The organism is Deinococcus sp., from assembly GCF_025362455.1.
Lineage (GTDB): Bacteria > Deinococcota > Deinococci > Deinococcales > Deinococcaceae > Deinococcus.
This window is the reverse complement of record NZ_JANYGJ010000030.1, coordinates 1-41354: the sequence shown is the minus strand read 5'-3', so window position 1 is coordinate 41354 and position 41354 is coordinate 1. Positions and strand designations below refer to the sequence as shown.

Below are 41354 nucleotides of genomic sequence, written 5' to 3'. Positions count from 1 at the left end.
TACATCTCCATGCGGGTTTTCAGGAAGTTGGTCATGACGGCGCCGCGTTTGTAAAAGGGGTTGTCCATGATGCGGATATACAGCGGGATGGTCGTTTTCGGCCCGCCGATGGCCGTTTCCTGAAGGGCGCGTTTCATGCGGCTGATGGCCTGTTCACGGCTCTCGTGCCAGACGATCAGTTTGCCGATCAGGCTGTCGTAGTGCGGCGGGATGACGTAGCCCTCGTAGATGTGCGAATCCACCCGCACGCCCGGCCCGCCCGCGAACAACACCTCCTCGATCTTGCCCGCCGCCGGACGAAAATCCTTGTCGGGGTCCTCGGCGTTCAGGCGGCATTCGATGGCGTGTCCGCGCAGCGTGATGTCCTCTTGCTGCAACGTCAGCCCCTCGCCCGCCGCGATCTGAAGCTGCAACTTCACGAAATCCAGGCCAGAGATCATCTCGGAGACGCAGTGCTCGACCTGGATGCGGGTGTTCATCTCCATGAAATAAAATCCCCCGTCACGGTCCACGATGAATTCCAGCGTGCCCGCCCCGGCGTAGTTGACGTGCTTGGCCAGCCGCACGCCCGCGTCCAGAATCTCCTGGCGCAGCGCGGCGGGCAGGGTGCTGGGCGCCTCCTCGATCAGCTTCTGGTTGCGGCGCTGAATGGAGCAGTCGCGCTCGCCGATGTGCAGGACCTGCCCCTGCCCGTCGCCGATGACCTGCACCTCGATATGCCGGAACTCTTCGAGGAACTTTTCCATGATGATGGCGGGGTCGCCGAAATACAGCCGCGCTTCCTCCTGGGCCTGCCCGAAGGCGGCCCCCAGTTCGTCCTGGGTCCGCACCACTTTCTGACCGCGCCCACCGCCGCCCGCGCTGGCCTTGAGCAGCACCGGGTAGCCGAGCTGTTTGGCCGAGAGTAGCGCCTCGTCCACGCCGCCGAGCACGCCGGTTCCCGGCACGACTGGCACGTTGCTCAGGGCCGCGATCTCGCGCCCGCCCGCCTTGGACCCCAGCGCCCGCATACTTTCGGGCGTCGGGCCGATGAACACGATCCCGTGTTCACGGCACATCTCGGCGAAGTCGGGATTCTCGGCCATGAAGCCGTAGCCGGGATGGATCGCCTCGGCGCCAGTCATCAGGGCGGCGGACAGGATGTTGGGGATATTCAGGTAGCTGGCATTGCTGGCGGCGGGACCGACGCACACCGATTCGTCGGCCAGCAGCACCGGCAGGCTGCGCTCGTCGGCCTGGGAGTAGACCACCACGGTCTGAATGCCCAGCTCGCGGGCGGTGCGCATGATCCGCAGGGCGATCTCACCCCGGTTGGCTATGAGTATCTTTTTGAACATGCCACTTCCTTCAAACCAGCGGGAGGCTCAGGGAACGAGTACGGAGTGACGAGTACTGAGGAAGAAGGGAGACGGTGGAAATGACCTTTCTCAGTACTCCGTACTTCTTTTCACTCCGTACTTTTTTCATCTCGTACCTACTCGATCAGGAATAGCGTCTGGCCGTACTCGACGGGCTCGGCGTTCTTGACCAGGATCTCGCGGACGGTGCCAGCGGTCTCGGCCTCGATCTCGTTCATCAGCTTCATGGCCTCGATGATGCACAGCACCTGGCCCGCCTCCACCCGGTCACCGACCTTGACGAACGCGGGCGCGTCCGGGCTGCTGCTGAGGTAAAACGTGCCCACGATGGGCGCTTTCAGCGGCGTGCCGGTGGCTTTGGTCGGACTGGGCGCCGCTGGTGCTGCACTGGGGGCGGCCTCCGGGGTGATTGGGTCGCTGACCGACTGGCTGGGCGCCGTCGCCTGAGCCGGGCTGGACGGGGCAGCCGTCTGCATGGGGGCCAGGGGAGCAATCGGCGCCGGGCCAGCCGGAGCGCCCTGCATGGCCTGCGGGCCGCGCCGGAGGCTCAGGTCGAACTCGCCGGTCTTGAGGGTAAATTCGCGCACATCGGCGACGCTCAGGGCGTCCAGCATCTTTTTCAGGTCTTCGGGGTTCACCGTATTTCCTCCAGGGCAACAAGGCGCCAGCGCAGACAGCAAACCAGACCTTGTTTCTCAGCAAGGAGATTGTACCGGCTCGGCGGCGCTATCTTCCGTTACGGCGCGGGGAGCGGTACTTCTCTCTGGGATCAGGCCGGGTCACCTGCCGTCCTCGGAACAGGTTGACCAGTCTGTCCCAGACGACCTTCACGAAAAATCGGCCCACCAGAAATTGACCACAGTGTCGATGAAGCTCATCTTCTCCTCGTCGGTGGTCGGTGCCTCGGACGCTGGCTGGAGCGGCGGTGGACATTCATGCCAGCGCTCCCACCAGCCAGGCTCGCACCATACAGGTCGAGCCGCGCCGCCCGCATGCTGGCCCCGTCTGTTTTTCGGGCCTGGGTGACGACTGCCTGCTCGCTCTCCTTGCCTGCTACGGCGTCCCAGACGAGATTGACGATGGCACCGAGCAGCCAGGCGATGAGGTCGTCCATGACCTTAACGTCGGCCCTGCGGGCGCCTTGCCAGCCGCTGCCTTCTCAGGGCATCCGGCCCACGCTGGTCGCGCCTGTGAAACAGACTTTCTCTGAGGCCGTCCATCACGACGCAGACAAAAAACTCGAAGAACAGCTCGCCCAGAAAGCTCAAAATAATGCTCATGCTTACCTTACGCGGGCGCAGCCACCAGGGTTTCCTCACCCAGTACGGTCACCGGCTCAGGCGGCAGCGTCACGTCCATCCCCGCGTCCTGCGCCCAGTCTACGAAGGCGCCCAGGCCGCGCCGGTACATCACGGGCCGTTTCTCGCGCTTGCCCAGCTTCTTGCGGCCTCCGGCATAAATCGGGTCAGTCGCGGGAATCTCCGGCACCAGCGCCCAGTTGACGTTCATCGGCTGGAAATTCTTGGGGTTGGCGCTCTCCAGGTAGCGGGTCAGGCCGCCGAGCATGCTCTCCTGGGGCGGCACCAGTTTGCCCAGGCCCAGCGCGGCGCGCGCGGCGTTGGTTCCGGCCAGCCAGCCGGTCGCCGCCGATTCCAGGTAGCCCTCGGTGCCCGCCAGCACGCCCGCCACGAAGGTTCCGGGCCGATCTCTCAGCTCCAGGGCGGCGTCCAGCACGCGCGGCGCGTTGAGGTAGGTGTTGCGGTGCATCACGCCGTAGCGCAGAATCTCGGCGTTTTCCAGGCCCGGAATGAGCTGCACCACCGCCTTCTGGTCGCCCCATTTCAGCCCGGTCTGGAAGCCGACCAGCGACCACATCCGGCCTTCCTGATCCTCCTGGCGCAGTTGCACGGCGGCGTAGGGCCAGCGGCCTGTGCGCGGATCGGTCAGGCCACGCGGTTTCATGGGGCCGAAACGCGGGGTCTCCTTGCCCCGGCGGGCGATCTCCTCGATGGGCATGCAGCCCTCGAAGAATTCCAGCTTTTCCCAGTCGTGCGGGGTGTGGCTGCGGGCGGTTTCCAGCGCCGCGTAGAACGCCTCGTACTGCTCCCTGGTCATCGGGCAGTTGATGTAGTCCGCACTCTGCTCGTAGCGCCCGGCCCTAAACGCCACCTCCATGTCGATGCTCTCAAAGGCGATGACCGGCGCGGCGGCGTCGTAGAAGGCCAGTTGATCCTCGCCGGTCAGCTTTGTCAACTCGGCGGCCAGTGCCTCGGCGGTCAGCGGGCCGGTGGCGATCACCGTGTACCCTTCCGGCAACCCGGTGACCTCCTCGCCGTGGACGGTGATGTTCGGGTGCGAGCGCACGGCGCCCGTCATCCGCTCGGAAAAGCCCTCGCGCTCGACGGCCAGGGCGCCCCCGGCGGGCAGGCGCGAGGCGTCGGCGGCCTGCATCACGGCGCTGCCCACCGAGCGCATCTCGCTTTGCAGCAGCCCCTTGGCCTGCAACTCGCCCTGGCCGCCCAATGAATTGCTGCACACCAGTTCGGCGAAATTGCCGCTGCGGTGCGCCGGGGTCATCTTGACGGGCCGCATCTCGTAGAGGTGAACGTGAACGCCCAGCCGGGCGGCGGCCAGCGCGGCCTCGGAACCGGCCAGGCCCGCGCCGATCACGGTGATGAAGGGGATGAGAGTCGTCATAGGGGGCAGTCTAGAGCAGTACTCCGAATTACGCCACGGGGAAAACAGCCTCCCCGCGCCTCCATTCTGCGTCCTGCTCAGTTAAAACTACTCGCTCCGCTCGGTCATAAAAAGACCCTTTTTATGACGTCTGCTCTAGAGCCTCGGCGGCGGTCTGTCGGTAGTGGGATGTGGGATGTGGCTTGTAGGGCGAAGGTGCCTGCTGGACGGAATCGCGGGCGGTGAAGTGTCTCCCTGCAAAAATGCCGAATTTTTCACAAATCTGCTGGGCGTTGGCCTGTTGCCGAGGTCTGTCAACTTCATGACTGCGCGTCTTACAACCCTGGAACCGTCGGCTGGGCGCTGCTCTGGCCCGTGTTGCCGAGAAGTTGTCACTGCCAGATTTATGAGAAAGAGTCCGCGCCGGGGAGCGGCAAGCGTCGTTTTGCCCGTGTTTTGAAGCGAGACCTTCATCTTTGCGCCTGTACCTGAATCTGGTGATTCTGAATACAGCGTCTGGAAGGGCGTCTACAAGTTCTGTCAGAACCGACGGGCGACCAGGCGTCTTCATGTTCGCGGGGTTGAGGGGGCCGTGCGGGAGTGAATTCTAGACTCCGTTCAAGAAGTTCAGCAGGCGAAAGTTCAGCAGGCGCGACCCACCAGGCAAGCACCCCACCAAGCCTCTCACCCCCAGGAGACCACCATGATTCGCACCCGCACCCTGACCCTGATCGCTGCCGGTTCGCTCTTCGCCTTCGCCCTGACCTCCTGCGGCGGCAACACCCTCCTCGGCCTCCCGACCAACATCGGCAGCGCCACCGCCAACACCGGCAACAACACCGACGCCGCGCAGAGCGTGAGCCCGAACACCGCCGCCCAGGGCCTGAGCGCCGACGAGAGCATGATCCTGAACAAGACCAACCTGGCCCGCGCCGAGTCGCACAACTGCGGCGGCGTGAACTTCAAGGCCACCACGCCCCTGAGCTGGAACGCGGCCCTGGCCGGGTCGGCCCGCGCCCACACCCAGGACATGGCCGACCACAACTACTTCAGCCACGACGGCCTGAACGGCTCGACCCTGGAGACCCGCGACCGCGCCGCCGGGTACACCAACTACAAGACCCTGGGTGAGAACATCATCGCCGGATACGCGGCGAGCGAGGTCGTGGCTGGCTGGCTGAGCAGCCCCTCCCACTGCAAGACGCTGATGGACCCGAACTTCAAAGACCTGGGCGCGGCGTTCGTCTCCAAGCCGGGCACCACCTACGGCACCTACGCCACCCAGGAGTTCGGCACCCGCTGAGCGAAGCACTTGACCAGAAGCAAGTCGAGCAAGAACACATCGACCAGTAAGCACGACGCGCCGGATGGGGGAGACCTCTCCGGCGCCTTGCTGTGGGGCGGAGCTGTCCGTGCCCTCGACGGCCCACCTTCCGGCGCCATACTTCTTCCATGCCCATTCGCCTGATCGCCACCGACCTCGACGGCACCTTGCTGAACTCTGCCGGGAAGATCAGCCCCAGGAACCGCCGGGCACTGGACGCCGCCCGCGCCGCTGGAATAGAAGTCGTGCCCGTGACGGCCAGGCAGCCGCACAGTGTTTATAGTGGCGACGAGAACAGTCCATTCACCGAGTACGCCGTGTGCAGCAACGGCGCCCTGGGCCTGCATCTGAGCCGGAATGAATCGCTGTTCGAGTCTCACCTGGAGGTGGCGGCGCAACGAGCGCTGACGGCGGCGCTCACCGCCCGTGTTCCCGGTGCCCTGTTCGCCAGCGTGCGCGAGCGCGGCGCGGTCTTTCTTGCTCAGGCAGGCTACGCCGAACTGGCCCGTTTCAACGATCACGGGCGGCAGCCTGCCGAGATGGGTGCTCACAGCCTCGAAGCCGTCTGCGCCGAGCCCAGCCTCAAATTCATCGTGCGCCATGCCCGACTCACGCCCCGCGAGCTGCTGGCCGAGGTGCAGGCGCTGAAGCTCACCGGCTTTGCACTCACCCACAGCGGCGCCCCATTTCTGGAAATCATGGCCGAGGGCGTCAGCAAGGCACGGGGACTGGCTCATTTATGCACGCATCTGGGCATTGACCGAACCGAGGTACTGGCCTTCGGAGACGCGCTCAACGACTTGGAGATGCTGGCCTGGGCCGGGCGCGGCGTGGCGATGGGCAACAGTGAGCCGGAGGTCAGAGCCGCCGCACGCGAGGTCACCGCCAGCAACGACGAGGACGGCGTGGCGCTGGTGATCGAGCGTCTGCTGGGCGAGCCGGTGCTGGGCGGGCCGGACTCCGCCTAACTTTTGCTACAGTCGCCCGCCTTGCAGCAGTCCTATTCTTGAGCATGAATCTCACACTGCGCGGCCTGCTGCTGCTGGGCTCACTGTTTCTCGTCACCTCGTCGTCCGGTACGCTGGCGGCGGCCATCCAGGCCACAACTGTTCAGGCCACAACTGCTCAGGTGAAAACTCCGGCCAGCGTCAAGCAGAGCGCCGCCGAGCAGATCATCCAGATGCGGGCCCGCACCCTGCTGACTGAGTTTTACGCGGTCAAACTGGGCAGGCTGTGGGCGGCCTTTACCCCGGATGTCAAGGCCCAGTACGGCGACCTGGCGGGCTTTACCGAGTACCGCAAGACCGGCGTGGAGCAGTTCGGCGCCCAGAAGGAACTGGTGGCTGAAAAGACCTTCATGCAGTCCGGGGCCACCTATTACGTGCGCAGCGCCACCTTCGAGAAGGCCCCGCAGATTATCTGGGCGCTGAGCATGGGCTTCGATCAGCTCGGACGGGTCAGCGCCTTCGGGATTACTTTGGAGCGTGACCGCAGCGAGGACCAGACGGCCATAGCGTTGCCCTGACCCGCCGCGTCAGCCAGGCTTCATGAGACGCGGGTAGCCTGCCGCCATGCGTAACGCCTGGATGCTCCTGCCGCTCGCCCTCGGACTCAGCGCCTGTGTGCCCTCGCAGAGTGCCAGGCCCGATCCCTACGCCGCCCTGTCTGGCACCTATTCCGGCAGCGCCAGCCTGGGGCCGTTTCCTGCGCCCTACGAACTGCTGCTCAACGTCTCAGGCCGCACGGGCCGCGCTGACGGCGTGCTGACCCGCCTGAGCAACCGCAATATCTATACCGCCACCGGCACCTTCCGGCCCTACGATTCACGCGGCGGCACCATCGACCTGACGCTCACTCAGGGCCGCAGCACGGCAGGCACCATCTCGGCACGCTTGCAGGGCGGAACGCTGGACGGGAATCTCAGAACGAAGCTGCTGCTGTTTACGCTGAAACTCAAAAAGGCTGAAGCCAGCGCCCCGGCAGGCGCCCAGGTGACGACCACGCCGACGACCACGCCGACTGGCGAAACGTCCGTACCGGTCTACGTAATCCCTACACCCGTGACGCCGCCGAAGCCGTGAAGCGCGAGGAAGTGGTGAATTCCAGTTGCTGGGTCGCTGAGCAAGATGGCCCCGGAGTTGTCATCCTGAACGCAGCGAAGGGTTTAACGTGGCCGGGAACCCTGCCAGTAAGCCGAAGAAGGCCCTGTTACGCTCGCCGCGTTCGCTCGGACGCCTTGGGGACGCTCCGGCAGGCTCGGCGTGACAACCGGATGCTGGTCGAAGGGTCCGGCTCACAGACAAATCCGGCCCGTCGAGAAGTATGTTCGACTGGCCGGATCATTCATGCTCGCGTCTACTGCTGATCTTCCTCGCTCTCGCCCATGTTGCTGCTGGGCGGGTCGGAGGTCACCATGCTGCCGATCAGCTCGACGTCGTGGCCGTCCAGACCCTTTTCGCGGGCGTCTTCCGGCGCGGTGGGCAGCCTCTGCGGCGGGGTTTGCTCTTCCGGCTGGCCGGGGTCGATGCCGTAGGGTTTGGTCATGGCCCCAGCCTAAGCCTGTCAGCGCCCAGCAGCCTTGACCGGAGATTGAGCGTTTCGGAGCGCGGTCTTCATGTGTCTGGCAATTACCTGCTGTCTGGCCCGACCTGATCGTTCTCCGAGATGCTCTTGAGGTCGCCGCGCCGGGCCGCCTGGCGGTCCGCCTCGGCATTTTCCAGCGCCTCGTAGGCCCGGATGATCTTGCCCACCAGCGGGTGACGCACCACGTCAACATCGGTAAATTCGTGCCAGGCGATGCCCTCGATCTCGCCCAGCACCCGCTTGGAAATCGCCAGGCCGCTGGTGATGTGGCGCGGCAGATCGATCTGCGTCACGTCACCTGTAACAACGACTTTGCTGCTAAAGCCCATGCGAGTGAGAAACATCTTCATCTGCTCACCTGTGGTGTTCTGGGCCTCGTCTAAGATAACGAAGGCGTCGTTGAGCGTGTTGTGGGTCACGATATACTGCTCGGTCACGTACAGGGCGTCGGCAGCCGCTACCCGGATGCACTGCATCGGCTCGCGGCCCACCTTCTTTATGCTGACGATATGGCGCATGGGTCGCCCGCCCCCGTTGCGGTCCGCACGCGAGGCGGTGTAGCGCTGCGCCTTGCGCGTCAACCGGAACGGCTGGATGTGCGCGGGCAGACGAATATCGAGAATATGAGCGTCGTGGCGGTGAACGACCGTCAGACCGTTGGCCAGACCCGGCTGACGGCCCTCCGCCGCCCGGACGTGGAGCCGCGCCGTGCCGCCCAGCGACTGCACTAGTTCGGTCACGTCGGCAGCGAGCTGGGCCGAGGTGGAGCTGTACTGAATCCGGCTGGTCCGTCCAGCCTGAGTCACCGGTCCACCGTCGGTGTCGAGCAGCCCCTGAAGCACGGCCAGGCGCACCTCCGGGGTATTGTTCTTGTACACTTCGGGCACGAATTTCTGCGGTGAGGTCTTGCCGTCTAGCTTCAGCTCACGCAGCGCCGTGGTCACCGGGTTGGCGATTCGCAGGCCACCGCGCCCGCCCGCCGTGTGGCGCAGGGTGTAGTCGTAGCCGCCCTTGTGAGCGAGCGCCATCACTGGGGCCGTCTGTGCAGGATTGAGCGCCGCTTCGAGTGCCTGAGCCAGTTCGGTGTCGGCGGTGGCGAAGCTGGGCGTGGTGGTGCAGGTCGTGCAGCCGTCGCCCAGCAGCAGCCCCAGCGCGTAGGGGTCTAGCGGCACCGGCTGGGCCGCCATCTGAGCCGGAGCGCTGAGCACCGGAATTTCGTAGCGGAACTGGTGCGCCGACTTGAGATTGCCGATCATCTGCCGCGTTTCCAGCACCCGGCCCGGCTTGCCCCGCCGCTTGTCGGACGGTGTGCTGACGGTCCAGAGGTGCTCCTCGCAGCACAGCACGTTGCTGCCGTCGCTGAACGTCACCCGGTAACTGTCCTTCTCGCCCTGCGGATAAACGCCCAGCATGCGGGTCGGCTGCCCATCCGAGCCGATCACGTGGTCACCGACCTCCAGACTACCCATCTCGCGCCAGCCCAGCGGGGTCAGCACCTGAGTGTTCAGCGGCTGGGCGCGGCCACGCATGAATGCCAGAGGCGCCACTTCAATCACTCCACTGGTCAGATACGACTCGAACTTCTCCTGATCGAGCATGTCGTAGAGCGCGTCATAGAGTGGGCGCAGGTACGGGTCGATCTTGGCCTGGAGGTCGCCCGGCAAAAAGCCCAGCTTCTCGCCCGCTTCCACCGCCGGGCGCGTCAGGATAATGCGCTTGACCTTTTTGGCCTTGAGCGCGTTGACCGCCATCGCCACCGCCAGGTAGGTCTTGCCGGTGCCCGCCGGGCCGATGCCGAAGGTGATGTCGCTGCGCTCGATCTTCTCCAGGTAGACGCTCTGGCCGGGCGTTTTGGGGCGCAGGCCACGCGGCAGGGTTGGCGCGCCGCTGGTCTCGGCGCTGAGGCTGCGGCCCTCGCCGCCCAGGTTCGAGATGCGGTCCACCGCTTCGGGCGTGACCTCGCTGCCGGAGCGAACCAGGCCCAGCGCGTCCTTGACCATCCGTTCGGCGGCGGCCACCTGCGCGGCGTCGGCGCCCGACAGGCTGATGGTGTCGCCGCGAGCGGTGATGCGCACCGGGGTCCGCTCGCGCATCCGGCGCAGATTCACGTCTCCGGCGCCGAGCAGCTTGAGCGCCTCCTCCGGTGAGGTCAGGATGATCTGGGCGGTAATCAGGGTCTGTTCGTTCAAAATGGCTCCTGCGGCGCTTGAGTGTGAGGCGAAGGTGTGGAGATCAGGGGGCGCGGATAGAGAGAGCTTGGGATTGGGTCGGGTTCGGCTCACAGGCGGGAAGTCACAACACCGTCCGGACGGCAAAATTCCCCCCGGCGCGAGGCAGGAGGGAAGAGGGGCAGTCAGGCGTTCTGATCCCTTATTTTCCGCCACCGGACCAGGCCGGGCCGTGCGCTGGTCTACATTGTTTCGGCCTGGACTGTGTTTATTCGGAATGCGTCGATTTGGGTTTATTTGGAATGCGTCGATTTGGACTGCGTTGCTCCGAACTGTGCCGACCTGGACTGTGCCGACCTTGACTGTATGGAGCGGGGTCATGTTGAGTTGAGCCGTGTGGAGACGTGCTGTGCTGGACGCCGCCGTGCTGAATGCTTCGAGTCGGGTCAATTGCGCTGCCGACCTGCCTGTACCCTGCCAGACCATCATCTTGCCAGACCATCATTTTGCCAGACCATCATTTTGCCAGACACGCCGCGCCGCGCCGAGCGCTTTCTGGCTTAAGCCAAGTTGCCCAGCCTGACCGCTCCTCACTTGACGGTCGGCTGAGAGGGAGATTTTCAAACGTCGCGCTATCCGGCACCTGACGCGGGTGCGATACTGAGACGTACGGAGGGAACGCGTTTGAACGGCGATGGACACACGGAAGTGGGGCACACACAACCTGAACACCCACACGCTGAGGGCTCGCAGACGCCGCTGAGCGCTTATCTGTTCGCTGATCCGGTGCTCCATACCCGCTCACCGGCCATGCACAACGCGGCCTTCGCGGCCTGCGGCCTGAATGGCGTCTACCAGGCCCGGCAGGTCCGGCCCGCCGAGCTGGGCGCCGCCCTCCAGACCCTGCGGCTGCCCGGCGTGCTGGGCGCCAACCTGACCATTCCGCACAAGGAAGCCGCCCTGCCGCTGCTGGACACCCTCAGCGCCGCCGCGCAGCGCATCGGGGCGGTCAATACTGTCGTCCGTAGGGGCGGGCTGCTGCGCGGCGAGAACACCGACGCGCCGGGACTGCTTCAGGCGCTGGCCGATCTAGGCTACGGCGCAGGCGGTGAATATCCCGCCGCCGTGGTGCTGGGCGCGGGCGGCGCGGCGCGGGCGGCGGTCTACGCGCTGGGCGCCGGACTGGGCAGGCACGTTTACCTGGTCAACCGGACGCGGGCCAGGGCGCAGGAGCTGGCGGGCGCCTGGGCCGACTCGGACGTCAGGGTGGTGGCCGCCGACATCGCTGAGGTGCCCTGGCGCGAGGTCGGGCTGATCGTCAACGCCTCCAGCGCGGGCCTGGGCGAGCCCGACCAGACACCGCTGCCGGGCCTCGACTTTGGCTGCCTGAACGCCGATACCCTCATCTACGACATGGTGTACGCCCCGCCCATCACCCGGCTGATGCTTCAGGCCTGCGCCGCCGGACTGCGCGCCGAGAACGGCCTGGGGATGCTGGCCCACCAGGCCCGGCTGGCCTTTATCGCCTGGACCGGCTGCCAGCCGCAGGCCAGCGTGTTCTTTGAGGCGCTGGAACGGGCGGGCGCCGCGTTTTCAGAGTCCGCGTCTCCTGAGTCCGGATCGGGTGGGCCGTGACGCCTCCCCGGACGCCTGGAGCGGGCCGCCGCCTGCGGGGAGCGCCGGGCGCGGTGGACAGGCCGCTCACGCCGCTGCTGGTGCTGAGCGCCGTGCTGCTGCTCTCGGCGGGGCTGGCAGGGCTGAGCGCCTACTTCGTGGCGGCCCAGCAGCGGGCCCGCTTCGAGCGCGAGGTGCTGGATTTTGATGCCCAACTCACCCGCCGCCTGGACAGCTACGTCAACGTGCTGTTCGCCGCCCGCGCCCTGTGGAGCACCGGCAGCGACATCGACCGGGCGGCCTTCGGGCGCTACGTCGCCGACCTCGACGTGGCCCGCAGACTGCCCGGCACCCTCAACCTGACCTTCGCCCGCTGGGTCACGCCGGAGCTGCTGAGCACCTTCGAGGACGACCAGCGCCGGGGGCTGCCGAATTTCAGGGTGCGCCCGGCGCTCACGACGGCGCCGGGCGGCGTTCAGGTGCCGATCACCTACATCGAGCCGCTCAGCGCCGTCAACCGCGTCGCCGTGGGCTTTGACATGTACAGCGAATCCCAGCGCCGCGCCGCCCTCGACCGGGCCCGCCTCAGCGACCAGCCTGCCGTGACCGAGCCGCTGCAACTGGTGCAGGACGCGGGTCGCCCGCCCCAGCCCGCCGTCATCGTGTACCTGCCGATCTGGCGCGGCAAGGCGCTCTACGGCTATATCTGCATGGCGCTGCGCCTGAGCGACCTGATGGCCTCGCTGGCCAGCGAGACCGGGCTCAACGTGTCCGGCGCGGGCCTCCGGGTGCAGATCAGCGACAGCAGCAGCACTGGCGGGGGCGGTGTGCTCTACGGCCAGAACCTGCCCGACGCCGCGTATACCTCCAGCATCCGTTTGCCGGTGGCCGGACGAAGCTGGCTGGTGACCAGCAGCGCCCCTGCGAGTTTTGGCCGCGACTGGGCCGCCCCGGCGCCCTGGCTGGTGCTGCTGGTCGGGGCGCTGGTCGCCACTTTTGCCTACCTGTCGCTCAGGGCTCAGGTCAACGCCCGGCGCCGGGCCGAGGAGATCAGCGCCTCGCTGGCACTCTCGCGCTCCAGCCTGGAGCGGGCCCGCGCCGAGTTGGAGGCGATGTTCCGGGCCATGCAGGACACCGCCGTCTTCACCGACACGGGCGGCCTGGTGCTGTACGCCAACGACGCCGTGCAGGGGCAGTTCGGCTACAGCCCCCAGGAGCTGCGCGGTCAACATATCAGTGCGCTGCACGCCGGGGCGCTGCCGGATCTTCGGGAGCCTGGTGCGGGCGGCGGCAGTGGGATCGGCAGCCGTGAGGGGCGCGTCAGCACCCTGTACCGCCGCAAAAGCGGCTCCACGTTTTACGGCGAGATGCAGCGCAGCACCGTGCTCGGCGAGGGCGGTGAGGTCATCGGCTCGCTGGAGGTCATCCACGATATCAGTGCCAGGGTGGCCGCTCAGCAGGCGCTCCAGGCCGGTGAGCGGCGCTACCAGGGCGTGCTCGAAGCCGTGCCCTACCCGCTGTGGGTGGTCGACCAGACCGGTGAAACGCTGTACCGCAACGCCCGTTACGCCCAGACCTTCGGCGAGGCGCTGTTTGACACCGAGCTGCACCCGGACGACCGCGCCGCGCTGGATGACGTCTGGGCACGTTCGCAGGCCCAGGCCCGGCTGCTGGCCACCGAACTACGCCTGCGGGTGGGCGAGCACTACCGCTATTTCAACCTGGTGGGCGCCCCGATCACCGACGCCGCCGGGCAGGTCAGCGAGTGGGTGTTTTCGGCCAGCGATATTCATGACCGCCTTCAGGCTGAGCGAAATGCGCTGCACAACGAGGAACGCGCCCAGGGCGTGCTCGAAGGCATGCCGCAGCTCGTCTGGCTGGCCGGGGCAGACGGTGAGGTGACCTACTTCAACCGAAGATGGCACGATTACGTGGGTCCGGCGCGGGCCGAGGGCGGCTTTCTGGAGGCGCTGCACCCGGACGACCGCCCTGAATTCGCGCTGCGCTGGGCGCAGGCCCGTGAGCGCGGCGAGCGTTTTGAATTCGAGCACCGATTGCTGGGCCAGGAGGGCGGCTACCACACCTTCGTGACCCGCAGCGAGGCCATTCGCGGCGCCCAGGGCCAACTCACCGAATGGGTAGGCACCAGCACCGACATCGACGATCAGGTCTACGCCGAGTGGAGCGCCCGGCTGCTGGCGGCCATCGGCGGCGCCCTGGTCGGCGGTGAGGATCCGTTTCAGGGCGGTGTGCAGGGAAGTGGGCAGGGGAGCGGGGTGCCGGGCCTGCGCATGGCCCTGAGCCTGATGAACGAGCGCTTCACCTCCTTCTCGGCGCTGTGGGTGCGCTCGGTGGGCGGCGAACTGTTCTCGCCCATCAGCCAGGCGCGCGGTCACGTGCGCGAGCTGAGCCTGCTCTCGCGCCCGGAGGTCAGCGCCGGAATCGACCAGGCGCTGGATGGCTCGGCGCTGGGTAGTTTGGCGCTGGGTAGTTCGGCGCTGAATACTCCAGTGCCCGTGGTTCTGGAAGGCGAGGTGCTGCACGGCAGCAATCTGTCGGGCCTGCTGTTGACCCCACTGCGCGGGGGCGCCGGGCAGTCTGGTGAGCAGCAACCCACACCCCAGCAACCCACACCCCAGCAACCCACATCCCAGCAACCCGGCGCGGTGCTGGCGCTGGGCTTCCGGCAGCCGCTGCGCGACCGCGATCTGGAACTGGCCCAGGAGTTGTCCAGCCGCCTGAGCGTGGCCCTGGGCAGCGCCCAGCTCTCGCGCCGGGTCCGCGAAGCCCAGGAGGCGTTGCGCGACCTCAACGCCTCGCTTGAGGAGCGCGTCAGGCTGCGCACGGGCGAGCTGGAAGAGGCCAACAGCGAACTCGAAGCCTTCAGCTACAGCGTCAGCCACGACCTGCGCACGCCGCTGCGGCACATCGTCGGCTTTGCCGAGCTGCTGCAAAAAGACGCGGGCAGCAGCGTCAGCGTGCGCGGGCAGCGCTACATGGGCATCATCACCGACGCGGCCACCCGCATGGGCCAACTGATCGACGACCTGCTGGAGTTCTCGCGCATGGGCCGCCAGGAGCTGCGCGAGGCCGAGGTGCCGCTCTCCGGTCTGGTGCAGGAGGTGATCGCCGAGCTGCGACTGGCGGCGCCGGGTCAGGCGGCCCAGTGGGACGTCGCTGAGCTGCCCTCGGTCTGCGGCGACGCCTCGCTGCTGCGCCAGGTGCTGCTCAATCTGCTGGGTAATGCCGTCAAGTACAGCGCCGGGGCCACGCCGCCCCGTATCACCGTGAGTGCCCGCACCGAGGCTCAGGACGTGGTGCTGGAGGTGCGCGACAACGGTGTGGGCTTCGATCCGCGCTACGCCGACAAGCTGTTCGGGGTCTTCCAGCGCCTGCACCGCGCCGAGGAGTTCGAGGGCTCCGGCATCGGCCTGGCCAACGTCCGGCGCATCGTGACCCGGCACGGCGGGCGCGTCTGGGCCGAGAGCGAGCTGGGGCAGGGCGCGGCCTTCTTCGTCAGCCTGCCGTCCTACGTCAAGTCGCCTGAAGCCGAAGTGCCCGCAGCCGAAGTGCCCGCAGCCGAAGTGTTTGCAGCCGAAGTGTCTGCCGAGCCCGCGCCCCCGGAGCCGCTGCTGTCTCAGGAACCGGGCGACTGACTTTCAGTGCCCGAAGCCCGGCTGCGGCGTCCAGGTCGGGCCGGTCAACCGGGGGCCGTCCGGGGTCCACTCCAGCCGGTCCAGACACAGCCGCCGGGCGGTCTGGGCCACGTCCCAGGCGTGGTAGACCAGCACGTCCTGACCCGCAGGCGTGCGAACCAGCGAATTGTGCCCCGGCCCGGTGACGTGCCCCGGCACCGTGCTGAGGATGGCCGGGCCGCCTTGGTGCGGCTCGGTCCACGGTCCCAGCGGCGAGGACGCTGCGGCATATGACACGCCGTAGCTGGGATTGGTCCAGGCGCCGCCCGAATAAAAGCAGTAATAACGCCCTGAGCGCTTCACTACGCAGGGGCCTTCCAGGGTGTGCCAGTCGTGCTCGGCGCCGTAGATGCTGCGGCTGCGCTGATAGATCTGCCAGTCCTGGCTGGGCCGCAGGACGGTGTGCCTTTCGCCCTCCAGGCGCACCATGTCTGCCAGGCGCTGCACGACCAGCGAGGTGCCGACCCGCTCACCCTCCAGCACGTCGGTGGCGTAGTAGAGGTACCACTGGCCGTCCTCGTCCCGAAACGGGCTGGGGTCGATGGCGAAACTCAGCTCCGGCGTCAGCACCAGTTCCTGATCGATGAAGGGGCCAGCCGGGTGATCCGAGACCGCCACTCGCAGATGGTGGCCCTGATCGCCCCGGCCCGCCGAGTAGTACAGGTAAAAGCGGCCCTGATGGTGCGCCACTTCCGGCGCCCAGTAATCGGTCCAGCCGCCCTCCGTGAGCGGCGCGAGCACTCGCCCGGCAGCCGTCCAGGTGGTCAGGTCGGGTGAGGTCAGCAGCGGAAAGACCCCGCCTGGCCCCGGCGCCGTGCCGTAGGCGTAGTAAGTGCCGCCGTGCTCCAGCACGAAGGGATCAGCGAAATAATCGGGGAAGACGGGGTTGGTGTAGGTGGTCAAGGGCGGCTCCTGCGGGGCAACGAAACAGATTGGACCTGAGAATCTAGCAAAAGGGCTATCCGGTAAAGGATAGCCCTGGGCAGCCCGGCCCGTCTTCAGCTCGGCTTGAGGCTCTGAGGGCACTTCACCTTCAGGGCCGTGCCGGAGCGAGCTGGGGCCGGGTGGTGGCCTTGACGGACGGCACCCCGTTCGTCCACTTCAGCGGATCGAGCCGCAGGGACCTCACGCCGCCGGTGGTGTAGCCGACCTCACCGGCCTTCCAGGCGTGGTAGTACATCCAGCTCGCGCCCCCGGCGTCCTCGATGACGCCCTGTCCACCCGGCCCGGCGACCTCGCCCTGGCTGACCAGCAGCGGGTTATTCGCCGACTTCTTGAACGGCCCGCTGGGTGAGTTGCCCACCGCGTAGCCCACCGCGTAGGTGTCGCTGTCCCAGGCCGCCGCCGAGTAGAACAGGTAGTACTTCCCGGCGCGGCGGTAGACGCTGGGCGCCTCGATCAGATTGCCCTCCCACAGCGCACCGTTGTAGAGCAGATCCGTCGGTTTGCCGCTCAGCGTCAGACCGTCAGGTGACAGGCGCTGGACCCACAGCCCGGTCAGCAGGTTGCAGCAGTTGCCGTCGCCCTTCCAGTACAGGTAGTGCTGACCGCCCGCGTCGGTAAAGCCCTGGGCATCGATGCTGCCGCCCTCGCTGAGCTGACAGACCAGCGGTGCGGCAGAGGCGCTGACGAACGGCCCGGTGGGCGCCTTCGAGGCCGCCACGCCGATGCACTGGCGCCCGCTGCCTACGTGCCGGGCGGTGAAGTACAGCCGGTAGCCGCCCGCGACCGCCATCACCGAGGGCGCCCAGGTGTTGCCGCCGCTGGCCCACTTCGGCAGCACCGGCAGGGCGTTGCCCAGCGCCTGCCAGTTGACCAGATCGCCGGAACTCGACACCGGCACGTCCACGCCGCCCGCATTGGTGCTGTAGGCGTAGTAGGTTTTGCCCACCCGCAGCAGTTCGGGGTCGGCGAAATCGCTCTCTATGACCGGGTTGCTAAAGGTGGCGGCGGCGCTGGCTATTGGGCTGGCGGTGCTCCTGACCGGGCCAGCGCCCCCGGCCAGCACCAGGCCGCCCAGACTCAGGCTGCTGCCCAGTGCCAGCAGCGCCAATTTTAAACGAATTCGTTGCACCTTCATTTCCCGCATTCGTCCTGCGTTCAGGGTAGGCCCTACTGCGAGCTGAACGATGAACATCCCCTAGAGCAGTACTCCGAATTACGCCACGGGGAAAACAGCCTCCCCGCGCCTCCATTCTGCGTCCTGCTCAGTCAAAACTACTCGCTCCGCTCGGTCATAAAAAGGGTCTTTTTATGACATCTGCTCTAAACAAAAGCCGGACTCGCCCTGGTGTCCGCCCTGATCCGGACGTCAGGGCCGCAGCAGGTGATCCCCGCTGCGCTCCGGGCGGCGGGCTTCCTGGGCGACCACCGGTTCCGGATCGGCGCTCAGCATCTGGCGCAGTCTCTCCGGCAGCTCGAAGCGGCTGGCCACGTTCAGGCGCACCCCGGCGTCGGGGTCGGCGCTCAGGGTGGCGAGTTGCGCCTCGATCAGCTCCGGATGCAGCGCGGCGGTGCGGCGGACCCCGGCGTTCGTATCCAAGCACAGCAATTTGAGCACGTCGGGGCCTGCGCCCTCGCCCAGCGCCGCAGCGCGGCGCACCTCCGGGTTCTCGTCGCGGCACAGGTGCAGTAGCCGCGCCTCGCCCAGATCGGGCCGCACGGCCAGCACCGTTCGCACGGCAGGGTCTGTGTCGCGCATCAGCACGTCCAGCGTGGTGCCTGGCAGCTTCAGGGCACTGGCCACATGCAGCCGGATGTCCTGCTCCGGAGAGCGGGCCAGCCGCGTCACGGCCTCGTCGGGCAGGTCATCGCGTTCCAGCAGGGCACGCCGCACGGTCTCGGACTCGTCGTCGGCCAGTCTCAGCAGGGTGTCGGCGCTCAGATGGGGCCGCCGGGCCAGCGCGGCGCGGACTTCGGGGTCATCGTCGTGTTCGGCCAGCCGCAGCCAGGTCTCCGGTACCGCCCAGGCTTGCAGGGTCGCGGCCCGCACGCCCTCGACTGCCGAGGCCATCAGTGCCTCGCGCACGCTGTGGGGCAGGTCCATGCGCCGGGCCAGCGCCGAGAGCACGTCGGCCTCCTCGTCGGTCGCCAGTTGCAGAATCAGCTTCAGCGGCAGATCGAGGCGCCGGGCCAGGTGCGATCTGACCATGCTGTGGGTGTCGTGGGCCAGACCTTCGAGCAGGCTGTCCGGCACGTCTGGGCGCAGCGCCACCGCCTTGCGGACGTCGTAGTCGTCGTCGCTGGCGAGCCGTCCCAGCAGGTCGGCAGGCAGGTCCGGGCGCTGGGCGGCGGCCTCGCGCACCTGCCACAACGCACTTTCGGCCAGCATCCGCACCTTGGCCTCGCTGAGCACGTTGCGCCGGGCGACGGCCAGCACGGCGTTCACGCTCTCGTGGCGCATGGCAGCGTCCTGCACCCATTCCGGCGCTGCGGGCAGGGCGGCCAGCGCGGCCACGCCCATATCCGGAAACTCGGAGAGCAGGTGCGGGTGGGCCAGGCGCAGCAGGGTCAGCGCCGGGTTGGTCAGCACCTCTGTGGGGTGTCTCTCGGCCAGCAGTCCCAGCGTGTGCGGCGGCGTGTTGGGATGCCGGGCGACGGCGGCGCGGACTCCGGCGTCGGGGTGGGTCGCCAGCGAACTCAGCAGCTCGGCGGTGGCGCGCGGTCCCTGAGCTGCCGCCAACGCCGCCTGAGCGTCCGGGAGAGGGCGAGTGGCGGAGTCGAAGGTCATGGGGGGCATTCTAGGGGAGCGGGGAGGGGGCAAAGGCGTTCGCCGCCCGGATACACTGACTCCACCTTGCCCCGCCCCCTGCTGGTTCTCGACCTCGACGAAACGTTGTGGTGCGGCGTTCCTGATTCTACTGCGCCCGGCGGCCTGCGCCTGCTGCTGCGCCCGCACCTGCGCGAGTTTCTGGAAGGCGTCTCGGCCCACTACGATCTGGCCGTCTGGACGGCGGCGAGCGAGGACTGGATGCGCGAGGGGCTGACCCAGCTTCACGCCCATACAAGTTACGATCTCGCCTCCGCCGCTGTGTTTCTTTGGCACCGGGGGCACTGCACCGTCAGGCGGGAGGAAGACGGTAGCTACAGCTTTCGCAAACCGGCCCGCAAGTTCAAAGTCGGCTGGATACGGGAGCATTACCCACGAGATCGGATTCTGGCCGTCGACGATCAACCTGCGAATTACGCCAGCGGCTACGGCCATCTGGTGCGGGTCAGCGAGTGGATGGGCGACCCGGAGGACGACGAGTTGCTGAAGCTGGCAGCGTATCTGGTGTCCATCGTGGGCGAACCGGACCTGCGACGATTGGAGAAGCGGGGGTGGCGAGGCAGAGTCGAGTCCTGACCTGCCTCAGCCAAACCGGCGTTCCATCAGCTTGTAGACCTTGCTGTCGTTGCGGGCGGCGATCACGGCGATAGTCACGACCGTCAGGACATTGCTCTGCTCGTCCAGGTCGTAGACGATGCGGTACTCACCGACATCGACCCGGAAGAAATTCCAACCTTTCGCCCTGAAATGCTGGCCCCGGATGGCTTTGGCGTCGGCAGGCTTGGGGTCGCGTTCGAGATCGTCGAGCTTCTGGCTGATCTGGCGCAGGTGCTTAGCGTTGCCGATCTTACCCAGGTCTTTTTCGGCTGCCGAATCAAACTGAATCTCGACCGTCGGTATCAGCTCGGTTTCAGAGTCCTCGCTCGGTCTTGATGTCTCGCCAGCGTCTGGGAGCGGCGCCTTCGGCTTTGCTTTCTTCGAGTCGCTCACTTGCTACCATTCCCCAGTAAGCATCTTCGAGGCGTTCGAGCAGTTCCAGATCTTCGACGCTGACGAGAACTGCCGCCGGTTTGCCGTTGCGGGTGATCGTTACCCGTTCGTGGCCGTAGCTGACGCGGTTGATGACATCGTTGAAGGCAGCCCGCACCTCGCTGGCACTGATTTTACCTTTGGCGCTCACTGTTCACCTTCTGCATGGAGGATGAGGTCAATCGCTGTTCCATGTCGTGCCTCGATCACAGCGAACGGCTGTGGTAGCAAAAGTCGGGAGAGGATATTCTGAAATCGAAACGCAGGCCGAGCTGCGTCTCAACTCAATGTACATGTTGTACAAAATATACATTGTATGAGTCTTCTCACTCCCCACGTCCCGCCCCCTACTGCCCGTCCTCCAGCCTCAGCACGTCCCCGAACGGAAAGCCGCTGTCTTCCAGCCCGCCGGGTGGCACGACCCACAGCGTGGGCGCACGCGGGGCGCTCACCGGGAAATCGCCGTACCCGTCCGTCAGGTAAATAATCACGTCCGGTTCGGCGGCCTCGGCCTTCTCGAAGACCGGCTTGAAATCGGTGCCGCCGCCGCCCTGGGGCGCAGGGATGTCGTCGCCGGGGCGCAGCTCGTAGGGGCCATACGCTTCGGTGTCGGCGTAATAAAGCGTGGCCTTGACGTGTGGATACGCGCCCAGCACGCCCTGCACCTCCGCGATCAGGGCGCGCACCGCCTCGTCGTCTACGCTGCCGGAGGTGTCCACCGCGATCAGGGCCTGGAGGCTCTCGTCGTCCAGCGCCTCCAAATACAGGCCCCGGCCCACGAAGCGCCTATCGAAGCCGCCGAAATCTACCGGAGTTCGCGCCAGAAAGCGCCACAGTTGCGATTTCCAGTCGAGCCGGGCGCTCTCCAGGCGCCGGAGTTCGCGGTGCAGGCCCAGCGGATCGGTGCCTTTGCCCGTCATGGCCTCGACGCTGCGGGCCTGGGCCAGGGCCTGGTCCCATTGCCGCTTGGCTGCGTCGCCGGGTCGCTTGCCTTTGGGCGGCGCGTCGGACGGCGGCCCGTCGAGGAGGTCGTTCTCGTTCTCGTCGCCGTCACCGTCGTCCTGAAGGGAAACGTAGACCTCTTCCACGCTGAGCTGCTCCAGATGCTCGTCGCGCCTGGACCCCTCGGTCAGCGGCAGCCCGGCCTGGGCGACCATGCCGTTGACGATCAGGTTGGCGGCGCGGTTCCACTTGGCCTTCTCACGCGGCCCGCGCCGGGGCAGGTGTGAGAGGGCGGCGTGCAGAACCTCGTGCAGCAGCAGCCCGTCGAAGGCGTCGGGGCTGAGCTGGCTGGCGTTCTCCGGGTTGACATAGACCCGCTCGCCGTCGGTGGCGGCCAGCGGCACTTCCCGGCTCGGCACGATCTCGGCGTGCAGCAGCAGCGTGGCGAAAAAAGCGCTCTTGCCGCGCAGCCTCAGCCGCGACCCGGAGACCAGGCGCTCGAAGGCGGGGTCAGGTGGGGCCACAGGCCATCCAGATCAGTGTCACGCGTTGGCCAGCTCGGCGGCGCTGCCGACCAGCCCGGCCAGTTCGGGGTCGCGCTCCATCAGCTCGACCAGATCGGCCAGGTGGCCCAGCGCCTGGAACTTGCTGACCAGCGTCGCCACATACAGTTGCAGCCACTCCGGCCCGGCCCCGTTCGCCAGCCAGCGAAAGGCCGCGTAGCCCTCGGCGGCATTGGCGGCGCGGGCAGCCAGGCCCACCACGACGGCGTAGCGCACGCTGGGTTCGGGCGGCAGCCGCAGTCCCAGCCCGCCGCCGCTGAGCACTTCACCCAGGTCGGGGAGCTGCTCGTACAGGCGCACGAAGGCCATGAACTCGGCGCCCGCCGCCTCGCCGATGGCCGGGGCGATGTCGAGCCCGGCGCGGTGCAGCGTAGACGCCATCTCCCAGGCGCGGGGGCTGGGCCAGGCCGGTTGGGTGCTGTCCAGGCGGTGCAGCAGCTCAGGCCGGAAGGTCAGGAAGGCCAGAATCTGCTCGTGCAGCCCCCTCCCCAGGGCGTAGCTGCGCCAGGAATCGAAGTCGCTCCGCACGGTCAGGTGCAGAAAGCGGTTGGCCAGCGGCGCGGGCATGTCGAAGACGCTGGCGCGGTCCTCCTTGCGGTTGCCCGCCGCCCACACGAACCAGTGCGGCGGCAGGTCGTAGCTGCCCACCTTGCGGTCCAGAATGAGCTGCTGGGCCATGCCCTGCATGGTGGGCGGAGCCATGTTGACTTCATCGAGGAACAAAATGCCCCGGCCACCCGTCGGCAGAAACTCCGGCGGATACCACTTGGACACCCCGCCGCCGTGTCCGTCGCTGTCGGCCACTGGCAGGCCGCGCAGGTCGGTCGGCGCGAGCTGCGAGAGGCGCACGTCCACGAACTCCAGATTGTTGGCACGGGCGATCTGCGCCACGATGCTCGATTTGCCCACGCCGGGCGGCCCCCAGATCATGGTGGACAGCGGCAATGCCTGCTCGACGAGGGCGGTGAGGTAACGGTGCAGCTCAACAGGGGTCAGGGTCAAGGGGGTCTTCCTCCGGGGCGCGGCGCCGTGAGTGGGGCCGCAAGGTAACTACGAGCCTAGCGCCTGGGAGTTGCGAGGGGTGGGGCGGAGGGCACGGTGGGGGTGGGGGATGAATACCGTTTTGCTTGGGACAGGCTGGGAGGGCGTTGACGACAGAATCGTTCTGACTGTTCGATGTCAAAGCGTGAAGCTGTTGACCTCTCTCCTTCGGAGCTTTACAAGTCGCCCCCTGCGGGTGAGTCGCAGACCTGCTTACAGAGGGGGCGACCAGGCAGCAAACCCGCCCCATGCACGCCATTCTTTCAGTCCCATGTCACTGCGTTCAGCATGATGATCTTACGGCGCGGCGCTCACCTCACCTCGTCAGAGCCGATACTGAAGACCTGCTTCCCTTCCCATCTTCAAACCTTGTTAAACTCGGTCCAACAATTCCTGCCCGACCCTGATTCCTAACCCCGGAGGTTGCCCGTGCTGCCGCTCAGTTCCAAGATTGCCTTTTTCATATTCGCCTTTGCGTTCGGTGGCCTGGGCGCCTGGGGGTTTTACCGCCTGTACCTGCGGATTCGCCGGGGCGCTCCTGCGACTGAACGGCGCTTCGACAACCTGCCGGGGCGCATCGGCTCCGCGCTGGTGACCACGCTTACCCAGTCACGGACCTTCCGGGGCCGCACCGCCATCAGCGTCCTGCACAGCTTCATCTTTTACGGCTTCACCTATTACCTGCTGGTCAACGTCGTGGACGGGCTGGAAGGCTATGTCCACTTCAACATCACGTCGGGTAGTCCGCTTGGCGCCGTCTACAACCTGCTGGCCGACATCCTCAGCTTTCTGGTCTTGCTGGGCGTGGCGTCGCTGCTGATCCGCCGCACGCTGCTGCCCGCCAGGCGAGATTTCCTCTTTAACGGCAAGAGCCTGCTGCATCCCTGGGTGAAAGGGAACTACATCCTGCGCGACTCGATCATCGTCAGCAGTTTTATCCTGTTTCACGTCGGCAGCCGGGTGATCGGACAGGGCGCCAAGCTGGCGATGGAGGGCACCGACGCCTGGCAACCCTTCACCAGCACCGTCTCGCACCTGTTCAGCCCAAATAACGCGGAGTTCTGGCGCGTGTTCGGCTACTGGGGCGCACTGGGCAGCGTCCTGGCCTTCCTGGCGTACTTTCCCTACACCAAGCACGTCCACATCTTCATGGCGCCGCTGAACTACGCCTTCAAGCGCCAGGCGAATTCCGGCACCATTCCGCCGATGAAGAACCTCGAAGCGGCGATGGAGCAGGACGACCCCAAACTGGGCGCCGCCAAGCTCGAAGACCTCGAATGGCCCCGGCTGCTCGACGCCTACGCCTGCATCCAGTGCAACCGCTGTCAGGACGTCTGCCCGGCCAACGCCACTGGCAAGGCGCTGAGCCCCGCCGCGCTGGAGATCAACAAGCGCATGGAGTTGAACCGGATCGCCAGCCACGCCAGCCCGTTTACCCTCCAGACTGCCCCGTTTGAACTCGGCGCCATGACCGAGCTGCCGCTGCTGGAATTCGCCATCGACGAGGCGTCGCTGTGGGCCTGCACGACCTGCGGCGCCTGCATGGAGGTCTGCCCCGTTCAGGACGAACAGATGCTCGACATCATCGACATCCGCCGTCAGCAGGTGATGGTGGCCGGGGAGTTTCCGCCGCAGCTCCAGAGCGCCTTCCGGGGCATGGAGCGGGCACAGAATCCCTGGGGTTTGTCCCGTGACAAGCGCTTCGAGTGGGCCGACGGCCTGAAAGTACCGACCACCCTTGAGAACCCCACCCCCGACGTGCTGTACTGGGTCGGCTGTGCGGCCAGCTACGACCCCGGCGCCCAGAAGGTGGCCCGCAGCTTCGTGCAACTTCTCGACAAAGCAGGTGTGAACTACGCCGTGCTGGGCAAGAAGGAAGCCTGCACGGGCGACAGCGCCCGGCGGGCGGGCAACGAGTTCCTGTTTCAGTCGCTGGCGGCGCAGAACGTCGAAACGCTCAACAGCGTCCAGCCGAAGCTGATCGTGGCGACCTGTCCGCACTGCATGAACACCATCGGCAACGAGTATCCGCAGCTCGGCGGCCATTACCGCACCATGCACCACACCGAGTACCTGGAAATGCTCTTAGCCTCCGGGCAGCTCGTGACTGCGCCGCTGGATACCCTCGTGACCTACCACGATCCCTGTTACCTGGGTCGCCACAACGGCGTCTACGATGCGCCCCGCGACGTGATCCGGGCGATGGGCAGCGAAATTCTGGAGCTGGAGCGCAGCCGAGAGGGCTCGTTTTGCTGCGGCGCGGGCGGCGCCCAGTTCTGGAAGGAGGAGGAAGCCGGTGATGAGCGCATCTCCGACAACCGCTTCAAGGAGATTCAGGCGCGGCTGGACAGCGCCACCGAGAACGCCGCCGCTTACGCTGATGGGAAGGGGGCTGAGGGTAAAGTGCTGGCCGTCGGCTGCCCGTTTTGTAAATCGATGCTCAGCTCGACGCCGACCAAGCAGGAGCGCGACGACATCGTGATTAAAGACGTGGCCGAGTTGCTGCTCGAAAGTGTTAATCGAGGTGTCAACCGGGCCAGCGGCGAGTTGCCGCACCCGCTCCAGCCTGCACCGGAAGCGGCCACCGCGCCGATTGCCCACCAGCCGACGGCGCCGGATAGTCGTTCGCCCGAAAGTGACCCCGCCGCCGTGGTGGGGGAGACGAGCGCGTCCGCCATCAACGCGCAGCCAGGCGAGGTGCAGGCCGAACCCGCCGAGGTCGCACCCGTTCGCAAGAGGTGGGGCCAGAAGGATGCGGTGACGCCGGAAGCCGCTCAGCCGCCTAACGATGATGTCAGTTCGGTCCCGGTTGCCTTGCCCGCCGAGCCTGAGCTTCCCGCTGCGCCGCGCAAGAAGTGGGGCCAGAAAGACGACGTGAGCAAGGTCGGTGGGGAGACCGAAACCGTGATAGCGCCAGTCGAAACCGCCGTCCAACCTAACGCTGCTGAGCGTCCGAAGTGGAAGCCTGGTGCGCCAAACATTGAAACGCAGCCAGAACCGGTAGCGCCAGAAATCACCGCTGAACCGTCCGTGCCCGAAACCAAAGCTGAGCGTCCCAAGTGGAAAGCCGGGGCAGCGGCGCCAGTCGTCCAGCCCGTACCAGACATTCAGGCGGCGACGGAGATCACGCCTTCAATTCAGGTCGAGTCGGCGACCCCGGCGGAGCGCCCCAAGTGGAAGCCCGGCGCGGCGGTGCAAACTCCATCTGCTCCGCCTGTCCAGTCCCAGCCGGACGCCCAGGCGACGGCTCCAGCTCAGCTTGACGACGTGCAGGCGGCGTCCCCAGTCGCTCCCGTCCCGCCTACCGAACGTCCGAAATGGAAGCCGGGCGGCGCGAAGGTCGAGGTTGAGCCTGTGGATGCCGGGCCTGCCGCTCAGACAATTCAGCCTGTGCCTGCGTCCGAAGTCGCGCCTCCCACTCAGCCTGGGGCGACCACCCGCCCGAAATGGACGCCGAAAGTGGCGGCCCTGGCTACTGAAACGGCTGTCCCAGTTGCCGAAACGGCTGTCCCAGACGCTGCCGGGTTGGTGCGGGACCATTCAGCCCAGATCGACACCGCCCCCTCTGGCCTGGAGGTCGCCCCCGCCCGCAAGAAGTGGACGCCAAAAAAACCTGCCGACGGCTGAATTTAACGTGCCACACACATTTCGCCTCCGCCCGATGAAGTCTCTACACCTAAACCCACATTAACCGTATGGTTTTTAGGACTAGACTTCGCCCATGTGGGTTTCAACCAAAGCTCAGTACGGTTTGCGTGCCCTGATCGACATCGGTCAGCGCCCCGGCGCGGCGGTGCCGCTCAAGGACGTGGCTCAGCGCCAGGACATCAGCCAGCACTATCTGGAGCAGATCGCCAGCAACCTGCGCCGGGCGGGCTTCATCCGCAGCGTGCGCGGCGCCCACGGCGGCTACCGGCTGTCGCGGGCTGCCGATCAGATCAACACCTGGGACGTGGTGGTGGCGATGGAAGGCAGCATCGCCCCGGTGGCCTGCATCGAGGACGACCACGCCTGCGAGCGCACCGGCAACTGCTCCACGGTGGGCCTGTGGCGTCGGGTGGACACCGCCATCCGTGACGTGCTCGGCAACACCACCCTGGCCGACCTGATGGCCGAGGAAAACGCCGCCCTGCACGCTCAACTGGTGCAGATTGAACAGGTGCCGGGCCGCTTTGGGCCGCAGGGCGCATCGCTCTAGAGCAGATGTCATAAAAAGACCCTTTTTATGACCGAGCGGAGCGAGTAGTTTTGACTGAGCAAGGCGCAGAATGGAGGCGCGGGGAGGCTGTTTTCCCCGTGGCGTAATTCGGAGTACTGCTCTAGGCTGTCTGATGCAGATGAACGCGTCTCCGGAACGTGGGGAGGTGTTTTTATGGTGTCTGGACGGTGTTTCGCGGCGGTTCTGAGTTGCCGGACATGACCCCTCTGCTGCACAGGGTTCAGGCCCGATAGGTGCGGCCAGGCGCCCTCATGGGCCTCCGTTCTGGCCAAGAAGCCGTTCCGCTCAAGACGCTCTGCGAGTCCGTCTGCTTCGCAGCCACCTCCCCTCTCTTCGAGCTGTACCAGTCAAAGTGAGGCAAAAGCGCTTTGAGTGAGGCTCCTGTGTAGGGGGTCGGTTGCCAAATAGCCCGGCAGCTCGCCCCGGCCCTGCACTATCCTGCTTCCCATGTACGCCCGACTCAAACCGCTGCTGTTCAGGCTCGACGCCGAACGCGCCCACCACCTGACCATGACCGCCTCGGCCTGGGCGGGCCGGGTGCCGGGGCTGGGCGCCGCGCTGGGCCGCCTGAATCAGCCGACGGCGGCGGCGCTGCGCCAAACCCTGTGGGGCCAGGTGTTCGCCTCGCCGCTGGGCCTGGCGGCGGGCCTGGACAAGAACGCCGAGGCCGTCGCCGTCTTCTCGAATATCGGTTTCGGCTTTCTGGAAGTCGGCACGGTTACGCCCAGGCCGCAGGCGGGCAACCCGGCGCCGAGGCTCTTTCGGCTGCCCGAAGACGGAGCGCTGATTAACCGGATGGGCTTCAACAATCACGGTCTGGAAGCGCTGAGCGCTCACCTGCGAGGCCACCACGCCGTGCCGATCTGGGCCAACATAGGCAAGAACAAACAGACCCCCAACGAGCAGGCGCAAGGCGACTACCGCGCCGGGGTCCGGGTGCTGGCGGGCGTGGCCGACGGATTTGTCATCAATGTCAGCAGCCCGAATACGCCGGGGTTGCGTGCCCTGCAACACGAGGGTGAGCTGTACAGCCTGGTCCGCGCCGTGCTGAACGAGGCTGAGGCCGGGCGAATCAGAACCTTGCGGCCCGCCTTGCCGGTGCTGGTCAAACTGGCGCCCGACCTCAGCCCGGACGACTTCGCCGCCAGCGTGGACGCCGCAGCGCGGGCCGGTGCCCACGGACTCATTGTCTCGAATACGACGCTGGGCCGCGCCGGTCTGACCCATCCCCACCAGACCGAGGCGGGCGGCCTCAGCGGGCGGCCCCTGGGCACGCGCAGTACCCAGCTCGTGCGCGAGGCGTACCGGCTCACGGGTGGCACGTTGCCCATCGTCGGTGTCGGCGGGGTGTTCAGTGCCCAGGACGCCTACGCCAAGATTCGCGCCGGGGCCAGCCTGGTCGAGCTGTACACCGCCCTGATCTACGCCGGGCCGGGCCTGCCCAGGCAGATCAACGCCGGGCTGCTGAAGCTGCTGCGCCGTGACGGCCTGACCCACATCAGCCAGGCTACCGGGATGGACGCCTGAGCGCCCGGAAGCTCAGCGGACCCGCACGCCCTTGCTGGCGGGCTGCCTGCGAATCCAGGCCACGAACTTCCGCACGTCCGGCTGCCCCAGCAGGGCGCCGACAGAGCTGAAGTCCCCGGCCAGCTCGGCGTTACTGAAGGTCTTGTGCAAAAGGCTGTGGCAGGCCGGACACAGCAGTACGGTAGGTAGCTCGGCGATCTTGACGCCTCGGCGGCGCCCCTGTGAGCGGGGAATCAGGTGATGCTCGGTCAGGCGCGGGGTTTCTCGCCCGCATAAACCGCAGAAAGGGTCCGGCTGAGGCGCTGGTGGCCAGTTGGAGTTGGGCCAGTCGGATAGGGGAAGGCGGCGGGCCATCTCGCCCACTGTGGCGCAGCGGGGCCACCTTGACCGTGGGGTTTGCTGGGGTGCGCCGTTACGGAGGCGCAGGTGTCATAAACCGGTCAGACCTGCTGCGTTAAGTATTAGGTGATGACGGCCATTCTCACCGACTCGACCTGCGACCTCTCGCCGCAGGAGCTGCGCCGCCTGGGCGTGGGCGCCGTGCCGCTCGACATCCAGATGAACGGTCAGTCATACAGCGACTGGGACGATATAGACACCAAGGCGGTGTTTCGTGAATTGCAGCAGGGCCGGGCCGTGGCCAGCTCGCCGCCCAGCACCGAAGCCTTCGTGCAGACCTACCGTCCCCTGCTGGGGGCGCACCAGGACATCATCAGCATTCATATTTCGGCCAAGCTCTCCGGAACGCTGAGCCGCGCACGCGAGGCCGCCGAGTACCTGGGCGCCACGGACCGCATTCATATCGTGGATTCCGGTTTTTCCAGCATGGCGCTGGCCGAGCAGGTGCTGCGTGCCGCCGAGCTGACCGAGCAGGCCCTGAGCGACAACGAGATCGACACCGAGGACATTCTGGAGGCGCTGGGGCGGCTGCGTCACTACACCGTCGGCGAATTCTGCGTCGGGTCGCTGGAGCATCTGCGCCGCGCCGGGCGGGTCTCGCGCAGCCGGGAGATCCTGGGCAATCTGCTGGGACTCCGGCCCATCCTGGCCTTCAAGGACGGCGCCATCGTGCCGGTCCGCACCGTGCAGGAGAAAAAAGCCATGCACAACATCATCGCCGCGCTCGAAAAGCAGTTCGGGAGAACGCCGCTGTCGGTCACGGCCATCAACGCCGGGCAGGACTCCGACCGCATCGCGGAACTCAAAGGCGCCTTGCAGGACTCGTCGCTCAACATTCAGCGCGGGCGCTTGCAACTCTTCGGCGCGGCGGTGGGCGCCAACCTGGGGCCGGGCAGCTTCGGTTTCATGGCCGTGCCCATCGACGCCCTGCTCTGAAGTCAGTCGGCTGAAAACGATTTCAGACAGACTCAGAGCAGTACTCCGAATTACGCCACGAGGAAAACAGCCTCCCCGCGCCTCCATTCTGCGCCTTACTCAGTCAAAACTACTCGCTCCGCTCGGTCATAAAAAGACCCTTTTTATGACATCTGCTCTAGACGGGCACCATAAAAAACGCCGCCTCCGGGGTCGGGGGCGGCGTTCGTGGTGAGAAGGCTTATTCGGCGGAGATGCGGGCCAGGGCGGTCTCGTCGCGCAGGGTGATCTTGCCGTAACCGGCGCTGATTACGCCGTCGCGGCTGAGTTCGCCGACGACCTTGGTGACGGTCTCGCGCACCGAGCCCACCGCAGCGGCCAGCTCGTCGTGGGTGGCATAGATCATGGTCTCGCCGCTATCGAGCTGGGTCGCCAGGGCGGTGTCCTTGAGTTCCAGCAGCTCGCCAGCGATGCGGGCGCGCAGCCGCTTGCCGACCAGGCGGTAGATGCTCTCGTAGGCGCGCTCCAGGGTCCTCACCAGGTGGGTGGTGACCTGAAGGTTGTCCTCGTTGCTCATCAGCGCCGGGTTGATGACGTCCACGGTGCTGTCGGTGACGGCCTCGGCGAAGTACTGACGGTCCAGACCAGCCAGGGCCTCCTCACCGAAATACTGGCCGGGCTTGACGTAGCGCAAAGTCAAGCCGTTGCCGTCGTCGTCCATGGTGTGGATGCGGACCAGGCCGCTGGCGACGCGGTAGAGCATCTCGGACTTGCCGGGGTAGAGGATGACGACGCCGGGGCGGTAGGTGATGGTATCGACAAAAGTCTTTTCGAGGAGCATGGGGGCCTCCTGAGGCTGAGAGGGGGTGTCGGGGACCAGGACAATCCTGGCTATGACCACACTGTACAGCTAACTCACAGTTTTGTAAACATTTTTGTATCTTTAATAAATGATTGAATCACAAACGTGAAGAATCCTGCATTGTGTGGGGAGGCGCTGACTGACTGGTCAGATGAGAAAAATCGGATGCGTCTGGGACGCTGGCAAAACCCCGTGTGCAGGTTTGGTGCAGGGTCAGGCCGCTTCGCCTTCATCTTTGCCCGACCAGTAGATTAGGAGTCAATGAGGAGAATCCGGAATCGGGTGAATAGGGGTCAGTCGAGGGTAGGGCCAGCCGTAGCTGCTCCCCTGGGCAGTGAGCTGCGCTGATCTCAACTGGATATACGCGACTTGGCGGCCAACTGGATTTGGGAAGAGGTTCACAGTCTCATACGAGATGAAATTGATTTCACGTCACCCAGCGACCCCTCACCCTTCCGCCGCTTTGCGGCTCCCTCCCTCTCCCCAGGGGAGAGGGCTGGGGTGAGGGGTGTGTCATCGGCCATGAGCATGTCTTGAACTTATTTAAATTTCGTATCAGGCCGGAGGTTGACGCTCCCCTGAATGTTCGTACACAGGCGGCAGGCCGCGACCACCGCCGCACCTGCCGCTCCAATGCCTTCTGTTGCTTACAACTCGCTGTTTACAATTCATCCTCGCGGGGAATCGAGAAGGCGCTGATAACCCTGTCTTTGTCCTGCACGTTGATGACGCGCACGCCCTGGGCGTTGCGGCCCGTGACGCGGATGTCGTCCACGCGGGTCCGGATGACCGTGCCCTTCTGGGTCAGGACCATCAGTTCCTCGTTGCCGCCCACGCGGGTCAGGGCCACCAGGGCGCCGGTCTTCTCGGTGACGTCGAGCGTGATGACGCCCATGCCGCCGCGCCCCTTGCTGGGGTAGTCGCCCACCGGGGTCCGCTTGCCCAGGCCGTACTCGGAGACGGCCAGCAGCTCGCTCGCCTCGTCGCCGCCGGGCACCAGGGTCATGCTGACCACCGCGTCGCGGCCCGCCTCGGCGCTCTCGTCCTCGCGCAGCCGGATGCCGATGACGCCCTGGGTGGCCCGTCCGGTGTCGCGCACCTCCGCAGAGTCGAAGCGCATGGCCTTGCCGTTGCGGGTGGCCAGCACCACATGGTCGCCGTCCTGAACGATGCCCACGCCGATCAGCTCGTCACCGCTCTGCAAATTGATGGCAATCAGGCCCGCCGAGCTGATGTTGCCGTAATCGGTGATCTCGGTCTTTTTGATGACGCCGTTCTTGGTGGCGAACACGAAGCAGCCCGACTGCTCGAAGCTGTGGACGCTCAGCACCGAGGCGATGTTTTCCTCGTCGCGCAGGCCCGGCAGCAGGTTGCGGATGTGCGAGCCCTTGGCGTCGCGGCCCGCTTCCGGCAGGTCATAGATCTTCTCGTGGAAGACCCGGCCCGCGTCGGTGAAGAACAGCAGGTAGTCGTGCGTGGAGCCGACAAACACGCGGGTGTTGATGTCCTCGTCGCGCAGCTTGCCGCCCGAAGCGCCCCGGCCCCCGCGCTTCTGCTCGCGGTAGTTGGCCAGGTTGGTGCGCTTGAGGTAGCCCGCCCGCGTCATGGTGATGACCATATCCTCGACGGCGATCAGGTCCTCGCGGTTGATGTCCTCTTCGAGTTCGGTGACCACCGTGCGGCGCTCATCACCGTACTTGTCCCGCAGCTCGCGGAACTCGCGGCGAATCTCGCGCCACAGCAGCTTCTTGTCGCCCAGGATGCTGCGCAGGCGGGTAATCAGGGTGCTCAGCTCGTCGAACTCGCCCTGGAGACGGCCCCGCTCCAGCCCGGTCAGGCGCTGGAGCCGCATATCCAGAATGGCCTGAGCCTGAATGTCGCTGAGGGTAAAGCGCTGCATCAGGCTGTCCTTGGCCTCGGCGCCGGTATTGCTGCGCCGGATCAGCGCGATGACCTCCTCGATGTGGTCGAGCGCCTTGAGCAGACCCTCCAGCACGTGGGCGCGGGCGGCGGCCTGCTTGACCTCGTATTCGGTGCGGCGGGTCACCACGTCGGCGCGGTGGGCCAGGAAGTACATCATGGTGTCGACGAGCGGCAGCACGCGCGGCTGGCCGTCCACGATGCTGAGGTTCATGACCGTGTAGGTGGTCTGGAGCTGGGTGTACTTGTAGAGCTGATTGAGCACCAGCGTGGGAATGGCGCCGCGCTTGAGCTCCACCACGATGCGCACGGGGTCCTTGCGGTCCGATTCGTCGCGCAGGGCCGAGATGTCGGGAATTTTACCGGCCTTGTACATCTGCGAGATGGTCTGGATCAGGTTGGTTTTATTCACCTGATACGGAATCTCGGAAATGATGACCTGGTTGCGCCCGTTCTTTTCCTCGATGCGGGCCTTGCCGCGCACCTTCAGGCCGGAGTGGCCGGTCAGGTACGCCTCGCGGATGCCGCTCTTGCTGATGCGCCCACCGGTCGGGAAATCGGGGCCGGTCACATGGGTCATCATCTCGTCGAGCGACATCTGGGCAGCCTTCTCGGCGGCGGTGTCGCCCGGCTTCTCGGTGATCGCCAGCAGCCCATTGAGAATCTCGGTCAGGTTGTGCGGCGGAATGTTGGTCGCCATGCCCACCGCGATGCCCGACGCGCCGTTGACCAGCAGGTTGGGAAAGGCCGCCGGAAGGACGCTGGGCTCCTCGGTGGTCTCGTCGTAGTTGGCCTTGTGCATCACCGTCTCTTTCTCGATATCGGCCAGCACCTCCTCGGCCAGCTTGGTCATGCGGGCCTCGGTGTAGCGCATGGCGGCGGCGGCGTCACCGTCCATGCTGCCGAAGTTGCCCTGCGGATCGACCAGGGTGTAACGCATGTTCCACCACTGGCCCAGCCGCACCATCGCGTCGTAAATGGAGCTGTCGCCGTGCGGGTGGTACTTCTTCATGACCTCGCCGACCACCGCCGCCGACTTGGCGTGCTTGTGGTTGCTCAGCAGCCCTTCTTGCAGCATGGCGTACATGATCCGGCGCTGCACCGGCTTCATGCCGTCGCGGACATCCGGCAGCGCCCGGTCCACGATCACGTTCATGGCGTAATTGATAAAATTGGTTTTGACTTCGGTGGTGATGTCAACAGGTAAAATTCCGGTCACGGTGACTCCAGGGAAAGGCCGCGCCCAGCGTGAGCCGAGCGGGTGAAATGGAAATGCCTGAGCGCCCTAGCGGCGAGGCGTGTAGTCTACCATAAAATTATGCTACGTACATAATACGGTGACCACCGGGCAACCTGTTCAGTATAGCGTAAACGGGGTGGGGATTGCTCGTGTGGGGGCGGGGAATGTGGGTTTGCTGCGCAGGCTAACTGGACACTTGAGAGGGTATTTTCCGACTATCGTTTTCATCTCTAGCGCACCAGCCCAGCCGCTGCTTTGACTACACTCCAGCCATGCTGCCTGACCGCGCTGCCGCCCAGATCCTTCTGGCCGAAGCTGAAGCCGTCAATCCTGGCGCCTGGGTGGCGCATTCGGTGGGCGTAGCCCGCGCCGCCGAATTGATCGCCCAGAAGCATCTGGCGCTCGACCCCGAACGCGCTTACGTGCTGGGACTGCTCCACGACATCGGACGGAGAGGCGGCCCCAACCGGGACCGCCACATTCTCGACGGCTACGAGTACCTGACTGGGCTCGGTTACGCCGACGCCGCCCGGATCGCCCTGACTCACTCGTTCGTCATTCCCGAACTCAGTACCTTGCAAGGTGACTGGGACGGCACGCTAGAAGAACATGCCCGTCTGGTATGCCCGTCTGGGAACGCTCCTCTCTGCCGCCTTGCTCACAGAAGAAGACCGGCTGCTGCAACTCTGTGACATGTTGGCCCTGGCTGAGGGCTTTTGTACGGCGCAGGAGCGCATCGTGGACGTGGCGCTACGCTACAGCGTAAATGAACTGACGACGGCGAAGTGGCGGGCGCAATTCGCGCTCAAGGCTCACTTCGATGCGGCCTGCGGCGTGAATATCTACCAGTTGCTGCCGGGGTTGTGCGAGCGGTTACTGAGATGAATCAGGCGTTTCAATACTCACAGCCCCTGAATCAGCCGCAAGCCGTCCTCGACGCGGCGTAGCAGGTCTTCAGGCAAGGCACCGATTCGGGATTCCAGGAATTCACGGTCTACCGTCACGACCTGCGTTACGTTGACCACGCTGTCTTCGCTCAGGCCCGTCTGGTGAGCCGAGACCCGCACGTTGCCGGGCAGGTCGCCCAGCGCCATATTCGTTGTGACCGAGACGGCCAGCACGGTGGCGAGCCTGGAGCGGTTGAAGCGGTTGATCTGGATAATCAGGACCGGACGCCGGTATCCAGGTTCGCTGCCGACTGGCTCCGGTAGGTCAGCCCACCAGAGTTCGCCCCGGTAAAGCACCGCACCGTCGCTGGGCGGCGTCACCCGTGGCGCTTGAGTGTGGTGCGTTGCAGCCCAGCCAGGCCAGGGTCGAGGCGCGTATCGGTGTGGTCGGCCACCCGGTTGATCGCCTCGGTCAGCGGGTCGATCTCGTTGGCTTCGAGGAAGGCGCCGAGCGCCTGGGTGTACAGTGCGCTGCGGGTCAGGCCGCGCTCACGGGCCAGCCGTTCGGCAGAGGCAAATACTTCATCGGGCACGGAGACGGCGGTTTTCATGCTCTGAGTATACCAACCGTTATACCGTGTGGAAGTAACATGTCCGAGCGGGTTCAGCGTGACTCGCTCTCGCCTGACCCCCTTGCTCCCCCGCTTCCCCTACAATCGGCTGCATGAACTGCCCTCCGCCTGAACCAGTAGCGCTGCTGGGGACACGCCCATAACCCGCCCCGCCTTCAAGGGCAAGCGCCCCCGCGTGCTCAGCGCCGACGCCGCCGTGAGCGTCCTCGACGTGGACAAGAGCTTCGGCAGCGTCCAGGTACTCGACGACGTGGACCTGGATATCCGCAAGGGCGAGTTCTTCAGCCTGCTGGGGCCGTCGGGCTGCGGCAAGACCACCCTGCTGCGTATCCTGGCGGGCTTCGAGCAGCCGGACGCTGGGCAGATCATTATCGGCGGGCGCGATATGACCGGGGTGCCGCCGCACCTCAGGCCGGTCAACACCGTGTTTCAGAGCTACGCCCTGTTTCCGCACCTGAACGTCTACGACAACGTGGCCTTCGGGCTGCGCATGAAACGGGTGCCCGCCGCCCAGCAACGCGAGCGGGTGGGCAGGGCGCTCGAAACGGTCCGCATCGGTGACCTGGCCCGCCGGAGGCCCGATCAGCTCTCCGGCGGTCAGCGCCAGCGCGTCGCCCTGGCCCGCGCCATCGTGGGCGAGCCCCAGGTGCTGCTGCTCGACGAGCCGCTCAGTGCGCTGGACCTGAAACTGCGCAAGGAACTCCAGGTCGAACTCAGCAACCTTCAGGAGACGCTGGGCATCACCTTTGTCTTCGTCACCCACGATCAGGAGGAAGCGCTGGTGATGTCCGACCGCATCGCCGTGATGAACCGGGGCCGGGTCGAGCAGCTCGGCAAGGCCGAGGACCTCTACGAGCGCCCCCGCACGGCCTTCGTGGCGAACTTTCTGGGCAGCTCCAACCTGATCGAGGGCACCGTCAAGGCCGTCACTCCGGAAGGCGCCACCGTCCAGACCGTGCATGGCCCGCTGATGACGCACCAGGGCGCTCATCTCAAGATCGGCCAGTCGGTGACGCTGAGCATCCGGCCCGAAAAACTGCGCATGGAGCGCGACGACGAAACCGAAGGCAACGAGGTCCGTGCCCGCGTGGACGACATCGTGTATACCGGCGCCGAGAACCAGTACCTGCTGAAAGCCAACGGTGAGCGCCTGATCGTGTTCCAGCTCAACGCCGACCTGGGCGCCGACGAGGATTTCGACTACGAGGAAGACGTGGCGCTGTACCTGCCGCCGGGCAACCTGATGGTGCTGGAGGAAGGGTGAAGGGGGTGAGGGAGAATCTGATGTATGGGGCGGGGACGCTACCCGGAAGCCCCCTCGCCCCGCTGCTTCGCAGCACCCCTCTCCCGCAGGGGGCGACTGGTACAGCTCTGAAGGAGAGGGGTCAAGAGCGATCCAACAAGTTGTCTGAGTATCAACTTCGTCCCGTATCAACAACTCATGTCGCCTGCTCGGTGAGTCAACAACAGAAATATACTTCGGACTTTTTCCCATGCTGAGCTTCCGCCGATTCCTCGCCAGCCTCGGTCCTGGCACCGTCTGGCTGGTCATCTTCGTGGTCGGCCCGGCGCTGATTTTGCTGGCCTACTCGTTTCTGACGCGCACCGATGTCGGGCAACTCGGCGCCCCCGTCACGCTGGAGAACTGGCAGCGCATCTTCGGCTACGACGCGCTGTTTCAGGAGTGGGTGCCCGACAACCTGCGGGTGCTGCTGCGCAGCGTCCTGGTGGCCGCAGTCAGCACCTTCGTCTGCGTGCTGCTGGGCTACCCGCTGGCCTTCTACATCGCCGCGCAGCCACCGCGCCGCAAGAACGTGTTGCTGCTGCTGCTGATCTTGCCGTTCTGGGTCAATTTCCTGATCCGGGTCTACGCCTGGATCATCATTTTGCGCCCGTTCGGGCTGGTGCCGAGCACGCTGGCGGTGTTTCTGGGCATGACCTACGCCTACCTGCCGTTTTTCGTGCTGCCGGTGTATTCCAGCGTCGAAAAGGTCGACTGGCGACTGGTCGAGGCCGCCGAGGACCTGGGCGCCACGCCGGTTCGGGCGTTCTGGGCGGCCATCTTTCCGCAGACGCTGCCGGGGCTGATCGCGGGCGTGATCCTGACCTTCATTCCGGCGCTGGGCACCTTCATTGTCTCGGACCTGCTGGGCGGCTCCAAAACGGCCCTGATCGGCAACCTGGTGCAAGACCAGTTCGGCCAGGCGGGCGACTGGCCTTATGGCGCGGCGCTGAGTTTCCTGCTGCTGGGCGCGGTGCTGCTGGGGCTGTGGCTCTACGCCCGCCTGGCCGGGCAAAAGGGTCTGGAGGAGTTGATATGAACATGGGTGTGGGGTGTGGGAAGTGGGAAGTGGGAACGGAGGCCAGCGCTAGAGCCAGGCGCCAGAGCGGGGTCAGTGACGGCGGCGCAACAGCTCCCCTTCGCCCTCCCCACACGCCACAAGCCACAGGCCACAAGCCGCGCGGAGCGCGTTGATGCGCCGCACCTCCCCCGCCCTCGCCGCCTACTCCTGGCTGGTCTACGGCTTTTTGTACCTGCCGATTCTGGTGCTGATCGTGTTTTCGTTCAACAATTCGCGCTTCGGGGCCACCTGGCAAGGCTTTACCCTCAAGTGGTACGGCGTGCTGTTTGGCCGCTCCGACGTGCGCGAGGCGCTGCTGGGAACCTTGCTGGTGGCTATTCCCAGCACGCTGGTGAGTACCGTGCTGGGCACCTTGCTGGGCTTCGGGCTGTGGCGCTACTCGTTTCGCTGGCGTACCCCGCTGACCTTCCTGATGGTCATTCCCATCGTCATCCCCGACGTGGTGATGGGCGTGGGGCTGCTGATGCTCTACGCGCTGGTCCGGACGGTGGTGCCGTTCAGCAACGGCCTCCTGACGGTGCTGCTGGCCCACGTCACCTTTCAGGTCAGCTACGTGGCGCTGACCGTGCGCGCCCGCCTGGCCGGATATGACCGCAGCCTGGAGGAAGCTGCCCGCGACCTGGGCGCCAGTGACCTGCAAGCGTTCCTGCGCGTGACCCTGCCGCTGGCGCTGCCCGGCGTGCTGACGGGGGCGCTGCTGGCCTTCACGCTCTCGCTCGATGACTTCGTGGTCACCTACTTCACGTCGGGCTCAGGCTTCCGGACGCTGCCGGTGCTGATCTACACCAACGTCAAGCGCGGCATCACGCCCGACATCAACGCGCTGAGCGCTTTGCTGGTGGGCGTCACGGCGCTGGTGCTGGTGCTGGCGAGCGTGATTTCGGGTCGCAGCAGTGCGTTCAGGCGCAGCGCCCGGCGGGGCAGGGAAGACTCGTGAAGCGCGGGTTTGCATTTGGCCTGCTGACACTGGCCCTGCTGTCTTGCGCCGTGCTGGGCGGCTGCCGGAAACAGGCCGCCCAGACCGGAAGCGTGACACCCGTTCAGGGGGACGGCAAGACCCTGCGGCTGTTCATCTGGTCGGAATACATCGACCCGCAGGTGGTCAAGAACTTCGAAAAGCAGTTCGGCGCACGGGTCATCACCGACACCTACGAGAGCAACGAGAGCATGCTCGCCAAGCTGGCGGGCGGCGGCTCGAACTACGACCTGGCGGTGCCGAGCAACTACGCCGTGCCGGGCATGATCCGCGCCGGGCTGCTGCGTAAGCTCGATAAAACCCTGCTGCCCAACCTGAAAAACATGGGCAATTTGTTTCCGCGCCTGGACTACGACCCCGGCGGTGTCTACAGCGTGCCGTACCAGTTCGCCGCGACGGGCCTGGCCTACCGGCGTGACCGCAGCACACCTGATCCCCGCGCCTGGTCGCTGATCTTCGGCCCCAGCGACACGCTGAGCTTCGTGCTGCTCGACGACCCCCGCGAGGTGATCGGTGCGGCGCTGAAATACCTGGGCCACAGCGTCAACACCAGCAGCGTGGCCGAGTTGCGCTCCGCCCGTGACCTGCTGCGCCGCGTGGTCGCCAAGCGCGGCTTCAGGGGCTTCGACGGCGGCCCCGGCACCCGCAATCAGTTGCTGGCGGGCAGCGTGGACTACGGCCAGATCTACGTCGGTGACCTGCTGATCGCCACCGAGGAAAACCCCAACGTGCAGGTGTTCTTGCCGCGTGAGGGCACCACCATCAGCCTCGATACGCTGGTGGTGCTGAAGTCCAGCCGCAATGCCGAACTGGCGCACCGATTCATCGATTACGTGCTGCAACCCAAAGTCGGTGCGGCGATCAGCAACTTCACCTACTACTCGACGCCGAACCTGGCGGCCAAGCCCTACCTCAGCGAGCTGCTCAAAAACACCCCGGCGCTCAACCCGCCCCCCAAAGACTTCCAGAACGGCAAACTCGAATTCATCGGCGAGTTGCAGGGCAACCGCACCCGGCGCATCTACGACCGCATCTGGACCGAGCTGAAATCGCGCTGACCTGGACGGCGCTTGGGGTTCGTGCCGGAGCCTGGTGATGGGGGGCGTCACATCCAAACCCGGCTGGTGCGCTTAACTCCTGTTGAGCCGCCCGGAACGCAGGTGGGGACTCGATGTCGGGCCGCAAAGGATGGCAACGTTGAATGTCAGTGTTGAATGGATGCTGAATGCAAGGCAGGGCGATGATGGATGAGTTCGTCGGGGTGATGGTCCTCGGCCTGGCCATGACGGCGGTGGTGGCGGTGCTGGCGGCTGCCCTGCGCTGGAAACAGGGCCAAGGCGAGCGCACGGCGGCGCGGGTGACGAGCTTCAGGCGCACCGCCTCGCCGGGTCCGCTGCGCCCATCGCCCGCCCTGCACAACCTGGACGCCGGGGCGCCCGATCCGGTGGATTTTGCGGGGACCGAGCCGGTGATGGGTCGGCGCGGGCCAGGCGGCTCCTCTGAAACATGACGGGCACGGGAACCTGATGGGCGTGGGTGTTGGGGCACTCACCGGTGGAAAAATGGCCGTGCTAGCCTGAGCGCCACGTGGAAGATACCGACGAAGTGCTGATGGCCCGCATGGCCGGGGGCGACGAGAGTGCGCTGGAGACCCTGCATGGTCGCTACGCCACCTACCTCTACGGCCTGGGGCGCCGGATGCTGCGCCAGCAAGACGACATCGAAGTCTGCGTGCAGGACGCCTTTTTCAATGCCTGGAAGGCGGCGGGACGCTTCGATCCGGGCCGGGCCAGCGTCAAGACCTGGCTGGTCACCATCGCCCACAACCGGATGCTCCAGGCGCTGCGGGACCGGCCCGACGTGGGCCTGAGCCTGGAGGAATGGGACGCGCCCACGGCGGCCCCGGACCGAATCGAGCAGGTCATCGCCCAGCGGGCCGTGGATATTCTGGGCGAGCCGGAGAAGACGCTGGTGGTGCTGGCCTTTTACCAGGGCTTTTCGCACAGTGAACTCTCCGAGCGCACCAACATTCCCCTCGGCAGTGTCAAGACCTACCTGCGCCGCGCCCTGTCCCAGATGCGGGTGTTTCTAGAAACTCCAACCTCGACCCTTTCAGATGCCAATGCCGCCCAGGGAGGTGGTCCGCATGACGCGTAGAGAACTGCAACCCAACGAACTCGAACAGCTCAGCCTGTATGCGTTCGGCCTCCTGGAGACCGAAGCGGCGGCGCGGGTAGCAGCCCGCCTGGAGCGCGACCCCGCCTGGAGAGCCGAGCTGGGCGTGATGCAGGGCACCCTGGCCGGACTCGCCGAAGCCGCTCCCGTGCCTGTGGGCGCGGCCAGGCGACTGCTCGACCGGGTACGCCTGGATGCGGCCCAGAGCGAGGCAACGCAGAGCGTAAAGACCCAGCCGCCCGGCAACCTGAAGCTGAGCGAGGCGCCGCCCAGAGCCCGCCTGCCGTATGGGCCGCTGTTCGCGCTGGCGCTGACCGCCGCCGTGGTCGCCGCGCTGGTCCTGGTGCCGCGCCTGAGCTCTGCGACCCCGGAGCAGCAACTGGGCCGCTACCAGGCCGAGCCGGGCGCCGCCACCACCGCCCTGAAGACCAAAGACGGGCAGGCGCTGGGTTCGGCGGTGCGCCTGAAAGATGGCCG

Annotated in this window: 37 protein-coding genes and 4 pseudogenes; 20 read left to right on the top strand and 21 right to left on the bottom strand. The window is 66.0% G+C overall.

What is annotated here, in order from left to right; genetic code table 11:
* The 5 genes from accC to trmFO form a co-directional block, all read right to left on the bottom strand.
* A partial coding sequence (gene accC / locus Q0R23_RS02035; protein WP_293909850.1) for an acetyl-CoA carboxylase biotin carboxylase subunit occupies positions 1–1337 on the bottom strand: 1337 nt, incomplete at its 3' end.
* Between the two features lie 137 nt (positions 1338–1474).
* Positions 1475–1996 (bottom strand): acetyl-CoA carboxylase biotin carboxyl carrier protein, encoded by a 522-nt coding sequence (accB, locus tag Q0R23_RS02030; protein ID WP_293909848.1) that lies wholly within the window; start codon positions 1994–1996, stop codon positions 1475–1477.
* Between the two features lie 236 nt (positions 1997–2232).
* On the bottom strand, positions 2233–2472 hold the full coding sequence (locus tag Q0R23_RS02025) for a hypothetical protein (protein WP_293909846.1): 240 nt from the start codon (positions 2470–2472) through the stop codon (positions 2233–2235).
* 4 nt (positions 2473–2476) lie between these two features.
* Entirely contained in the window at positions 2477–2638 is a 162-nt protein-coding gene (locus Q0R23_RS02020; RefSeq protein ID WP_293909844.1) for a hypothetical protein, read from the bottom strand.
* 7 nt (positions 2639–2645) lie between these two features.
* Positions 2646–4055 carry a methylenetetrahydrofolate--tRNA-(uracil(54)-C(5))-methyltransferase (FADH(2)-oxidizing) TrmFO gene (gene trmFO / locus Q0R23_RS02015; RefSeq protein WP_293909842.1) on the bottom strand — a complete coding sequence of 470 codons (1410 nt, stop codon included), beginning with the start codon at positions 4053–4055 and terminating at the stop codon, positions 2646–2648.
* A gap of 682 nt (positions 4056–4737) precedes the next feature.
* Here trmFO and Q0R23_RS02010 point away from each other — a divergent pair.
* The 4 genes from Q0R23_RS02010 (at position 4738) to Q0R23_RS01995 (ending at position 7439) form a co-directional block, all read left to right on the top strand.
* A complete protein-coding gene (locus tag Q0R23_RS02010; protein ID WP_293909840.1) occupies positions 4738–5337 on the top strand; it encodes a CAP domain-containing protein in 600 nt (199 codons plus the stop codon).
* A 149-nt stretch (positions 5338–5486) separates the two neighbouring features.
* Positions 5487–6326, top strand: a complete 840-nt coding sequence (locus Q0R23_RS02005) for an HAD family hydrolase (protein WP_293909838.1) — start codon at positions 5487–5489, stop codon at positions 6324–6326.
* Between the two features lie 44 nt (positions 6327–6370).
* Positions 6371–6883, top strand: a complete 513-nt coding sequence (locus Q0R23_RS02000; protein ID WP_293909836.1) for a hypothetical protein — start codon at positions 6371–6373, stop codon at positions 6881–6883.
* A gap of 46 nt (positions 6884–6929) precedes the next feature.
* The gene (locus tag Q0R23_RS01995) at positions 6930–7439 is read left to right on the top strand and encodes a hypothetical protein (RefSeq protein WP_293909834.1); all 510 of its coding nucleotides are present in this window, start codon (positions 6930–6932) and stop codon (positions 7437–7439) included.
* A gap of 274 nt (positions 7440–7713) precedes the next feature.
* Here Q0R23_RS01995 and Q0R23_RS01990 read toward each other — a convergent pair whose 3' ends face one another.
* The 4 genes and pseudogenes from Q0R23_RS01990 to Q0R23_RS01975 all read right to left on the bottom strand — a co-directional run.
* Entirely contained in the window at positions 7714–7902 is a 189-nt protein-coding gene (locus Q0R23_RS01990; protein WP_293909833.1) for a hypothetical protein, read from the bottom strand.
* Positions 7903–7985: 83 nt separating this feature from the next.
* Positions 7986–8348: pseudogene (locus Q0R23_RS01985) on the bottom strand (PhoH family protein); the annotation flags it as partial.
* Positions 8349–8618: 270 nt separating this feature from the next.
* Positions 8619–8969 (bottom strand): annotated as a pseudogene (locus Q0R23_RS01980) (LAGLIDADG family homing endonuclease); the annotation flags it as partial.
* Between the two features lie 489 nt (positions 8970–9458).
* Positions 9459–10133, bottom strand: a pseudogene (locus Q0R23_RS01975) (PhoH family protein); the annotation flags it as partial.
* Positions 10134–10793: 660 nt separating this feature from the next.
* On the opposite strand from Q0R23_RS01975, the gene aroE reads away from it, so the two are divergent.
* On the top strand, positions 10794–11744 hold the full coding sequence (gene aroE / locus Q0R23_RS01970) for a shikimate dehydrogenase (protein WP_293909831.1): 951 nt from the start codon (positions 10794–10796) through the stop codon (positions 11742–11744).
* Positions 11741–15379, top strand: a complete 3639-nt coding sequence (locus Q0R23_RS01965) for a CHASE domain-containing protein (protein WP_293909829.1) — start codon at positions 11741–11743, stop codon at positions 15377–15379. The genes aroE and Q0R23_RS01965 overlap by 4 nt, the downstream gene beginning before the upstream one ends.
* Before the next feature lie 3 nt (positions 15380–15382).
* On the opposite strand, the gene Q0R23_RS01960 is transcribed toward Q0R23_RS01965, so the two are convergent.
* From Q0R23_RS01960 to Q0R23_RS01950, 3 genes are all read right to left on the bottom strand, one after another.
* Positions 15383–16321 (bottom strand): glycoside hydrolase family 43 protein, encoded by a 939-nt coding sequence (locus Q0R23_RS01960; protein WP_293909827.1) that lies wholly within the window; start codon positions 16319–16321, stop codon positions 15383–15385.
* 130 nt (positions 16322–16451) lie between these two features.
* Positions 16452–17492, bottom strand: a complete 1041-nt coding sequence (locus tag Q0R23_RS01955; RefSeq protein ID WP_293909825.1) for a glycoside hydrolase family 43 protein — start codon at positions 17490–17492, stop codon at positions 16452–16454.
* Positions 17493–17729: 237 nt separating this feature from the next.
* Entirely contained in the window at positions 17730–19148 is a 1419-nt protein-coding gene (locus tag Q0R23_RS01950) for a hypothetical protein (protein ID WP_366520375.1), read from the bottom strand.
* Positions 19149–19214: 66 nt separating this feature from the next.
* Between Q0R23_RS01950 and Q0R23_RS01945 the strand changes: the two genes are divergently transcribed.
* Complete coding sequence (locus Q0R23_RS01945; protein ID WP_293909821.1) at positions 19215–19763, top strand: HAD family hydrolase; 549 nt, start codon at positions 19215–19217, stop codon at positions 19761–19763.
* A 6-nt stretch (positions 19764–19769) separates the two neighbouring features.
* Here Q0R23_RS01945 and Q0R23_RS01940 read toward each other — a convergent pair whose 3' ends face one another.
* The 4 genes from Q0R23_RS01940 to Q0R23_RS01925 all read right to left on the bottom strand — a co-directional run bounded on the left by Q0R23_RS01940 (position 19770) and on the right by Q0R23_RS01925 (position 22723).
* Positions 19770–20177 (bottom strand): type II toxin-antitoxin system RelE/ParE family toxin, encoded by a 408-nt coding sequence (locus Q0R23_RS01940; protein ID WP_293909819.1) that lies wholly within the window; start codon positions 20175–20177, stop codon positions 19770–19772.
* Positions 20098–20367, bottom strand: a complete 270-nt coding sequence (locus tag Q0R23_RS01935) for a type II toxin-antitoxin system Phd/YefM family antitoxin (protein ID WP_293909816.1) — start codon at positions 20365–20367, stop codon at positions 20098–20100. Before Q0R23_RS01935 ends, Q0R23_RS01940 begins: the two co-directional genes overlap by 80 nt.
* A gap of 196 nt (positions 20368–20563) precedes the next feature.
* Positions 20564–21682 (bottom strand): VWA-like domain-containing protein, encoded by a 1119-nt coding sequence (locus tag Q0R23_RS01930; RefSeq protein ID WP_293909813.1) that lies wholly within the window; start codon positions 21680–21682, stop codon positions 20564–20566.
* A gap of 18 nt (positions 21683–21700) precedes the next feature.
* Positions 21701–22723, bottom strand: a complete 1023-nt coding sequence (locus tag Q0R23_RS01925) for a MoxR family ATPase (protein ID WP_293909810.1) — start codon at positions 22721–22723, stop codon at positions 21701–21703.
* Positions 22724–23191: 468 nt separating this feature from the next.
* On the opposite strand from Q0R23_RS01925, the gene Q0R23_RS01920 reads away from it, so the two are divergent.
* The 3 genes from Q0R23_RS01920 (at position 23192) to Q0R23_RS01910 (ending at position 28508) form a co-directional block, all read left to right on the top strand.
* Positions 23192–26389, top strand: coding sequence for a heterodisulfide reductase-related iron-sulfur binding cluster (locus Q0R23_RS01920; protein WP_293909807.1), 3198 nt, complete (start codon positions 23192–23194; stop codon positions 26387–26389).
* 94 nt (positions 26390–26483) lie between these two features.
* Positions 26484–26960, top strand: a complete 477-nt coding sequence (locus Q0R23_RS01915) for an RrF2 family transcriptional regulator (protein ID WP_293909804.1) — start codon at positions 26484–26486, stop codon at positions 26958–26960.
* Positions 26961–27428: 468 nt separating this feature from the next.
* On the top strand, positions 27429–28508 hold the full coding sequence (locus Q0R23_RS01910; RefSeq protein WP_293909801.1) for a quinone-dependent dihydroorotate dehydrogenase: 1080 nt from the start codon (positions 27429–27431) through the stop codon (positions 28506–28508).
* Between the two features lie 12 nt (positions 28509–28520).
* On the opposite strand, the gene Q0R23_RS01905 is transcribed toward Q0R23_RS01910, so the two are convergent.
* Positions 28521–28862 carry an HNH endonuclease gene (locus Q0R23_RS01905; protein WP_293909798.1) on the bottom strand — a complete coding sequence of 114 codons (342 nt, stop codon included), beginning with the start codon at positions 28860–28862 and terminating at the stop codon, positions 28521–28523.
* A gap of 114 nt (positions 28863–28976) precedes the next feature.
* On the opposite strand from Q0R23_RS01905, the gene Q0R23_RS01900 reads away from it, so the two are divergent.
* Positions 28977–29843: a DegV family protein gene (locus Q0R23_RS01900; protein WP_293909796.1), complete on the top strand. Its 867-nt coding sequence runs from the start codon at positions 28977–28979 to the stop codon at positions 29841–29843.
* Between the two features lie 220 nt (positions 29844–30063).
* Here Q0R23_RS01900 and Q0R23_RS01895 read toward each other — a convergent pair whose 3' ends face one another.
* Positions 30064–30663: a helix-turn-helix domain-containing protein gene (locus Q0R23_RS01895; RefSeq protein WP_293909794.1), complete on the bottom strand. Its 600-nt coding sequence runs from the start codon at positions 30661–30663 to the stop codon at positions 30064–30066.
* Positions 30664–31345: 682 nt separating this feature from the next.
* A complete protein-coding gene (gyrA, locus tag Q0R23_RS01890; protein WP_293909792.1) occupies positions 31346–33823 on the bottom strand; it encodes a DNA gyrase subunit A in 2478 nt (825 codons plus the stop codon).
* A gap of 293 nt (positions 33824–34116) precedes the next feature.
* Here gyrA and Q0R23_RS01885 point away from each other — a divergent pair, with 293 nt between their 5' ends.
* Together Q0R23_RS01885 and Q0R23_RS01880 are read left to right on the top strand one after the other, a co-directional pair.
* Positions 34117–34536: an HD domain-containing protein gene (locus tag Q0R23_RS01885; protein WP_293909790.1), complete on the top strand. Its 420-nt coding sequence runs from the start codon at positions 34117–34119 to the stop codon at positions 34534–34536.
* A 1-nt stretch (position 34537) separates the two neighbouring features.
* Positions 34538–34729, top strand: a complete 192-nt coding sequence (locus tag Q0R23_RS01880; RefSeq protein ID WP_293909788.1) for a hypothetical protein — start codon at positions 34538–34540, stop codon at positions 34727–34729.
* Positions 34730–34746: 17 nt separating this feature from the next.
* Here the strand turns inward: Q0R23_RS01880 and Q0R23_RS01875 are convergent, their stop codons facing one another.
* A complete protein-coding gene (locus tag Q0R23_RS01875) occupies positions 34747–35112 on the bottom strand; it encodes a type II toxin-antitoxin system PemK/MazF family toxin (RefSeq protein WP_293909785.1) in 366 nt (121 codons plus the stop codon).
* Positions 35109–35342 (bottom strand): hypothetical protein, encoded by a 234-nt coding sequence (locus Q0R23_RS01870; RefSeq protein ID WP_293909782.1) that lies wholly within the window; start codon positions 35340–35342, stop codon positions 35109–35111. Before Q0R23_RS01870 ends, Q0R23_RS01875 begins: the two co-directional genes overlap by 4 nt.
* Positions 35343–35538: 196 nt before the next feature.
* Here Q0R23_RS01870 and Q0R23_RS01865 point away from each other — a divergent pair, with 196 nt between their 5' ends.
* The 7 genes and pseudogenes from Q0R23_RS01865 to Q0R23_RS01835 all read left to right on the top strand — a co-directional run.
* A complete protein-coding gene (locus Q0R23_RS01865) occupies positions 35539–36627 on the top strand; it encodes an ABC transporter ATP-binding protein (RefSeq protein WP_293909779.1) in 1089 nt (362 codons plus the stop codon).
* 229 nt (positions 36628–36856) lie between these two features.
* A complete protein-coding gene (locus Q0R23_RS01860; RefSeq protein WP_293909776.1) occupies positions 36857–37684 on the top strand; it encodes an ABC transporter permease in 828 nt (275 codons plus the stop codon).
* Positions 37685–37838: 154 nt separating this feature from the next.
* Positions 37839–38663 carry an ABC transporter permease gene (locus tag Q0R23_RS01855; protein ID WP_293909773.1) on the top strand — a complete coding sequence of 275 codons (825 nt, stop codon included), beginning with the start codon at positions 37839–37841 and terminating at the stop codon, positions 38661–38663.
* Complete coding sequence (locus tag Q0R23_RS01850) at positions 38660–39760, top strand: spermidine/putrescine ABC transporter substrate-binding protein (protein WP_293909770.1); 1101 nt, start codon at positions 38660–38662, stop codon at positions 39758–39760. Before Q0R23_RS01855 ends, Q0R23_RS01850 begins: the two co-directional genes overlap by 4 nt.
* A 167-nt stretch (positions 39761–39927) precedes the next feature.
* Entirely contained in the window at positions 39928–40212 is a 285-nt protein-coding gene (locus Q0R23_RS01845) for a hypothetical protein (RefSeq protein WP_293909767.1), read from the top strand.
* 77 nt (positions 40213–40289) lie between these two features.
* A complete protein-coding gene (locus Q0R23_RS01840; RefSeq protein WP_293909764.1) occupies positions 40290–40859 on the top strand; it encodes a sigma-70 family RNA polymerase sigma factor in 570 nt (189 codons plus the stop codon).
* A pseudogene (locus Q0R23_RS01835) lies at positions 40849–41354 on the top strand (hypothetical protein); the annotation flags it as partial. The gene Q0R23_RS01840 and the pseudogene Q0R23_RS01835, both read left to right, overlap by 11 nt.

Excerpts from the sequence above, each read along its gene's own strand:
- Q0R23_RS02025 (WP_293909846.1), bottom strand. The coding sequence starts at position 2,472 with ATGGACGACCTCATCGCCTGGCTGCTCGGTGCCATCGTCAATCTCGTC.
- Q0R23_RS02020 (WP_293909844.1), bottom strand. The coding sequence starts at position 2,638 with ATGAGCATTATTTTGAGCTTTCTGGGCGAGCTGTTCTTCGAGTTTTTT.
- trmFO (WP_293909842.1), bottom strand. The coding sequence starts at position 4,055 with ATGACGACTCTCATCCCCTTCATCACCGTGATCGGCGCGGGCCTGGCC.
- Q0R23_RS02010 (WP_293909840.1), top strand. The coding sequence starts at position 4,738 with ATGATTCGCACCCGCACCCTGACCCTGATCGCTGCCGGTTCGCTCTTC.
- Q0R23_RS02005 (WP_293909838.1), top strand. The coding sequence starts at position 5,487 with ATGCCCATTCGCCTGATCGCCACCGACCTCGACGGCACCTTGCTGAAC.
- Q0R23_RS02000 (WP_293909836.1), top strand. The coding sequence starts at position 6,371 with ATGAATCTCACACTGCGCGGCCTGCTGCTGCTGGGCTCACTGTTTCTC.
- Q0R23_RS01995 (WP_293909834.1), top strand. The coding sequence starts at position 6,930 with ATGCGTAACGCCTGGATGCTCCTGCCGCTCGCCCTCGGACTCAGCGCC.
- Q0R23_RS01990 (WP_293909833.1), bottom strand. The coding sequence starts at position 7,902 with ATGACCAAACCCTACGGCATCGACCCCGGCCAGCCGGAAGAGCAAACC.
- Q0R23_RS01950 (WP_366520375.1), bottom strand. The coding sequence starts at position 19,148 with ATGACCTTCGACTCCGCCACTCGCCCTCTCCCGGACGCTCAGGCGGCG.
- Q0R23_RS01915 (WP_293909804.1), top strand. The coding sequence starts at position 26,484 with ATGTGGGTTTCAACCAAAGCTCAGTACGGTTTGCGTGCCCTGATCGAC.
- Q0R23_RS01910 (WP_293909801.1), top strand. The coding sequence starts at position 27,429 with ATGTACGCCCGACTCAAACCGCTGCTGTTCAGGCTCGACGCCGAACGC.
- Q0R23_RS01905 (WP_293909798.1), bottom strand. The coding sequence starts at position 28,862 with ATGGCCCGCCGCCTTCCCCTATCCGACTGGCCCAACTCCAACTGGCCA.
- Q0R23_RS01900 (WP_293909796.1), top strand. The coding sequence starts at position 28,977 with ATGACGGCCATTCTCACCGACTCGACCTGCGACCTCTCGCCGCAGGAG.
- Q0R23_RS01895 (WP_293909794.1), bottom strand. The coding sequence starts at position 30,663 with ATGCTCCTCGAAAAGACTTTTGTCGATACCATCACCTACCGCCCCGGC.
- Q0R23_RS01885 (WP_293909790.1), top strand. The coding sequence starts at position 34,117 with ATGCTGCCTGACCGCGCTGCCGCCCAGATCCTTCTGGCCGAAGCTGAA.
- Q0R23_RS01880 (WP_293909788.1), top strand. The coding sequence starts at position 34,538 with ATGTTGGCCCTGGCTGAGGGCTTTTGTACGGCGCAGGAGCGCATCGTG.
- Q0R23_RS01870 (WP_293909782.1), bottom strand. The coding sequence starts at position 35,342 with ATGAAAACCGCCGTCTCCGTGCCCGATGAAGTATTTGCCTCTGCCGAA.
- Q0R23_RS01860 (WP_293909776.1), top strand. The coding sequence starts at position 36,857 with ATGCTGAGCTTCCGCCGATTCCTCGCCAGCCTCGGTCCTGGCACCGTC.
- Q0R23_RS01855 (WP_293909773.1), top strand. The coding sequence starts at position 37,839 with ATGCGCCGCACCTCCCCCGCCCTCGCCGCCTACTCCTGGCTGGTCTAC.
- Q0R23_RS01845 (WP_293909767.1), top strand. The coding sequence starts at position 39,928 with ATGCAAGGCAGGGCGATGATGGATGAGTTCGTCGGGGTGATGGTCCTC.